This window comes from Kitasatospora sp. UYEF31, from assembly GCF_057291755.1.
In genome coordinates this window covers 1-53,973 of the sequence record NZ_JBXAWK010000045.1, presented here as the reverse complement: position 1 = coordinate 53,973, position 53,973 = coordinate 1, and the positions used below count along the sequence as shown (strand labels likewise).

The following is a 53,973-nucleotide window of genomic DNA, read 5'->3' as shown; positions in this document are numbered from 1 at the left end:
ACACCTCAAGTCAACCCAGCACCCCCTCACCACACTGCACCTCGTGGCGGCGACCGGCCCGGGCGACCTGCTCGCCGACGAACGCCAGGCGTTCCTGGAGGAACAGAGCCAGTTCTGGAGGTTCCCCCGACCCGACTGGATGCTCGTCCTCCTGCACGCCGAACTCACCGCGGGGCGGCCCCTGGCAACCCCCGTGGTGGCCATGGTGCGCCGCTGCGCCTACCGCGACTGGCGGCACAACCCCGCCCTGGTCAAGCTCGCAGGTGAGCTCACTGAACTACCCCTCAACCCCGGCGAGCCCTGGGCCGACCGCGCCCTGGCCGACCTGCACCGACTCGACGAGGCTTGGCTGCGCCTGCTCCGGCACGCGTTCACCGCCACGGCCGCCCGCCCCACAAAGCGGTGGGACCACCTGGCGCACGAGGTCATCAACGAGATCGGGATCGGCTCCGTACGGGCGGGGTTGTTGCCCTGGCTGGCCCTCGCGGGACGGCCGCGCCCGGTCAGGCTCCGGGTGACGCGCGCGACTCCGGACGTCAACGCGCTCTACGACCCGTACAACGCCGTTGCCCTTCGGGGGCTGACCTCGATGCTCGGCTTGCTGCCGCCGCACTCCGGGAGCGTCAGCACGCTGGGCCGACTGGTCGTGGTCTCCTTGGAGAAGGTCAAGGGAGTGGGCCCGCGCAGCCCCAAAGTGGCTTCGGCCGCTGTGGTTTCGCTGTCCCGCATCCGGGGTGACACGGCGACCCTCGAACTCGCCCGGCTCGCGTCCGTCATCTCCCACAAGCGGACGCTCGACCAGACAGCGGGGCTGCTGGCCGCCCGCTGACCTCTTCGCGTGCGCGGTCGGTCATGCTCGAAACGTCGTTGACCGAGGTGGGGGATCCACCGCGATTCGAGCATGGTCGACGCGCGGGCCCCGATATTCCATCGACAACCGGGGCCGCACCGTGGCACAACTGTCCTCACACACCACAGTGGGAGGGGACATCAACAAACACGCCCGGCCGGATGCCGCACACCACGTCGGCGACAAACTCAAACTGCACCGCAGGGACATACACCTGGACGGGCACCGCTATTCGGTGCTGGGGCTTCGACCCGATACGGCCGTACGGTTCAGCACGAACGACTACCACGACACCCAGCACATCCTGTCGGACCAGGCCGGGGCACGGCTGTTCGCGCGGTTGCTCTGGGGATTGGCCTACCAGAAGACCCCCAACACCCTGCTGGTGATCGACCGCCCGTTCCTGAACCCGACACCCTTCGAAGCGGAACCCCCGCTGCCCGTCGTTGTCGTACCGTCGGACATCACCCGGTTCGGGAGCCGGTCCGTGCGCGCGCTGCGCCGCGAACTCCCGCTCACCACACGGCCTTCGGACGGTACGGTCCGGTTCCAGACCCACGGCCTGGACGCCGCCGTGGCGGAGGGGAAGGCGTGGTGGGCGCGGCAGCAATTCGAGAAGCACAACCCGTACGCCTGGGATCACCACAAACGCCTGACCCGTGCGGACGCGCAGCACGGACTGATCGTCCTGACTGCGGATCCCCGGGAGCTGTGCCAGTGGGCGGTGGCGGTCGGCTCGCTCACGGTGGACCAGAAGCACCCGATGGCCTACGCGGAACTGGATGACCGCCGGGAACTGGAAATGCAGATCTTCCACGACTTCCGCCGCAGGGTGTCCGCCGCACAGACGGCACGTCGAGAGGTCCTGGCCGATGAACTTCCAGCGGAGCGAATCCGACCACGTATCTGGGAGGTCGGCACGGAGATCCGCACCCGGCGGATGCGCGGGCGGGCGGCACTGGGAGCGGCAGCACCTGAGGAAGCAACGAGCTGATTCATGAATTCGTCGGGACCGGGCCGCCTATGACTATGGGATCGACCGTGTCGAAGTAGATGCTGTCTGACCTGGGGTCCAGATAGAACCTGCCGCTGTAGCGGGAACCGGTGACGCTCGCGTCGTAGTGCGCACTACTCATCCACTGCGCGCCCGGGGGCAGAAAGCCGACCAGTTCCTTTGGCACGTTCGCCGGACTGGATGGTGTGAAGTTGTGTTCAGTCAGCGCGACAGTCGACGCGACGGTGCCGGCCGGCAGTCGGGCGACACCGACGACCCGGACATCCGACGGACCTGGAACCGACACCCGGCCGCCGGACTCGACCAGGTTGTATCCGAGCCAGTGCGGGTCGGACAGTTGCCCGACGGCGAGGAACCGCCGCTGTAGCGGCGCGGTGTCCGTACGGATCTTTGTGGTGTCGGGACTGCCCGCATCGAAGGCAGCGTTCAAGGAGATCCCGGCGATTATGGCGAGCACGCTCAGGACAGTGACCATGAGCACCGTGTTCCTGCGCGTGAACCGCAACCGACGCATGTTCCTCTGCTCCCGCCCGCGTCGAATCGTCTTGGCCAGTTCCGGCTGAATCCGGTGGCACGGTCAGCTTCGCCCGGCCCGGGCCCGGCGGACTTCATCCTGGTGCCGCGTCTGGTGTCGCACCAGCAACTCATCGACGGGTCCCAGCACTTGGTCCCACGCGTACGCGCATTCCACCGCGGTATGCGCTCGCGTGTAGTTGTCAGCCGCGGTGATCGCCCTGTCGTAGAGGACCTGGTCCACCAGCGGGGCAGTCTCACGCTCTCTGCGCAACCGTTTGATCAGGTACGGCATGTCCCGCGGCCAATTCGGGTTCGCCGGGGAACTCACCGCGTGTCCTACCCGGGCCCGCACCGGCACCGCTCCGGCGACGCCTTGCTTCGGACGGCAACCTCAGCCTGTGATCCGCGACTACCGCTCAGCGTCCGCGTCCTTGTCAGCCGACGCGACGGTGTCCAGTGACGCGACGGTGTCCAGTGACGCGACGGTGTCCAGTGACGCGACAGCGTCCAGTTCCGCGAAGAACCGGTCCGCCACATCCGAGTTCCGCGCAAGGTCCGCGACCGACTCCCCGACGATGCGGCCCGCGAGTTCCGTAGCCAGGGCGGCGAGGTGCCCGCGCAGCACCGCTTCGGCGATCACGCGGTCTGTTTCGATCTGCAGATGGGCGGCGGCGATGATGGCGTTGTGCTCGCGCTGGCCCTCCGCCCGGATCGCGGCGAGCAGGGCGTTGCCCTGGTCGATGCCTTCTTGTCGGGCTCGGCCGGTTGCGCGGCGGGCGTCTGATATTTCCTTTTTGAAGGCGGTGTAGGCCTCGGAGACCTCATTGTCGAGAGCCGCCGCGCGCTGCATGCCGCCGTCGATGGCGTCGGCCCGCTCTTCGAGGATCTTGACCACCCGAGGCAGGATGATCTTCGCGCACACGATGAAGAGGAACGCGAAGAGCACCAGACCCAGGGCGAGTTCGTACGGGCTCGGCTTCAGTGGTCCCATGCGCGCACCCTATAAAACAGGAGCATCGAGGGGGAACAGTAGGGGTGCGCCAGAATCCGTGCAAGCCGGATGAGTTGGTGTTCTCCGGTCCGGGACCTCAGCTCGCAGCGTGCGGGATCAGGTTCGACGGGACTGTGAATACGGCAACGAAGAACTCCGGGCGGAAGCACCGAATATTCTCGTCCCCGGTCAGTACGCCCGACATCCGGCCGTCCGGGCTGATCAGCAGCTCCGCGCCGTCGGGCTGACAGCCAGTCAATACGTACGCGAACCGCTGCTCGTCGCTCCGCATCGGATGGGCCGCCACCTGCTGGCGTACGGAATCGGCACCGGCACGCGGCAGCCGGGAAAGAAACGCGTCGAGCTGGTCCTGCCGGGTGACTTCGGCGCTCTCCGGCTGACCGGCGGGCAGCGAAAGCACATCCTGGTGAGCGAACGCGACCGTGGTGCCGGGGCCGGCGGCGTTCGGCTGCACCTTCTGCGGTCCGAACGTCGGGTGTACGGGGACCTCCTTCTTCGGCACCTCGAACACCACAGCCACCTGGTTCGCGACCAGGCACTCCGGCGGCGGCTTCGGCGCGGTGACCCGCAGCGTCAGGTTGCCCCCCGCGTGGTGCAGCGACGCTCCCGTGGCCGTGGCGCAGCCGGTGTTCTCCACCCAGCCGACCAGGACGTTCTTCGCGAAGTCGGTCTTCAGAGTGAGGCCGCGTGCCGTCGCCGGGTCGAGGGCGGCGAACCAGCCGGGGAAGCGGGCGAGTTCCCGCTCATCGTGGATCACGGTGCGGATCGTGGGCATGGTGTGCGACGTGGGCTTCAGGTGGAGGGTCCGGGTTTCGATGCCACGTCGTACGGTCGACTCCTGGGCATCGGAAGCGGAGGCGGAGGCGGAGGCGGAGGCGGAGACGGAGGCAGCGGCGGTGGCCTGCTGCTGGGCGCAGCAGGCGGCGAACAGTACGGCGGTCAATAGCGTCGCCGACACCGCAGTGCGCAGTCGCGTGGGGTGTTCCGTACGGTAAAAGGTCATTTATGCATGATCGCGACGGTGGACGGCATTTGGACCTGCGACACCCCGGAGGGCGGGGTTTTACCGTGCGTCGCCGGAGCGTCGCCGCGCCAGTACCTTGCGTCGCACCGGTGTCCTGTTTTGCTGGAGCCGCCCCTGGGGTCCCCGTCTGGAGACCGTCGCGGAGGCTCGTCGATCATTCGGTCGCTGAACGTAGTGGGACGTGTCGGGTCGAACTCCCCTGTGGACTCTGCTGATGCCAGTGCGGCGATTTGCGCGCGCGGCTGCAATCCGGCCATTTGCTTACGGGAAGCAATGTCGTATATACGCTTAGTGATCGTCTCGATAGGGTTTTTGACTGCGAGGGAACAGAGGTGCGCGGGGGAGACCTGTGCACCCGTGGTGCTCTCGTTGTCAGAGAATCACAGTGCCCGGTGCGTGACGGCGGTTGGTCGTGAACGTGCCTTGACTGAAAGGGAGATGTCGTGGCGGAAGCCAGAATCGACGTTGAAACTAGTCTCAAGTCGGGCCAGGAGACGGCGTCCGCGGCGCAGCGGGCCGAGCTCGCGAACACGATCTCCCAGGAGGTCATGTTCGCCACCAAACCGGCCGCGGACACCGGCCCGACGCTGAGTGGCAGCTCGCCGCCGACCGGCCGTACGAGGGTGAGTTCGCCACCGGGAAGGCCGCGGTCTTCTACGGCGCCGGCCACAAGGGCCTGGTCAACCCGTTCATCTTCGCCGACGGGTTCAACTACGGTCCGAGCGACATGGCGGCGCTGTAGGCCTTCCTCAACGCGCCCTACGGTCCGGGTGGGGACTGTTTCCTCGACCAGTTGCTCGCCGCCGGGCTCGACGTCGTGCTGCTCGGCTTCGACAAGCGGCACACGTACATTCAGGCCAACGCCGGAGTCGCGAAGAGCTGCATCCGCGAGGCCATCACGCGCAGGGAGGGCAACGCGCCGCTCACCGTCGGCGGGGTGAGCATGGGCGGCATGATCACCCGCTACGCGCTCTGCACGATGGAGCGCGAGCGTGAGGACCACCAGACCGCGACGTACCTGTCCTACGACACCCCGCACAACGGTGCCTGGATTCCGCTGATCCTCCAGCAGATGGCGTACTTCTTCGAGGAGTTGACGCCCGGCAAGCCCGGTCTGCCCAAGCAGGCCGACCTGATCCGGAGCCCCGCGGCCCAGCAACTGCTCTGGGCCTGGGTCGAGGACGCGAAGTACGCGGGACCGGTTGCGACGGCCAGCCCGCTGCGCAAGAAGTTCCTCGACGAACTGCGCGACCTCGGCAACTTCCCGACGCGGCCCCGGAAGCTCGGCGTTGCTAACCCTTCCCGTCAACCCCTCGGCACTGACGCGCCCCGTCGTGGTTCACACGGGCAGGTCAGTCGGGACGTGGCGCGTGGCTACCGCTCGGCCTTCCGCCACGACAACGGCCCCCGCCGTTCGGCGAGGGCCGGTCACTCGGGAGTCTGCTGCGGGCTCAGGCGGGGAACTCCCCGCCCTGTACAGCAGTGACGAACGACGACCACGCGACCGACTCAAAGATGAGCGCCGGACCGTGAGGGGCCTTGGAGTCACGAACGGGGACGGCGTCGGGGAAGTTTTCGGCAACCTCAATGCAGTCACCCCCGTTGTTGCTGCTGTAGCTGGACTTGCGCCATACCGCGTCGGGCAGGCTACTTGCGCTGATCATGACCTCAGTTCCTTCAAAGCATGGGCAATCATGTCGATCGACCGGGCGGGGGACACGGCAACGGCTGTGAGCAGATCATAGGTGCGCATGGCTTCCTGGACGTCTGCCGGTTGCGCGAGGATCTGCCCTTGTAGAAACCCGTCGACGTAGACGACATCCGGCCCCTCGTCAAGCGTGAGTGCGGCGAACGGCCCGCCGACCCCCGCGTGTGCCCCGGCGTCGTAGGGCACGACCTGAATCACGTTGCTGGGGGTCTCAGAGGCGGTGATCAGCCGCTCAAGCTGAGCGCGCATCGTCTCTGAGCTGCCGACCCGGCGGCGCAGTACGTTTTCGTCAAGGACGATCCACAGTTCGGGCGGGGTGTCCCTTGTGAGGATGCGTTGCCGCTCAAGGCGAGCAGTCACCAGTTCGCCAACGCGGTCCACGTTCGGACGGCCGGCCGAAAGCACTGCCCGCGCGTAGTCCTCCGTCTGTAGCAGGCCGGGAGCTACCTGCACCTGGAAGGACCATACGACGGTTGCCGCCTCTTCAAGCTCGACGAACGGCCGGAACCAGGCCGGGTACGCGTACTTGATGACCAGCGGCTAAAGACGTTGAAAGTGATCAATCGTCCCAAAGGTCTCGTCGCAGAGTTCAGACAGTTCCCTGGTTGGTAGCCGTTTCGCCGCTTCGATCTTGTTGAGTAGCGACGGGGCCATGTGTGCCCGCTTGGCAAGTTCCCGTTGGGAGATTCCGGCCCGCTCCCGATGGCGTCTCAGGTCCGTCGCGTAGAACGAAAGAACGGAGTCCGAAGGGTCAATCTCATCTGCATATGCCACGGGCGCACTCCCTTCCGTTGACTTCTGTCGATGTCAACCCCGGCTACCTATCGACCATACGCGCGCAGGGCAACTCTGTACTTACCCAACGTGGTTGACCGCCCGAACGGGGCGAACACAAGAGGCGTACGGAGTGGGCAGCATGATGTATCAGATGCCGGGGGGACAGCTCCCCGAGCCGGGAACGCTTGTTTACGACCCGGCGGCGCGCAAGGTGGGCGAGTACCGGGGCAAGGCTGGGCCGTACGCGCTGCTGCGCCCGATGGGCGGGGGCTGCGAGTGGCAGGCCGATCCGGTACAGATCCGACGTGCGACCCCGGCGGAGCGTCTGAGTGCCGGAGTGAAGGCGGCCAACGATCGCGCGGGGCGGACTTTGTGACCGGGCCGGAGCACGACACGAGCCGTCCGCCCGTTCCCGTCCCGGGTTGTACGACCTGCGCCGAGCTCGCCGGACAACGCGAGTCCGCACGTGCTCATTTCGACGGCAGTAAAGAAACCGACGCCAACGTGTTGATGCGTCAGCACCAGAGACGGGAGCACCGCGGATGACCCGGCGGACATTCCGGTACGTGCCCTTCTCGATCGCGCAGGACGCGACCGCGGAGCCGGAGTACGCGGCGCGTTGCGTCTCGGGTGACGAGTCCGAGTGCGGCGCTGAGTCCGGTGTGCTGCACGACCCGGCGGAAGTCGAGGAGTGGCAGCGCAGGCACACGCAGGAGACCCGGCACACGCGCTACCGCCGGAACTTTGCCGACTACGCAGTCATGGAGCCCTCGGCCGGTACTCCGCTCGGACTCGAACCGGCGTGTGTCCGGCGGGTGCGCGCATGACGCGCTTACGCGGGTGGAGGGTCACGGCCGACGGCTCGTTCTGGGGCGGGGTGTTTGTGCTCAGCAGTGTTGGCGGCATCCTCGCCGTGATCGTCGTGGCCGCGACCCGTCAACCGCCGTGAGGTTGCACCGAGCGGGCAGCGTCGCCCGAAGACTCCCGCCCCGGCGGATCATCCGCCCGCAACCCTTGGACAGGTCGAGCGCCTGCCGGGGCGGGTCCTGCACCACATCCACTGTACGAAGTGATCAAGGAGGAGACTTGCAGACAAGCACCGCAGGTACGCAGACGACGGCGCAGGCCCCGTGGGGGCTGCGCCGTATGGCTCCGCTGCGCAACGGCTCCCCCTCGCCCTGGCGGTACGCGGGCCTTGATTCGGCCACGCAGACCGGCCGATGGGTCGGGGAGGACGGCGCGATGACCCCGGCCGAACTCGGCAAGCACGGTACGAGCGTGAACACCTACCCGCCGACGCAGGTCGGGAAGGACGGCAAGGTAGACGCCGACTCCGGCCACGACGCGACGCAGGACTAGGGGTAGCGCCATGGACGGACGCCCGGTGCTGGTCTGCACGCAGGATGAGGACGCAACCGCTGATCTGGTCATCGCGGAGTTGAACCGGCGCCGGGTGCCCGTCCTGCGCTTCGACCCTGGGCGGGACTTTCCGGCCCCGTCGGTGCTCGCTGCGCGTCTCGGGCCGGGCGGATGGGGCGGACGGCTCACTGTCGGGGAGCGGGCGGCCGACTTATCCGCTGTGCGCGCCCTGTACCACCGTCGCCCGAACGTCCACCCGACGGACAGCGGCGAGCAGGCGGCCCGGTTCGCTGCTCAGGAGAACCGGCGGGGACTGGGCGGGGTGCTGGGCGCGCTTCCGGGGTGTCTGTACCTGAGCCATCCGCAGGCCATTGCGCGGGCGGAGTACAAGCCCGCGCAGTTGGACGTTGCGACCCGGGTAGGGCTCACGGTTCCGGCCACCCTGGTCACGAACGATCCGATGGAGGCCAAGGCGTTCTGCGCCGAGCAGGCGGCCATCTACAAGCCCTTGCACGCCGGGGCGTATGACGTCGGGGGAGAGCCCGCCGGAATCTGGGCCGCTCCGGTCGAGGCTGGAGAGATCGATGGCGCGGTGAGCTACAGCGCGCACCTGTTCCAAGCTCAGGTGCCCAAGGTGGCGGACGTGCGCGCGGTCGTCGTCGGCGAGCAGGTGTTCAGCGCTCTGATTACCGCGCCGCCCGGGGTCGTGGACTGGAGAGCGGAGTATCAGAGCCTCGCCTATGAACCCGTGGCCTGTCCGGAGGAGATTCGCGGGACGCTGGTGCGGTTCCTCGCCGGTTTCGGGCTGAACTTCGGAGCCTTCGACTTCGCCGTGACCGCCGACGGCGCATGGTGGTTCTTGGAGTGCAACCCGAACGGTCAATGGGCGTGGCTCGAAGAGGCGGCCGGACTGCCGGTCACCCGCGCAATCGCAGACCTGTTGGAGAACGGAGCGAGCCATCATGACTGACCCCCTGCCCTCGGAACACCTACGGGCCGACCTCGCGCGGCACCTGACCAAGTCCGGTGCACTGCGCAGCCCGGAATGGGAAGCGGCCGTTCTGGCCGTGCCTCGCGAGGCGTTCCTCTCGCGTGGCTGGTTCGAGTACGAAGACGGCGGCTGGTACCGGCCTGTATCCGGGCACGACGTGGCCGGACTCGGGCGGATCTACGAAGACGACACCCTCGTGACGCAGGTAGCCGGTGGCGTCTTCCCCGACCAGGTCGAGGGGCGCATCGCGGCGGCTCCCTCGTCGTCGTCCACCCTGCCGGGGCTCGTCGTGCGGATGCTCGAAGACCTGCGGGCCACTGAGGGAACGCGCGTCCTTGAGATCGGCACGGGCACGGGCTACTCAACCGCGCTGCTCTGCCATGTCGTCGGTGAGGACAACGTGACCACGGTCGAGGTGGACGCGGAGGTGTCCGCCCGCGCAGGGATGGCGCTCGGGGGCGCCGGGTACTGGCCTTCCCGCGTGGTCTGTGACGGCCTGGCGGGCTACAAGGAAGGCGGCCCGTATGACCGCGTGATCGCGACGTGCGGCGTTCACACGGTGCCGGCCGACTGGCTCGCGCAGACCCGGCCCGGCGGTGAGGTCCTGGTCACGGTCGGCGGATGGATGCACGCATCCGAACTCGTACGGCTCACGGTCGCCGACGACGGCACGGCCAGCGGCCCGGTTCTCGGCGGACAGGTCTCGTTCATGCTGGCCCGCCCCCACCTTCCGCCACCGTTCGGGATGCTGCCGAACCTCAGCGAGGGCGATGCCGTGGCCACGGAATTTGGCGCGGACGTGCTCGACGACTGGACGGCCCGATTCGTCGCGCAGTTCGCCACGCCCCGCGCGCAGCGCCTCACGCTCGAACGGGACGGCCGGACAGAACACGTCGTGATGGACGTGGACGCCGGATCGTGGGCAGTCGTCTTCCGGGACGGCGCGCGGTGGATGGTCCGGCAGGGCGGCGCGGCGCGCTTGTGGGATCAGATCGCCGAACGCGTCACACAATGGCAGGCGGACGGGCGACCGACTGCTGACCGAATGCGGCTGCACGTCTGCCCCGACGGGCAACGCCTCACATGGGCGTAGCCATCAGCTGACAACCCCCATGTCGTCCCGTCCGTCGTTCCCCCGTGGCGGACGGACGGGGCTCTTCTTACGCGCTCGGGGTTGGGGCTTCCGGTCCTTGCTCGGCAACGTACGTGCCGCGCCCCGGCAGCGCGTACACGAGTCCTTCGTCGGCGAGTGCGGCAATCGCGCGGCGGACGGTCGGGCGGGACAGCCCGTATTCGTCCGCGAGGGCGTTCTCGCTGGGAATGGCCCGATTGGGTTTCCAGTCGCCCCGCTTCACGCGTGCCCGCAAGATCCCTGCGAGTTGCTGAAACGGTGCGTCGGGCGCGTCGCGCTCCACCTGGTCATCTGGCCCGTACTCCATGAGCCGACGGTATCCGGCTGATGCCAGAGCGGCACTCTCTGACAGGCTCATACAAGCCTTTACAGGCTTTTACAGGTAGGTCTAATGTCGGCCCATGACAGACCCCCGCGACGCGGCGAACGTCCGGGGGCGTGGCCCATCAGCCTTATAGGAGCTGACGAACGTGACCGACTTTATCGCGCACCTTGTGCGCCTTCTCGCGCTGCTGTTCCCCGCCAAGGGGAAGCACCGCGCCACCTTCGTGCCGGAACCGGCGCCCGCCCTGGTCAGTCCGTGGCTCAAGCCGTGGACCGGTCCGAGTGCGGAGGAAGTCCGGGAGATCTTCCGGGCGGAATCCACGCTGCAACTCACCCGCGTGCAGAAGGAACGGCGGTGGGCGGTCGAGTTCGCGGCGCGCGGTGTCGAATACCCGTACCGGTATCCCGGGGATCACTTCGCGGCCGTGGGTGCGACCGCATGACCGCCGACGATTGGTTCCCGACCGTTCCGCCCATTCGGTTCGCGCTCTGCTGTGGCTGTCACCGGATCACCCATGCCCCTGTCTCGGTCCGGTGGATAGAGAGCACGAGCGGCCCCGGGGTGACCTTGTACGCCTGCCCCGACTGTGCACCTCACCTCACCCCCGGCCCCCTGCCTGCTGAGACCGCCCCGCCGCGCGGCTGACTCTCTGCCGACCCCTGCCCCGTCCGGACACGTTCCGGGCGGGGTTTCGTCGTCCCCGGCTCGGTGGGCCCGGTCGGTGCCTACGTGGCGGGGAGCGGGGCGGCCTGCTGGTCGGCGAGGCGGGCGGCGACGGCGGAGCGTAGGGCGTTGCCCGCGTCGGCGGTGCCGTCGACTTCGCGGCGCAGTCCGGCGAGGGTTTCGCGCAGGCCCGGTTCGAGGGCGTCGAGGTTGAGGCGGGCGCGCAGTGCGGCCCCCTGCTCGGCGGGCAGGCGGTCGGCGAGGGCGCGCTCGACCGTGTGCACGACGCGCGCCGGGTCCGGCTCGGTGAAGTCGGCGGCGGCTATGCCGTGCGGCTTGGTGTGCCGGGCGGCGAGGTAGGTGGGCAGTTCGGCGCGCAGCGCGTGCAGGGTGTCGAGGTCGGCGGCGGCCTGCTCGCGGGCGGCGCGTGCCATGTCGGCACGGCGCCGGTTGCTGGCTTCGCCGGTCAGGTCGGGGTCTCGGAAGGTGTGGGCGGCGGTGAGGGCGTCGGACAGGCGGCGGCGTACCTCGGCAAGCTCGGTCTTGCGTGTCTCGCTGAGCTGGTGCACGGCGGCGTTTGCGTCGATGTGGTTCGGGCCGGTGAGCGTGAACATGGGCAGTCAAGTCCTCTCGAAGCGCGGGGAGTTCAGTAGGTGCGCAGGCGGGGCGCGTCGGTGGCTGGGGCGGTGGCGGGGTGCAGGCTGTGCGTTTCGGCGTAGCGGCGCATGGCTTCGATCTCGGCGAGGTGGGCGGCGGGCGGCCCGTCGGGCGCGTCCTCCTCTGTGGCGGCGGGGGCGGGGCTTCATGCGGCAGTACGGCCGGTGAGGCGGTCGTACAGGGCGTGGTCGGTGGTGTGGACGCGGACGCGGTCGGCGTAGCTCATGGCGTCCAGCTCGGCCGCGGTGGTCGGCAGGGCGAACGTGTCGGCCGGCGGGCGCGCCGCTCGCTCGACCTGCTCGGCCCAACGGTGGTAGGCGGGCGACGCGTAGCCGCCCGGCTCGGCGCTCGGGCGCGCGGTGGCCTCGGCTTGGTTGTCGTCGGTGATGTGCTCGCGGGTGGTCACTGCGTGTCTCCGTTCGGCTTGGCGGCGAGGATGTGCAGTTGCGGACGCGCGTCGCGTCCGCGCGCTGCCTGCTCGGTGATCGGCGTGCGGGCGAACGGCGGTTGAAAGTCGCCGGTCGGGATCTCGCGGAACTCGCGGTCGAGGTCGTCGAGCAGGACGGCGAGGTGCAGCCCCGACCCGGTGGCGGTGAGCGCTGTTCCGTCGGCGAGGCGGAGCGTGCGCGTGCCCCAACGGGCCATGGCGCCGAGGGCCGGGTGTTCGCCCCCGCTGCTGTCGGGCACGTCGGCGGCGGCGAGCAGCCGCGCGGCCTGTTCGATGGCGGCGTTAAAGGTCTCGGATGCGGTGATGAAGGCGCGGACCGCGTCGCGCGCGGTGGCGTACGTGGCGGCGAGGGCGCCTGTGTCGAGTGGTCCGCCGGGGGCGGTCATGGCGGCGGCCTGGTCGAGGTGTGCGGCGCGCTGCTGTGCGGCGGCATCGGAGGCGGCGCGGTCGGCCTTGCGGCGGGCGGCCTCGGCGCGCAGCTTGGCGAACCTCCCCAACTGCCGTGCGTCGGACAGCTGTTGCGCGGTTACGTGTTCGTCTCCGTCGCGTACGCGTTCCTCCAGTGCGGCGAGCAACTGCTCGGCCTCGCTCGCTTCCTGCTCGGCCTGCACGGTCGCGGCCCCGGTCTTGGGCCGGTCGGTCGTCCTGGTCGTCTTGGTCGTGGTCGTCATGGTGCGGTGTCTCCTCGGTGGTGGCGGTAGTGGTCGAGCGCGGCCGGGTCGATGGCCCACACGCGTGCCCCGACGCGTTCGGCGGGAAGGTGGCCGGAGGTGATCAGGGCGCGTACGTGGCGGGGCGTGCAGCCCATGAGGGCGGCGGCGTCGGCCACGGCCACGGTGCCCGACGGGCGGGGCGCGGTTCCGGTAGCGGCAGACTCGAACGGCGCGGTGGCGGAATCGAATGCGTCGGCGTGCTGTGCGGCTGTGTGCAGGGCGTAGAGCAGTCGGCGGACGCCGGGGGTGATCTCGCCTCCGTCGGCGCGCACGCGGGCGGTGAGGTCGCGGACCAGGGCGCGCAGCACGTCACCCGCGACCGTGGCGGGGACGATGACCGACCCGTCGGCGCGTAGCAGCCGCTCGGCGTCGCTGCGGCTCACCCCCCGGCCCCCTCGGGTCCGTCGTCGTAGAGCGTGAGGGGGCGGTGTTCGTCGTACGCGCCATCCCCAGTGGTTCCAGACTTCGCTGCGCAGCACCTCCGGCCACGGTGTTCCGCGGAGCTGTCCGACAAGCGCGCCGAGCAGGGCGAAGCCCGGATTCGAGTAATGGTGCAGCCGTCCGGCCGGATGGATCCACGCGTTCTCAGCGAAGATGTCGTCGAGTTCAGGCCGCAGCTCGCCGGGGGTGCGCTCCCACCACGGGTGGGCTGTTTCCGCTGACAGTCCGGCGGTGTGGGAGAGGAGTTGGGCGATCGTGGCGTCCGCGCCCTCGGCGGTCCTGAGGTGCTTGCCGAGTGGGTCGGCGAGGTCGAGCAGGCCCTCGTCGCGCAGCCGGAGGACCAGGACCGCGACGAAGGTCTTGGTGATCGATCCGATGCGGAACTGTACGTCGGCGTCGGGCGCGTGACCCTCGATCATGCTCCGCGCGCCCGAAGGCGATCGTTGCTCATGACTCAAACCGTACGGCCTTCTGCCTGGCCCGTTTTGTAACTCTGAGTCATGAAACGCCAGCCCATTGCATCAACTAAATGGTAGTGATCGAATAACGACCAGATCACACGTCAGATACGCGAGCACCTGTGTCGCCTTCGGCGTCCGGGCCCTGGGGAGGACGCTCATGCTTAAAGGGATTCTGCGTGGAAGACGGGACGACTCAGCGGGTGCGGGGGCGTACACCTCGCCGGACGGCGCGGGGCTGGTGAGTTGCCGGGTCCTCGATCCCATCGGACAGGCCATGCCCGGGGCGGAAGTGTCGGTGTACGACACACGCGGACGCCGACTGGCCTTCGGGCACACCGACCCGTTCGGCACGTTCGTCGCAGCGGTCGCACCCGGGCGGTACGCGGCGACGGTCTCGATGGACGGTTACCTGGGCACGCGACACGAAACCGAGGTGGACGAAGGGCAGCACAGTTCCTTTGGTGAAGTCATCCTGCAGCTCGCGCCGATTGCGAAACTTCCCACGTACGGTGACTGGCAGATCGATCCGGTGCACTCCACCATCGGATTCTCCGTACGGCATATAGGAGTTTCCAGGATCCGAGGCCGGTTCGGCTCCTTCCGCGGGGTCCTGCGGGTCACCGACGGGATGGAGAGCTCGCTGCTCCGAGTGGTCATCGACGCGAACAGCATCGACACCGGCAACCGGCAGCGGGACGCGCACTTGCGCTCACCGGAGTTCCTTGACGTCGAGGAATTCCCGTACGTCGAATTCTACGGTGACCGGTTTGTGCACCGGGCCGCCGACAAGTGGACGGTGCACGGCACCCTCTGCCTGCGCGGCGTCACCCGCCCTGTGCAGTTGGACACCCTTTACGGCGGCCTCGGCGACGACATGTCGGGCCAGACGGTGGCGGCGTGCGCGGCGACCACGGAGTTGCACCGCGAGGAGTTCACCCTGAACTGGCAGCACATGCTGGCCCGGGGGATAGGTGCGGTCGGGTCGACCGTGCGGATCAGCTTGGACATCGAGGCTGTCCGGCAGGGCTGATGGGTGAGTGTCAATGTTTCGGCGCGTCGGCCGGGCACGGCTGAAGCCGGCCGGCCCGCGGGCTGCGGACACCGCCCCCGTGGGCCGGGAACACCGAAGCCGGTCGGCCCACGGTTTGAAGAACTCGATCCCGCCCGGTCACCGGCCCCGGGGCACGGATCAGAGTCGCCGGTACAGTCGGGCCCGCGCAGTTTCCCGGACAGTCGACCGGGCGGTTAACGCACCCCGGGAATTGCTCGTCACCCCTGGAGATGAAATGGTGATCGTTATGACCGCCAACGTATTCTTCGACATCACCATCGACGACGCCCCCGCCGGGCGCATCGTCTTCAACCTCTTCGACGACGTAGTGCCGAAGACCGCACAGAACTTCCGCGAGCTGGCCACCGGACAGCACGGCTTCGGCTACGAGGGCTCCAGCTTCCACCGGGTCATCACCGACTTCATGCTCCAGGGTGGCGACTTCACCCGGGGCGACGGCACCGGTGGCAAGAGCATCTACGGCGAGAAGTTCGCGGACGAGAACTTCCAGCTCAAGCACACCAAGCCGGGCCTCCTGAGCATGGCGAACGCCGGGCGTAACACCAACGGCTCGCAGTTCTTCATCACGACCGTGGTGACCGGCTGGCTCGACGGCAAGCACGTCGTGTTCGGCGAGGTCGTCGAGGGCCTGGACCTGGTCAAGACGATCGAGGCGCAGGGCAGCTCCTCCGGCAAGACCAAGTCGAAGGTCACCATCGCGAAGTCGGGCGTGGTGGAGGCTTAAGCCTCACATCTTCGTTACGTACGGCGTGGGGTGGCGTAAGCCCCACGCCATCGTCACGTACGGCGTGGGGTGGCGTAAGCCCCACGCCATCGTCACGTACGGCGTGGAGAGGCGTAAGCCCCACATCTCCACAAGCGTCGTCTCCGTAGCTTTCACGCTCGCCCAGACCGGGCTCCCGTCCGCAAGTCGCAGTTCCACCGCCACCTCGGGGGTGATCTCCGCGACGATGTCCGGGACCTGGTCCGCGGCGATGAGGACTACGGGGACGGCTGCCGGTGTCGGCACCCGGCCGAAGTGTTGCGTCCAGGTGCCCAGGCCGCTTACGGCGAGCACCGCATCCGGGCTGCTTACGGCGAGTAAGGCATGCGGATCGTAGCTGCGCAACCGCATCACCGAGTTCCCGGTCCCGGTGTTTCAGAACCGCACTCACATCCGCACAAGCGTCGTCTCCGTAGCCTTCACACTCGCCCAGACCGGGCTCCCGTCCGTCAGCCGCAGTTCCACCGCCGCCTCCGGGGTGATTTCCGCGACGATGTCCGGGACCTGGTCCGAGGCGATGAGGATGCGCAGACGACTGCCGACCGCGGTGATCTCGCGGACCGTACCGGGCCAGACATTGCGGGGGCTCCCGGTGGGTCGGGCTCGGTGCACCGAGACAGCTTCCGGCGGGATGACCGCCAGCGCTTCAACCCCGGCGGGCAGCGGTTCAGCGACGGTGAGCTGACCCGTCGTGGCCCCGTGCGGGGCCAGCCCGTCTGATGTGGCGGTGCCCGGCCAGGCGTTGCGGCCGAGCATCCGGGCCACCCACGGCGAGCGCGGGTGGCGGGTGACGTCGGCGGGGACGGCGTCCTGGACGGTCCGGCCGTCCTGCAGGACAAGGACCCGGTCGGCGAGCGCGACCGCCTCCACCGGGTCGTGGGTGACGATCAGACAGACGCCGCCGAAGCCGTCGAGGTGGGTGCGCAGCGTGTGCCGTACGTGCGCTCTGGTCGTCTGGTCGAGTGCCGCGAGCGGTTCGTCGAGGAGCAGCAGCCGGGGCCGGGCGGCGAGCGCGCGGGCCAGCGCGACGCGCTGCGCCTGCCCGCCGGACAACTGCGCGGGACGGCGGTGGGCGAGGTGGCCGACGCCGAGACGGTCGAGCCAGTGCTGTGCTTCGGCCCGGGCTGCGGTGCGTCCGACGCCTTGGGCGCGCAGGCCGTACGCCGTGTTGGCGAGCGCGTTCAGGTGTGGGAACAGCGCGTTGTCCTGCGGCACCCAGGCGACCCGCCGCAGGTGCGGGGGCAGCCGGGTGACGTCCAGGCCGCCGAGGCGCAGTTCCGCGTGCGCGCGCGGGGTCAGCCCGAGCAGGGCGCGCAGGAGCGTGGTCTTGCCCGCGCCGTTGGGCCCGACGACGGCGATGGTTGTACCTGGTTCCGCGTTGAGGGTGAGCTTGGTGAAGCCGGTGAGATCGGCTTGGAGGGCCCAGCGTTCGGTGGGCTGAGCCGTTTCCGCGGGTTCGGCTGGGCTGACATCGGGTGTACGGGGCTTCTCATCCGCCCAGGTCGCCGGACCCGTGCCGCCCCGCACGGGTCCGCCGGTCCAGCGCCCGCGCAAGGCGACCAGGACGGCGAAGGCGATCGCAAGCAGCAGCAGCGACACCGAAGTTGCCGCTTCAGGGTCGTTCTGGAGCAGCAAGTAGACCTGGAGCGGCAGCGTCTGTGTGGTGCCCGGGAGATTGCCCGCGAAAGTGATGGTCGCGCCGAACTCGCCCAGGGCCCGTGCCCACGTGAGTGCCGCGCCGGCGGCGAGCCCTGGGGCGACCATCGGCAGCGTGACCGTACGGAATACCCGCAGCGGTGACGCGCCGAGCGACCCGGCGGTCTCCTCGTACCGGGGCCGCAGCCCGGCCAGCGCCCCCTCCAGGCTGATGACCAGGAACGGCATCGACACGAACGTCGCGGCGAGCACGGCGCCTGAAGTGTGGAACGGCAGCGTGACGCCGAAGTTGTCCTCCAGCCAAGGGCCGAGCAGCCCGCGGCGACCGAAGCCGAGGAGCAGCGCTACGCCGCCGACGGTCGGGGGCAGCACCATCGGCAGTAGGACGAGGGACCGTACGAAAACCTTGCCGCGGAAGTCGACCCGGGCGAGCAGCCACGCGAGCGGCACGCCGAGCAGCAGGGACAGGCCGAGCGCCCAGAAGGAGACCTCCAGGGACAGTCGCAGCGCCTGCAGGACCTCCGGGGTGGTGAGGTCGTGGGTGAGTTCGCCCCAGGACGTACGGGTGAGGATCCCGATCAGCGGCAGCAGGAGGAAAGCCACCGCGAGCACGGCGGGGAACGCCAGGGCGAGGGGCATCCTGGCGCGGGGGGCGGCGGGGTGGTTCTTCATGCGGGTCCTGGGGGTGGGGATGCTGAGGTTGCGGCCTGCGAGCGGGGCACCGTCGGTCGTCTGTCCGGTCCCGGGTAAGAAAGCGTCGGTCATGCCCGGAATGTCGTCCCCCGAAGGGGCCAACGACATTCCGGGCATGACCGACGAAGGCGGCCCTGCGGCCCTGCTTACATCACGGCTGCTGGAAACCCGCGTCGCGCAGGATCTTCTGGGCTTCGGGGGTGCTGAGCCACTGTACGAACGCGGCGGCGGCTTCGGCGTGCTTTGAGCCCTTCAGCGTGGCGGCGGGGTAGGCCGCGACGGCGTTCTGCTCGTCGGGGATCCCGACGGCGTCCACCTTGGCGGCGGCGGAGGCGGCGTCCGTGGCGTAGACGAGCCCCGCGTCGGCCTCGCCCAGCTCGACCTTGCTGAGCACGGCGCGGACGCTCGGCTCCTGCGACACCGGCTTCACGTCGAGCTTCTGCGCGTCGAGGATCTGCTTGCTGTACCGCCCCGCCGGGACCTGCGGCGCGGCGAGGACGACCTTCAGCTTGGTGTCGGTGAGGTCCTTCAGCCCGGTGATGTTCTTCGGGTTCTTCTCGCCGGTCGCGATGACGAGGCGGTTCTTGGCGATGACTGTGGACGTACCGACTTCGGCCGCGAGGTCGGTCATCGTCCTGGTGTCCGCGGTGACCAGCGCGTCAGCGGGGGCACCCTGCCTGACCTGCGCGGCTAGCTCCTGGGAGCCCGCGAAAGAGAAGGTGACCCTGGTGCCGGGGTGGCTCTTCTCGTACGCCGTGCCCGCGGTCTTGAACACGTCGGTCAGGGATGCGGCGGCCAGCACGGTGAGGTTGGCGGCGGCCGGCACGGCCGGGTTGCTCTTGGTCTCGCCCGGCTTGGTGTCGCCCGGCTTGGTGTCGCTCTTCTTCGAGCTGTCGCCGCACGCGGCGAGCGGCATCAGCAGGGCGGCGGCCAGCGCGACTAGCGCGGAGCGGCGGGTGATGAGGGAGGACATGAGCGGACTCTCCTGAAGATACCGAAGGGGTGGCGTCGGCAGGGGGGCGGACTGCGGCGACAGGAACGGTGGAGCGGACGGGACAAGGCCCCACCTTGGCGGCGCGGACACCAGGGCCGTCCCGGGAACGGTGCGGTCAGCCGCGGTCGATGAACACGCTCGTGGCCTTCACCCGGGCGGTCGCCTGCATGCCGACTTCCAGGCCCAGCTCCTCCACGCTCTCCCGGGTCAGGAGGGAGACGAGGCGGTGTGGTCCCGCCTGGATCTCCACCTGGGCGGCGACGTCGCCGAGGGTCACTGCGGTGACGATGCCGGGGAAGGCGTTGCGGGCGGAAGTGTAGGAGTTCTCCTCCTCGCCGCTGTCAGCCTGGCCGACCTCGATGGCGAACGCCGCGAGGTCGGGGCCGTCGATGAGGCGTCGGCCGGAGTCGTCGCGGCGGGTGGCGACTCGTCCGGCGTCCGCCCAGCGGCGCGCGGTGTCAGGACTGACGCCGAGCAGGCGGGCGGCCTGGCCTATGGTGTAGGACTGCATATGCCGGACGATATACGTCAGGGCATCGCATTAACAAGGATGCGAAAGCTTGTTGCCTCGCAGATGCGTTCCGGAAGGTGAATCGGGCGGACCAGCGCCTCACGGTCAGCCGTGGCTGCGTCAGACGTCGGCGGGCCAGCCGTCCCAGCCCGCAGATTGTGCGCCGACGCACGGATGTCTACTCGTACGCCCGTTTTGACCTCCGCGACACGTTCGTCGCGGACTGGGCCACAGCCGAGGAACGCAGGGCGCGGCAGCGTCTGCGGCAAGGAGTCGGTGTCCTACGGCAGTTGCTGGATGCCGACCTGGACTGCGCGCAGAACTTCGACCTTCCGGCCGCCCGGCACAGGCACAGTGCTGTCTGGCTCGCGTAGGTCACTTCCCTGGTGCGCGCCGCGCCGGGAATCCGCCGCACCCGGACCCCGTTACGCGGGCGTTGCGCTCTTGATGACAGCGAAGAGCGCGCCGAACGGGTCGGTGAGCCAGGCGACCCGGCCGATGTCGGGGGCGTCCGCCGCCGCGGTCGTGTCGGGGCTGCCCAGGTCGAGCCAGCTGGGCGAGCCGGGCACAAAGTCAGTGCTGAGCATGGTGGTGTGCTCCTTCGAGAGATCCGCGCCGGGCGCTGGTGAGTGCTCCTGATGAAGGGCGCTTGTCGATTCGAGTCCGGCACGGTCAAGTCCGAGCGGCGCGGCAGGAGTTGACAGTCCAGGGTGGCCCGGTTGAGCGCACGACGGCCGAGCAACTGGGTCATGGGGTTCCTAAAGATCAAGAACAAGCAAAAAATGCACAGCAGCGTACGGAGGGCCGTCCCGCTTTGGCCCGGTGTCCCCGCTGCCTGCTTTGATTCCACTGGTCGATGTGAGGTTGTTCAGGTGAGACCGCAGGGGAACACGGAGCATGGTGGGCAGCCGGTCGCTGGGGCGGCAGTTCGGGTGGCTATGGGCGGCGTACGCGGTCAGCGCATTCGGCACGCGGATCGCGTTCGACGCGTTCCCGCTGATCGCGATCCTCGTGCTGCACGCCGGGACGACCGAAGTGTCCGCGCTGGCGGCCGCGGGGCTGGCGGTCGGAGCGGCGGTAGTGGTGCCGCTCGGCCCGTGGGTGGAGTTCCGGCGCAAACGGTCGGTGATGGTCGGGATGGACCTGGTCCGGTTCGCAGCGTTGATGAGTGTTCCCGCCGCGTACGCGCTCGGCTGGCTCAGGTTCCCCCAGCTTCTGATCGTGTCAGTCATCGTCGCCGCAGCCGACATCACCTTCACGGCGGCCGGCGGCTCCTGCCTGAAAGCGCTCGTAGGCCCGGCCGACCTGCTCGTCGCGAACGGCCGGTTCGAGTCCACGACCTGGACCGCCGCCGTGCTCGGGCCGCCGCTCGGCGGGGCCGCGATCGGGCTGTTCGGCCCGGTGCTGACCGTGGTGGCCAATGCGGTCAGCTTCCTGCTCTCGGCAGTAGGGATCCGCGCGATCGGCGGGAAGGAGCCGCAGCCTGTGCGAACTGACGCACCGCGGCCCCGGACCGGCGACCTGCTCGAAGGGTGGCGGTACATCCTGGCCCACCCGGCGCTGCGCCCGCTGTTCTTCAACACGGTCCTGGTCAACGGCCTGATCATGGCGACCTCTCCGCTGCTCGCCGTCCTCATGCTCGGCCGTCTCGGGTTCGCGCCGTGGCAGTACGGCCTCGCGTTCGCAGTCCCCTGCGTCGGCGGGATCATCGGCTCACGGCTGGCCCCCGTGCTCGTCGCGAGGTTCGGCCGACCCAAAGTCTTGCTCACCGCCGGGGCCCTGCGCGCGTGTTGGTTGCCCGGGCTGGCCTTCATCCGCCCCGGTGTCGCCGGGCTCGTACTCGTCATGGCCGTCGAGTTCGGGCTGATCACTTGTATGGGCGTGTTCAACCCGGTGTTCGCCACCTACCGGCTCGACCAGACCGCGACGGACCGGGTCGTCCGTACCTTGTCCGCATGGTCGGTGAGCAGCAAACTCACCATCGCGGCCCTAACTGCTCTGTGGGGCCTGCTGGCCGGTGTCACCAGCGCCCGCGCCGCGATCGCGGTCGCCGGTCTCCTGCTTTTGGCGACCCCGTTCCTGCTGCCCCGGCACAACACGTCAGCGGGTGCGCGGGAACCGGAGCAGAGTTTCCTAGCCGGTGGGTGATCACACCCCGTCCCAGGTGGTGCCGGTCGTCGGAGCGGGACGGGCCGTGGACGGTCCCGCGCGGACGACCGCGCGGTCACCTCGTGGCCCGAACATGTGCAGGATCTCCACGGCGCTCGTACCCGCCGGACCGAACCAGTGCGGTTCCCTGGTATCGAACTCGGCCACTTCCCCGGGGCCGAGGGTGGATTCATGCTCTCCGAGAATGAGGCGCAGCTCGCCCGCGAGGACGTAGAGCCACTCGTAACCGTCGTGGGTGACCAGCTTCGGTTCGCGGGCGGCCAGAACCTGCTTGAACACCTGCACCCTGCCTGGGTACTGCGTCAGGGGCACGAGGGTGCTGCCGTGTTTTGTGCGCAGAGGTGTGAGATGCACCCGGGGGTCGCCGCTGGCCGGCGCGGCCACCAGCTGGTCGAGCGCGATGCGGTGCGCACGCGCGAGCGGGATGAGCAGTTCCAGGGTCGGGCGTCGTTTGCCTGATTCGAGACGGGACAGCGTGCTCACCGAGAACCCCGTCGTGGCGGCAAGCGCCTCCAGGGTGAGTCCACGGTCCCGGCGCAGCGCGCGCAGCCGGGGCCCGATGCCGTCGAGTATCCGTTGCAGGTCCTCATCCATGGAGTCCATTTTGCAGTCTTCGCAAATTTGCTGGGCTGCGGGTGTCGTCCGGCCCGAGCATGGCCGCTTAGACGTTCCCGGACTTGAGAGGTGGACCGTGACCGCGACGACTCACAGTGTTCAACCCGTTCAACCCGTTCTGAGCGTGCGTAGACGCTGGACGGTACTGGCCGTCTGTTGTCTGAGCATGTTCCTGGTGGGACTGGACACCACCATCGTCAACGTGGGCCTGCCGGCCATCGGGCGTGGCCTGGACGCCGGGACCCGCCGACTCGAATGGACCGTGAACGCCTACACCCTGGTCCTGGCCAGTCTCCTGATCTCCTCCGGTGCGCTGGCGGACCGCTTCGGGCGCCGGCGGGTGTTCCAGGTCGGTCTGGTCGTATTCGGTGCGGCTTCGCTGCTCTGCGCGGTCGCCCCTTCGGTGGGCGCGCTCACCGCGGCCCGTGCGCTCCAGGGCGTCGGCGCTTCGATGCTCAGTCCCGTGGCACTCGCGATCGTGGTGAACGCGATGCCCGACCCGAAGGAGCGGGCGCGGGCGATCGGGGTCTGGGCTGCGGTCTTCGGTCTCAGCATGGCCGTCGGCCCCGTCACGGGCGGTGCCCTCATCGAGGGTCTCGGCTGGCGGTCGGTGTTCTGGATCAACGCGCCGGTAATCGTCGCAGCCCTGGTGCTCAGCGTGATGTTCGTGCCGGAGTCCCGGGCGCAGCGGCCGCGGCGGCTCGATCTGCCAGGTCAGGTCCTGCTGACAGCGGTCATCGGGATCTCGGTCGGCGTCCTCATCGAGGGGCCGCACATCGGCTGGACGTCGCTCGCGGCGGTTTCCGCGTACCCGATCGCCGCCGCGGCGGCGATCGGATTCGTCTGGGTCGAGTACCGCCGGCGCGAGCCGTTGATCGATCCGCGACTCTTCCGCAGTCCCGTCTTCAGTGGTGCGGTCCTGGGCGCCGTGGCGGTCTTCGTGGCCCTGAACGTGACGCTGCTGCTCAACACCTTCTATCTGCAGCACACCCGGGGATGGACGCCGCTGGCCGCCGGGACGGCGACCTTGCCCATGGCCGCCGGAGCGATCGTCTGTGCACCGTTGTCCGGCCTCCTGGTCGGCCGGGTCGGCGCGCGGCTGCCCCTTGTCCTGGCCGGTGGCTTCATGACCGCGGGTGGACTCTGCCTGGTCAGGCTCGACCAGCACACAAACGTGTCACTGCTTCTGCTGGCCTACCTGTTCATCGGCGTGGGGTTCGGGTTCGCCAACGCTCCGCTCACCGACACCGCGGTGAACAGCCTGCCGCCGGCCCGGGCCGGTGTGGCCGGTGCGATCACCTCAACCGCACGCCAGTTCGGCTCCGCGGTCGGCATCGCCATCGCCGGCGGACTGGTTGCCGGCACCGGCGCGGCGGGGCTGGCCCACGCATCGCGTCCGGGCTGGATCCTGGTCTCCACCTGCGGAGTCTTCCTGCTCTTCGTGGCCCGCACAGCGCGACGGCCAGCACGGTCGTGACGGGCGGCAGGTTCGGCACTGCCGGTGGGAAGCCCAGGCGCCGCGTGCTGCGGGAAAACCGTACGACAAGGTTCGTGGGGTTGGCTTTTGGTTCTTTCGCCGTTGTGTGCGCCTAAGGCCACTGGTTCAACCACTTTGGTCTGGACCATTGACCAATGGTCCAGACCTTTCTAGGATCGCCACACTGCTCGGCGATCGCGTGCGGCTGCCCCGTGCTCGTCGGACGGAGCACGGTCCCACCTTTCTGCAAGCCCGGACCTCACCTGGGAGCAGTTTTGACCAGTGCACCGCGAACGCGCGTCCGCCATCGGCTCAGGGCAAGGATCGCCACGGCTCTGGCGGCGCTCGCCCTCCCCCTCGGCTTGATCGTCGGCCTGCCCACCCCCGCCGCGGCCGCCACTTCGGCGACGGCCACCTACGTGAAGACCCAGGACTGGGGCACCGGATTCGGCGCCCAGTGGACCATCAAGAACACCGGTACCACGACGCTGAGTTCGTGGACCGTCGAGTGGGACTACCCCTCGGGTACGTCGGTCACCGGGTTCTGGGAGGCGGACGTCACCTCGTCCGGCAACCACTGGACCGCCAAGAACAAGTCGCACAACGGCACGCTCTCCCCCGGCGCCAGCGCCACCTTCGGCTTCAACGGCGCCGGGCCCGGCGCACCGTCCGGCTGCAAACTCAACGGCGGTTCCTGTACCGGGGGTTCGACCCCCGGCGACAACCCGCCGTCCGCGCCGGGCACCCCCGTCGCGGGCAGCGTGGGGAACACTTCCCTCACGCTGACCTGGCCGGCCGCCACCGACGACTACGGGGTCCAGAACTACGACGTCTACCGGAACGCGGCGAAGATCGCGACGGTGACCGGGACTTCGTACGCCGACACCGGCCTGACCGCCGGAACCACGTACAGCTACAGCGTGACCGCCCGCGACACCGCGGGACAGACGGGCCCGTCGTCGCCGGGGCTCACCGTCGCCACAACCGGCGGGGGCGGCACCCCGGGCACGGACAAGGTCAGGCTCGGGTACTTCACCGACTGGGGCGTCTACCAGCGCAACTACCATGTGAAGAACATCGTGACCTCGGGGTCGGCGGGCAAACTGACCCACATCAACTACGCGTTCGGCAACGTCACGGGCGGGCAGTGCGCGATCGGCGACGCCTACGCGGACTACCAGAAGACGTACGACGCCTCGAGCAGCGTGAGCGGTGTCGCCGACACTTGGGACCAGCCGGTCGCGGGCAACATCAACCAGCTGCGCGAACTGAAGAAGCTGTACCCGAACATCAAGGTGCTGTGGTCCTTCGGCGGCTGGACCTGGTCCGGCGGCTTCGCCCAGGCCGCGCAGAACCCGGCGGCGTTCGCCGACTCCTGCTACAAAATGGTCGAAGACCCGCGCTGGGCCGACGTGTTCGACGGCATCGACATCGACTGGGAGTACCCCAACGCCTGCGGCCTGACCTGTGACACCAGCGGGCAGGCGGCGCTGAAGAACCTCCTCGCGGCGCTGCGCGCGAAGTTCAGCAACTCGGCACTGGTGACGGCCGCCGTCTCCGCCGACGGATCAGCGGGCGGCAAGCTGGACCAGGCTGACTACGCCGGCGCGGCACAGTACGTCGACTGGTACAACGTGATGACGTACGACTTCTTCGGCGCGTGGGACAAGACAGGCCCGACGGCCCCGCACTCGCCGCTCACTTCGTACAACGGCATCCCGGTCGCGGGCTTCAACAGTGACGCCGCCATCCAGAAGTACCAGTCCAAGGGCATCCCGGCGAACAAGCTGAACCTCGGCATCGGCTTCTACGGCCGCGGCTGGACCGGTGTGACGCAGGACGCCCCGGGCGGTACCGCGACCGGGCCCGCGCCGGGCGCGTACGAGCAGGGCATCGAGGACTACAAGGTGCTCAAGTCCAGCTGCCCGTCGACCGGCACCATCGCGGGCACGGCGTATGCGCACTGCGGCACGAACTGGTGGAGCTACGACACCCCGTCGACGATCGCGGGGAAGATGACGTACGTGAAGAACCAGAGCCTGCGCGGCGCGTTCTTCTGGGAGTTCAGCGGTGACACCGCGAACGGCGAGCTGATGTCCGCGATCGACACCGGACTGAAGTAGGGCGGGAGTCACCGGACTGAGGTAGGGCGGGAGTCACCGGACTGAGGTAGGGCGGGAGTCACCGGACTGAGGTAGGCCGGGAGTCAACCGCCACAAACCCGGGGTGCGGGTCCACCTCCGCACCCCGGGTTCCCCTGACAGACGTGACAGGACCGAAGGGCCGGTGGGGTGTCCCACCGGCCCTTCGGATTCCGACTGCCCCTAAGGGCGTCGCCCAGAACAGGCCCTGGACGATCTCGGCCTTCCCGGTGGCCGGGTCGAAGACCACCGAGCCCTTCTCGAACCGCCAACGGCGCACCGGCGGATTCTGACCCCGGTCGTACGGGTCAGGGCTTGCAGGTGCGTCCCTTGGCCGGCACGGTGCCCGCGTTGAGGTAGTCCTCGACGACACCGCTGATGCAGCTACCCCGCCCGTAGGCCACATGGCCGTCGGCGTCGTTGACGACGAGGGTGGCGTTGGCCAGCTGCTTCTCGACGCGTTGGGCGTCGGTCAGCGGGGTGGAGTTGTCCCGGGCGTCGTTGACCAGCAGGATGGGCGCCGATCCGGCGGCATTGACTGCGGCGGACTCCGCGGTGGGCGCGGTGGGCCAGAAGTCGGAGACCGCGCCCAGCAGGGTCAGGCTAGCGCCGAAGTGCGGGGAGAGCTTGTCCGCTGCGGCGATGTCGTTGTCGAGCTTCTGGGCCACCTTGTCCGCGGGCACCGGGTAGTCGGACGGCTTGCCCTCCAGCGCCTTGACGGCCACCCGCGAGTCCTGGGACGAGTTGTAGTGCCCCTTGTCGTCACGGCCGTTGTAAATGTCGGCGAGGGCCAGCAACGCCGACGGATCGCCCTGCGTGGCGAAGGCGATGCCTGTCAGCAGCTGGGAGCCGTTCGCGTCGGGGTCGTAGGTGGCCTGGAGCGCGGCGATCCGGGCCAGGGTGGGGCCGAAGTTGCGGCCGTCCTGGGCCTTGAGCGGGCTGGTGGCGAGCTTGGCGAGCAGGTCGTCGAAGTGCTTGGCGACGGAGGCGGTATCGGGCCCCAGGGGGCAGCTTTGGCCCTCGGTGGCGCAGTTCTGGAAGATCGTGGTGAGGGAGCTCTCAAGGGCCTTCCCGGCCTCGCCGTCACCCTCCTCTTTGCTCTCGCTCTTGCCCGGGTTGTCGACGGAGTCGAGGACCATCCGGCCGACGTTCTGCGGGAACTGACCCGCGTAGACCTGGCCGATCCGGGTGCCGTAGGAGATGCCGTAGTAGGAGAGTTTCCCGTCGCCCAGGACGGTCCGCATGACTTCCATGTCGCGGGCCACGTTCTCGGTGCCGACGAACGGGAGGATCTTCCCGGAGTTGGTGGCGCAGGCCGCCGCGTAGGCCTTCACCGCGTCCAGAGCCTTCGGACGGGCCGCGACGTTGCTGAAGTCAGTGTCGAAGTAGGCGTCCTTGGCCTTGTCGTCCAGGCACCGGACGGGTTCGCTCGCTCCGACACCGCGCGGGTCGAATCCGACGAGGTCGTAGCGCGCGTTGAGCTTCTTGAGGGTGTCCAGGCCGTTGGCGACGTACTCCATCCCGGATTCGCCGGGGCCTCCGGGGTTGACCAGCAGGGAGCCGAGCCGGTTGCCGGGGTCGGTCGCCTTATGGCGGTTGACCGCGATCTTCATGGTGGCGCCGGACGGGTTGCCGTAGTCGACCGGAACGGTGATGTGCGCGCAGTCGAGACCCTCTGTCTCGGGGCACGGCGCCCACTTGGGTTTCTGGGCCGTGAAGGCGGTGAGCGTCGCCGGGTCGGGTGCCTTGTCGGCCGCCAGGGCGGTGGCGGCGATGGTGCCGGACGCCTTGGGGGTGCCGCTGGAGGTGGCCGTGTCCTTGCTGTCCCCACAGCCGGCCGCGCAGACAGCGGCCAGAGTGGTGGCGGTGATTGCGGCGAGTGTACGACGGGGCAAGACGTGCTCCTAGGTAGTGGCGCCGACCGGGTTGTCCGGCCCGGAACGCCGGGCACTGACCGGCGGTACAGCAAGATCCAGTAGAACCGGGCACGGAGGATGCGGCAACCGGGACCGGGCCGCGGACCCAACTGTTCCCCCAATTGCACGCACGCCGGACCGACGTCGGGAACATCGGTCGCCACCGGCCCGCCCACCGGCCCGCCCACCGGCCCGCCCACCGGCCCGCCCACCGGTCACTGGTCACCGCCCACCGGACCCAATTCTTCCAAGGAAAAGCTCACGTACGGATGACCCGCGCGACAGGCCTACAACCGGTTCCGGCACGCGCGGGCCGTGTGCACGGTCGTGGCGGTGAGGTAGAACGCGTCGGGACGCCACAGGATCCCGTGTCCGGAATCCCGGTCGAGGAGCTGGTCCAGGACCGCCCCGTCCGCAGCGTCCAGCCGGTCGGCGGCCATCGCGCGCAGCCGGCTCAGCTGGCCGTAGAGGTATTCGCGGACTGGCAGGTCCAGGGGAGACGGCAGGTCGGTGAGGAACGTCCGGGAGCCGGTCGGCACGAGTCCCGCGCGGGCCAGCATCGCGGGCCAGTCCTCGACCGTCCCGACGGCTCCGGGCAGGTCGGCGCGCATGGCGGCGAACCAGTCCTCGTTGGCGGCGTCCAGCCGGGCCTGGAGCCCCGGGCGGCCCAGGCCGATGTCGCGGGGGAGGAAGCGCGGGGCCAGCCCGCGTTCGGCGACGGCCAGCAGACCGCCGGGACGCAGCGTCCGCGCCAGTGCGTCCAGCCCGGCCTGCTGGTCCCCCAAGTGGTGCATGACCTGGCTGGTCCACACCAGATCAGCGGAGCCCAGGCTGTCGAACCCGCCGGGCAGGTCGGCCGTCAGGGTCGACACCCGGTCGGCCATCCCCAGCCGGACGGCCCGGGCGCGGGTCCGGTCCAGTAGCGCTTCCGTACCGTCGACGGCGACCACCTCGGCCTGCGGGAACGCCCCCGCGAGCAGACATGAGGCCACACCAGGACCGCTGCCGACGTCCAGGAGCCGGCTGACGTCGGCCACCGCGTACCCGTTCCGGAAATACAAGTGGCGCAGCCAGCCCGCCGCCTCTTCCAGGAAGGGGATGTTCAGCTCGGCCTCACGCTCCAGCTGGGTGCCCAGTGCTTCCCAGTCGATGTCGTCGGCGTGGTGGTGCTGATGGCTTGTCACAGCGTTTCTCCTGCGGGCGGGGGCCGACGACGGGCGTACGGAGGACAGACGGACGGGGAACAGAGCACGTGGGGCCGGACGGCCCGATCCGCTGCGCCGGAGGTCACCCGGGGCGGCCTCGGAGACCTCGTCGCTCTCTTGCTGCGGAGAACACTGCGGCCGTGCCACTGCATTCCATGTACGCCCGACAGTTCCGGTACCCGCGGCTGGACGGACCACCGCGCGTACGTCCGCTGCGACAGGTGCCACACAGGAGAATCCACCGGGCTGGCCCGGCATCAGGTCAGTTCGGCCGGCCGGCGACAGTTCCGACTGACTGACTCGTACTGGCTGCCGCGGGAGCCGCGGCGACCCGTTCAGCACGCCGCACAAGACGCCAGACAGGCGTCAGCGCCCCGTCCCAGCCAGACGGGACAGGGCGCTGCGGGAAGAACTCTGCTTATACGACCGTCACGTTCTCAGCCTGGGGACCCTTGGGGCCCTGCGAGACCTCGAAGGACACAGCCTGGTTCTCCTCCAGCGACCGGTAACCGCTGCTCTGGATGGCGGAGAAGTGGACGAACACGTCCGGGCCGCCACCGTCCTGCTGGATGAAGCCGAAGCCCTTTTCAGCGTTGAACCACTTGACTGTGCCTGTCGCCATGAGAGCTGATCCTGTCCTTCGCATGCCACAACGCGACTTCGCCGCGCCCCCCGTAACCCCATGTGCGGCTCCGGCCCCTGAACCTTGCCCTCCCGCCACCTGTTCTGGCAACGGTCGGTGGCAATGTGGCTGCCGTTATCAGTCAGAATGCGCCAACAGTGCCCACCCAGATCACCCGGCCGAGCCGGACCGGCCGCTGGCAGCCACTGTGTTGACCATCGGCGTCCTGCGGTTGTGCGGCCCGGATCACCCTGCTTTGTTCGACCGGAGCCCAATGATCAATACGGCCGGATGTCGTACCTGCCGTCAGCTCCCGATGGGCTTGGCACGCCCAGGAGCGGGCAGACAGGACCCCATGGAAACCTGGGTATGGGTCGTGACCGTCAGCGCGGTGGTGGTCTTCTTAGTGCTGTTGGTGATCGTCGTGCGCCTTGTCGGCCGGCTGCGCCGGGCGTGGGACCAGGTGCGCGGCCCGGACGCGACGTCGTACGAGAGATTCCTGTTCTTCGGTGCGCTGATCTACGCGGTCAGCCCGGTCGACCTGCTGCCCGACCCGATCCTGATCGACGACATCGGGGTGCTGTTGTTCGCCGTGCGTTCGTTGGAGGGGGCCGCCGACCGCAAGGGACTGACCGCTGCGGCCCGGGCCGCCACCCAGGTGCGCAGGCGGTACCAAGCGCGGTGAAGCGTGGCGGCGGCCTTCCGTGTTTCGCGTTCAGCCGCGCCGAGCGTCACCTCAGCGGCGTTCCGGACCCCGCAGGCCATCGTCGTAGGCCTCTTCCAACGTGCTGACGGGGTAGTAGCACTGGGCCTGGTGCAGTGCTTTCAACTGCCACGGATTCGTGCAGACCAGCCCCAAGTAACCGTCGCGCTCCAGGATCTGACGGCGGGCCCGGCCCAACAGCGACAGGGCGGAGGCGCCGAAGAAGCCGACCGACCGCAGGTCCACGATCACTTGAGGGTGTCCCGTGGTGGTCGCGGCGTCCACCTGCGCGCTGATCTCCGCGACTGATTCCACGTCGATGTCACCATGGAACTCGATGACGGTGAACCCGTGCGCGCTGTGGGTGCGGGCGTACGGGGGCGGTGCTGACACCTCATCCCGGGCGAAGTCGATCCGGCCGAGCGTTGTGTAGCGGATTTCAGACATGAGGTGCCCCCAGGTTTGTCGGCCCTGTGTGGCAGGAGCGTGCTGAATCGACCACCGCCGGAGTCTGGGGTGACAAGCAGGGACGCTAGAGCAACTTGTCGGTGAGTTGTCCGCTCTCCTGAAATTTCCTCACTCGTATGAACTAACTTCGCGTCAGTTCCCTCGGAACGCTGACTGTTCTGGTAGTGGCGAAATCAGTTCGGACAGCGCCGCAGCACCCGCGGCATAGGCTTCCTCCGGCGTGCTGACCGGACGGAAGATTTTGTGCAACTTGACGATCCGCAGCACCTTCAGGTGCCACGGGTCCACGCAGACCAGTCCCAGGTAGCCGTCCCGGTCAAGCGTGCGCTGGCGGGCCCGGCACAGCAGCGACACAGCGGAGGCCCCGAAGAATTCAGCCGACCGCAGGTCCACGACCACCCGGGGACGCTCAGCCGCGGTCGCGGCGTCCACGTGCGCGCTGACCTCCGCGGCGCTGTCCAGGTCTATGTCACCGTGGAACTCGACGACGGTGTAGCCGCTCGCACTCCGGGTGCGGGCGGCCGGGCGGGAAGCCTTTCCCTGTACGACGGTAGTCCAGTCGAGCGCTGTGTAGCGGATTCCGGACATGGTGTCCCCTGGGCCTGAAGGCCTTGCCGGGGCAAGGCTGCGATGAGCAGACGACCACCGGGGGCTGGGGTGACAATCAGGAAGGTATGTGGAGTTGCAACTAAGGACTCACACTTGCCGCGCATGTTCACTCGTACGGGTTAACTCTACTGTCGTGTCTGCGAAATTTCCCCAGTTGCTGAAAAGACGTCACCAGTTGTGGTTCAGGCGCTGGCGAATCCCGGGTTCCCGGAGTCTTCGCGCCCGGAGTCTTTGCGCCCGGAGTCCTTGCGCCCGGAGTCCTCGCGCCCCGAGTCCTCGCCCCCGGAGTCCTTCTGACCCGCTGTGAGCGAGTCCCCCAGCGGAATCGTCGTGACGTCGAACTTGCCGTCGATGATGTCGCGGGCGAAGTCCGCCAGCCGCAGCCGGTGCGTTCGGGCATAGCCGCGGAAGACGTTGAACGCGTCGTCCACCGAGATCTGCCACCGCTCCGCCAGGATGCCCTTGACTTGCTCAAGGATGACCCTGCTGGACAGTGCGGCCTGCAGCTGGCTCCGCTCGATGTGGCTCTGCTCCAGGAACCGCTGCTGGAGGATCGCGATGGTCGCGATGTCGGCGAGGGCCTGCGCAAGGGCGATGTCCGGCGCTTCCAGCCGGCTGGACCTGGTCTGGAAGAGGTTCAGCGCACCCACGACCCGGTTGCGCAGGCGCAGCGGGATCGCATGGGTGACGACGTACCCGGTCTCCCGGGCGCGGGTGGCGAAGTTGGGCCACGTGGCGGTGACCACTGTGTCGGTGAGGTCGATGTTGGTACCGGCTTTGCCCGTGCGGTAGCACGTGACACAGGGCCCCTCGTCGCTCTGGATGGCGAACAGCTCGAGCAGCCGCGCGTGTTCGTCGGAGGCGGCGATGGTCTGAAGTTCGTCGTGCGTGTCAACCAGGAGGATCCCCGCAGCTGAGACGTCCAGGAGTTCCACACAGCGACTGGAGAGCCGCTGCAGGAAGTCGATGACGTCGAAGTCGTCGATGAGGGAATCCGCAACCTCCACGAAGATCTCGGTGATTCGTTGCTCACGAAGCATGATTGTCATCCCCTTGTTCCCTCGGGCATTTGAGGGTCGGTCATATCACTGTGGAAGCGCAGTCGTCTGGACACAACGTTTGCGGCGACTTCCCCCAAATTGTGCGTGCTGCTGAAAGCGAAGGCCCGCAGGCGCAAGAGCGCCTCGGTCAGGGAGATGTCCAGTTGGACACTGACCATGCCGGCGGCCTGGTGCACCACGGCCCGTTGGAGCGCACCGGGGGACTCCGACCGGTGCATCCACGCGTCCAGCCGGCGGTCGTCCCGGCCGAGGAACAGCAGCGTCAGCGCACCGGCGAGTCTCGTCGCGTCAATCGCCTCCTGCTCCGTCATCACCCGCGCTTCGGCGCACGTGGCGGTCAGGACACCGACGTTGATCGCGCCGATGTTCAGCGGGAAGCAGAACACCGCCCGCACCGGCAGGAGCGCCGCGGCAGGCAGCAGCGCAGGCCAGCGGTCGGGTCGCACGGCGGTCAGATCGGATTCGCAGACCGCGTTCCCTAACTTGGCCGCATCCGGACCTGGACCTTCGCCAAGAGTTGCCTGGAGTTCTTCGAACCGGGTGCCGACACGGCCGGAGCACCAGACGGGTTCTGTGAAGGTGTCCGCTGCGCCGCTGTCGACGAGGAGGGAGACCGCGATGTCGTCGACGCCCAGTCGGGCAGCCGCCTCGACAGCCAGGAGGGTGTTCGCGTTCGGCAGTTTCCGCAGGATGTCGGCCATCCGCTCACTGATCACGGGGCCCGCCTCCGGGTATGGACGCCTGGTTGGTGTGCTGGATCCAGGTGGTCGGCAGACTGATTCCGCGCGACGGGTTCGAAGTCCCCGTCCGCGAATTCTCCACCGGAGAGTAGCGCACGGGGAAGGCGGGACGGCACGGTGACCACAAGAAAATATGATCTTCGATTTCGCGGCGGAGTGCCGCGTTGACCAGGGGAGTCCCGTGGAACGGACCACCGCCAACCCGGCTCGGGAATCGCAGCATTCCCACGGTCAACGCAACGCTTCCCGGCCCGGACGTAGTACCTCCCGGCCCGGACGTGACACCTCCCCGGATCTGACACACCCCCGGGCCCGCGGCTGCGCACAGCCGCGGGCCCGGGGGTGTGGATCCCTGTGGGGGAGTCAGTGCTTGAACGCGTCCTTGACGTGCTCGCCGGCTTGCTTCACATCGCTCTTGGTCTGCTCGGCGCGGCCTTCGGCTTCGAGGCTCTCATTGCCGACTGCGCTGCCGGCTTCTTCTTTGACTTTGCCCTTGGCTTTGTCAGCGGCGTTCCGGGCTTTGTCTCCGGTGCTCATGTGAATTCCTCGATTCCGTCGGGTTTGTTGGCACGCTGCGCCTACCCGGGGATCAGCGGGCTATGCCGACGTGTTTTCAGGGCTGCACGCTGAGTCGGGTCCGCTCGCCCCGCCGGACTGAAAAAACCACGAGGTGGACGGACTTTGTCGCGTCTCGGTGCCGGTGCCGGTGCTGGGGCTGGGGACGGTGCTGGGGCCAGGACCGCGGCCGGGCTGCCCGGGTCGTCAGTCGATCGAGGCTTTCGCGGCGGTGCGGACGTTGTCGAGGGTGCTCTTCGGCTCGACCAGGTCCAGGCTGACGCCATGGGCGCGCAAGTGCTTGCCAGAGGCGGTACCGCCACGTCCAGTCGCCGCTGCTGCCGTGCCCGCCGCACCCGGGACACCCGGGACACCCGGAGTGCCCCGAACATTGATCCTGGACAGCGTGCGTATCGTGAGTCCGTTTTGCGGTGATCTATTCCGCAAAAGGCCCATGATCAACGCGCCGGGTCATTTACTTTGCGATGTCCCGGCGCACGGTTTCAGTGATCTGTTCGGCCCGTGTCACATGCGCGTCCACTCCGGCGAGCACTGCTGTCAGCGCGGCGCGGGTGCTCTCGCCTTTGATGCCACCGAGGTTGATCTCGACGTTGACCCGCGCTGTAGTCAATGCCGCGCGGGCGGCTTCGGCAGCGGCGGCGACGTCGGTGATCACGTTGCGGTTGCCGATCGGCAGGAGCTCTTCGGCCAGTGCGATCAGGCGACTGGCCAGTGCGATCGTGTCCGCGGGGGGTTTCGCAGCCCCAGCCAGCGCCGCGGTGATCGCAGTGCTCCGTACGGCCTTGTCTTCCTCTGTGGCCTTCGGCAGCCGGTAGGCATCGATGACAGAGGTGAACGCAGCGGTGTCCTCACTGGCCAGTTCCAGTGCTCGGTCGCGCAACTGGTCGGTCTCGTCGAGCATCTGATCGATGGTCACGGCGTGCGCCGCGTACAGCTCGCCAGTGCTGTAACGCGCCACCATCCCCAGCAGCGCGGCCCCCTGCGCGGCATGCAGCGCGGCACTGGCGCCACCGCCCGGCACGGGCACCTGTGCGGCCAACTGTTCCAGGAATCCGCTGATCGTCTGATCGTGCATGGGTGCCTTCTTACGTACGGTTCGATGAAGCACGGCTGGGGACGGGGCCGCAGGAGCCATCGCCGTACGCAACCAAGGTAGAGGTCCAGGGGTGGTGCTTGGCGGTATGGGTTGTTTCTCGCAGGTGGGAGGCCCCGTGCGGAGGGGCACGGGGCCTCTTCGGACGGAGAGCTGGACGTCCAGTGCAGAGCGGCACAGGCCCCCTCCGAGCGGTGCTCGGACGCCCCGCGGCGTAGGGTCTCTCCCATGCGCATTGTCATCGCAGGTGGACATGGTCAGATCGCGTTGCGGCTCGAGCGGTTGCTCGCCGCGCGCGGTGACGAAGTGATTGGTCTCATCCGCAACCCGGAACAGTCGGACGACCTGACGGCCGCAGGTGCCCAGTCGGTGGTGTGCGACCTCGAGACTGCCGCGGTCGAGGACGTCGCGCGGCATCTGGAGAACGCCGACGCTGTCGTCTTCGCAGCGGGAGCGGGGCCGGGCAGCAGCATCGGACGCAAGGAAAGCGTGGACCGTGGAGCAGCCGCGCTGTTCGCGGACGCTGCGCAGGCGGCTGGAGTCCGACGCTTCATCATCGTCTCCGCGATGGGGGCTGACCGTGAGCCTCCGGCGGGCACCGACCCGGTCTTCGCGGCCTACCTGCGCGCAAAGGGCGCAGCGGACGACGACGTACGCAGTCGCTCCGCACTCGACTGGACCGTCCTGTGCCCCGGACGCCTCACCGACGACCCCGGTACTGGGCTGGTCACACTGGCGGAATCCACCGGTCGCGGCGCCGTGACCCGCGACGACGTCGCTGCGGTGCTGGCGGCGCTCCTGGCTGAGCCGGGAACGGCGGGCTGGACCCTGGACCTGATCGGGGGCGACGTCCCGGTCGCGGCGGCGGTCGGGAGCGTGGCCAAGGGCTGAGGGGGAGTGCGGAGGACTCGGTCGGTCCGGCGGTCAGTCACACGGGCCGCCGTTCGCGGTGCGGTGTCGCGGGTGCCCGGAGCACCTTGCGGGTGACACGTTCGGCGACAGCGGTGACCAGGGCGCGGGGCCACCTTGATCGACGCCCACGTCGATCCCGACTGGGTCCGCCGGGTCTACTACGCACTCCTCGGCGAATCGCTACAGGGTGCGGACGCGGACAGTGACCCGGACTTCCTCTTTCCGCAGATGCCAGGTGTCAGTTGTCAGGCCTCCCAGGCGAACGCCGCGAGCTGCGGGTCCAGTGGTGCCTGGGTCATCCGGTTCGCGAGTGTCGACATCGTGTAAGCACCGATGCCGAGCACGATCTCCAGCGCGTTCTGCGGTGTGTAGCCGTGCGCGAAGAACTCCTGCAGGCGGGCGTCGTCGACGCCTCCGGCGGTGGCGATGACATCAAGCGTGAACAGCCGTACGGCTTCGAGGCGTTCGTCGGTCAGTGGCTTCTGGTCCCGGAGTTCAGCGATGAGGCCGGGCCCCGCGCCGAGTGCTGTCAGCTTGGCCGTGTGCATGGCTACGCACACGTGGCAGCCGTTGCGGGTGGCGATCGTCATGATCAGGACCTCGCGGGAGAGCGGGTCGAGGGTGGTCGTCTCGAAGAGCGCGCTGATCTTGAGGAAGCCGTCGAGCAGTTGCGGCGAGGCGGCCAGGCGGGCGACCGGCGCCGGCAGGTAGCCAAGTCGTTTTGTCGTCACTTCCATAGACCGGCGGGCTTCGGCGGGGGCCGACTCGGTGGTGTGCTCCTGGAAGGTGGTCACGGTAATTCCCCTGAGTACGTGCGGTGGACGAGCGCGGCTGACTGTGGAGGCAGTCGGTGGTTCGTGTCGGTGTACGGCCTTACCGGCAGTCCTTGTCATCGACAGTTGCGCGAGCGCTAAACTCGACAACGTAATTGACTAAACCGTAAACTAGGTTGTCGAGTTTCGCAACAGGCGTGAGGCGACGGCGGGTGCGGTATCCGCGGGTACGGCAAGGACGGGTGAGCCGACAGTGAGCAGGCCAGCGATGCGTGAACCGGCAGACGAGACCCACGGGTTCGAGTTGCCCCTGCTCCTGTTCGCCGGATTCCGGTCACTCATCGACCAGTTGCACGCCGAACTGGCCGAGGAAGGACACCCGGACGTCCGCCCGGCGCACGGCTTCGCCATGCAGGCGATCGGCGTCAACGGCGCGACCGCCAGCGAAGTGGGCCGCCGACTCGGCGTCTCCAAGCAGGCGGCGGGCAAGACCATCGACCGCCTGGCGGAACTCGGCTACGTCGAACGCGTCGACGACCCGGCGGACGGCCGGCGCAAAGTCGTCCGCCTCACCGCGCGCGGCATCGACTCGCTGGTCCGCTCAGCGGCGATCTTCAACGGGCTGCGGGCGCAGTGGGTCAAAGCCCTCGGCGCGGGACGGGTGCGGAATATGGAAGCAGACCTGCGCGCGGTAGTCCCGGCGGACGGGTTCCGGCTGGATGCGGCGGGGTGGTTCGGGAGCTGAACCCGGCATCCGCACGCGCTGAACCCGGCATCCGCACGCGCTGAACCCGGCATCCGCGTCGGCGGCGATCGGGGCCCTGACCGGCTACGATCGGAATCGGTGTACGGATCACCCGATCGCGTGGGTCGGGCAAGGCCGAGGCCCCGGGCGATACCCTTCACTCACCCGGGCACCCCGGAAAACGCTGCTCACCACGCACCAGGAGACCAGGCACGTTGTCCGAGAACCGCAAAACCGCGCAGTCCGTCACGCCCCCGGAAGGCCGCGCCAACCTGCTGGCTGACTGCGGCAGTTGCTTCGGACTGTGCTGCGTCGCGCTGGCCTTCACCGCTTCGGCGGACTTCGCAGTCGACAAGGCGATCGGTAAGCCCTGCGTCAACCTGAAGACCGACTTCACCTGCGGCATCCACCAGGACCTGCGGCAGCAGGGCTACCGGGGCTGCACGGTCTACGACTGCTTCGGCGCGGGGCAGAAGGTCTCCCAGGACACCTTCGGCGGCAAGGACTGGCGGGAGGCTCCGAAGACGTCGAAGAAGATGTTCGCCGTACTCCCGGTCATGCGGCAACTCCACGAACTGCTCTGGTACTTGACCGAAGCGCTGGCCCTGGCTCCGGCCCGCCCCATCCGCGCTGAACTCAGCCGGGCGGTCGAAGAGACCGAACGCCTCACGGGCTCCAGCGCCGACGACCTCCTCGAATTGGACGTCGCCGCGCACCGCCAGGGCGTCAACACCCTGCTGCTGCGTACGAGCGAACTGGTGCGCGCCGAAGTCCGTGGCCGGAAGAAGGACCACCGGGGCGGCGACCTCTTCGGGGCCAAGCTCAAGGGCGCCGACCTGCGGGGCGCAGACTTCCGCGGTGCCTACCTCATCGCGGCCGACCTGCAGGGAGCCGATCTGCGTACGGCCGACCTCATCGGGGCCGATCTCCGGGACGCTGACCTCAGCGGCGCTGACCTCCGGGGGAGCATCTTCCTCACCCAGGCGCAGGTGAACGCGGCCAAGGGCGACGCGGCGACGCGGCTGCCGGCGGAGTTGGTGCGCCCGCTGCACTGGGCGCCGTCCGGTGCCCCGGTCGCGCCTGGAGCCGCGGCGACTAAGACCACACCGACGAAGGCCGTACGGACTTCAACCGCGCCGGTCAGAACTGCCCCAGCCAAGACCCCGACCACCGCGCCGGCGCCCACGGGCGGCGTGTCCGCCCAGGGGGCGCCGACGTCACCCGGACCCCGCCGCAAGAAGCCGCGCCACAAGGGCTGACCTGGGGGACCACTGCGAGCAGGCCGTACCGCGCTGTGCTCCCGTACGCCGATCCTTCGATTCCCGGACCGGCGTCTGCTCACCTATCCTGCCGGGATGATCAATTCCGTTGGGCTTGTCATATTCGACTGCGACGGCGTTCTCGTCGACAGCGAGCGCATCGCCGTACGCGTCCATGTCGCCATCGGCGCCGAACTGGGCTGGCCGCTCACGGAGACGGCCGTGCTGGAACGGTTCGTCGGGCGCTCCAGCCTGTCCATCGGCGAACAGATCACCGAACACGTCGGAGCCGACGTCACCGCCGTTTGGCAGCAGAAGTTCGAACAACTCCACCGCGAAGCCGTCGACGCGGGACTTGAACCGGTCGACGGCATCCATGAAGCGCTCGACGCCCTCACGCTCCCTACGTGCGTGGCCTCCAGCGGCAGCCACGAGAAGATGCGCCACACGCTGGGCCGCACGGGGCTCCACCCGTACTTCGCCGGCCGGATCTTCAGCGCCTCCGAGGTCGCCCACGGCAAACCCGCCCCGGACCTGTTCCTCCACGCGGCCAAGCAACTGGGCGTCGACCCGGCCGCGTGCGTGGTGGTCGAGGACAGTCGGTTCGGCGTCCAGGCCGCCCGCGCCGCCGGGATGCGCTCCTTCGGTTACGCGGGCGGGCTGACCCCCGCCGCGTGGCTCGAAGGCCAGGACACTGTCGTGTTCGACGACATGCGCAAGCTGCCCGTACTGATCAGCAGCTGACGCTGTCGGGGATCGTGATAATCACCAGGCAGCGAGCGTGATCGCCTCGGCTTCCCGCTTGTGCTCCCGGAAAAGGCCTGCCCTGTTGATCAAGCAGCAAAAGTGCCACTGAGTGGCATAAACGCACAAGGGGCATTCGCTCCGCTACACTGGCCGCGATGAACACCGAAGCCCCACTCCCCAGCCCGACCGACCGACTGCCGCTGCGCGAGCGCAAGAAGCTGCGTACCCGGCAGGCGTTGATCGACACAGCCCTGGAGCTGTTCACCGCCCGGGGCTTCGACGGCGTGACACTCGACGAACTCTGCGACACGGTCGAGATCTCCAAACGCACGTTCTTCCGGAACTTCGCCAGCAAGGAAGACGTGGCGATGGCACCGATGGAGGACCTGTGGGAGGCGTTCCTCGTCGACCTCGAAACCCGGGATCCAGCAGGTCAGCCGATCCTGGAGATGCTGCAGGACGCCCTGCTCGCCGCCCTCGGGCAGATGACCGCCGAGGGCTGGACGCGCCGCGCCGTCCTCAGCTACCAACTCGCCGCGACCACCCCCTCGATGGCGGCGCACGGCCTGCACTTCTGCGACCGCACCAGCCGCGCCGGGTCGGAGATCCTGCACCGCAGGCTCGACCTCCCCGATCCGTCCGACCTGCGACTGCGCCTCGCGCTCGACATCCTGGTCGCCGCATCCCACTGCGCCCTTGAGCCGTGGACGGCACAGTCGGGAATGCCCACGCGCGACGATCTCGCCGCCCGGCTGAACACCGCCTTCGCAGCGGTTCCCGGGAGTCTCACACTGACGGTGGACCTGCGGGCGGCTTAAAAAGATGTCGTACGGGTGCGCCCGGCCATCAGCGGTGACCGGGCGCACCCGACTCGGCGGCGGGCGGCACCGTGCCGGCGTACGAGGTAGGAGCAACAAGCGGGCGCGCGATTTTGACAGCTGTGGAGCAGACGAGGAAGCGGGCAGCCAGTGGACCCACGGACCCGGATCAGCGACAGGCCCGAGCGGCCCGAACCGCGAAGCCGTTCGTACGGTGAATCAGCCGCGCAGGTCGGCGACAAGTCTGAAGCGTGCCAAGACCACCGGAGTCGTGTCGTCCACCGTGAACGCGGGATCACCGAGTGCCTCGCGCACCTCCACACCGTGCCAGAACTCCTCGTGCCCGGCCCGCCACGCCGCCACGGTGGAGTACCCCTCTCCTTCGTCCATCGCGTGGGCGAGACCGACCTCCGCCAGCGGGACCACCCGTACGCCGGTCGTTTCGATGACCGCCACCGCCCGGTCGTCGGAGTCGACCACCACTGAACGCCCACCGGGTTCCGGCAGGGCTTCATCCTCCAGTTCGTAGTCGACGACCAGCCCGGTTGTGCTCGTCTTCGTTCCGTCGAGGATCGCGGCGACCAACTGGTCGCGGAGCGGGCCGGGGAAGGCGAACTCGGCTTTGGGCAGCGATTCGGGGGAGAGGCCGTCGGTCATGCGGTCGACTCTAGGTCTCTTGTCCGGTGCGCTGCGAACGATTAGTGGGACTCCCGTCCCGCGCGCCGCGAGCGACTCATGGACCTCCGCCGATGAGTGGACCTCCGTCAGCCCACTAAGAAGGCGGCCGGTTCTGCGCAATGCCCGACCCGCCGAGCAACGCCGACTCGGGCGCCTGCAAATCCCCGTTGGTCCGGTGTTTGGTGATCGCTGTACTGATCGCATCGCGCAGCGCCGTCTCGCCCGGAGGCACAGCCGCCGCGAGGGTGTAGGTGCCGGCGACGGGCCCCGCCAACTGGATGTCCTGCTGGAACCTGGCGGCGAAGCCGTGCAGCCTCCGGGTAGGCACCTTGTCACCCCGGATCCCGGCTATGCCGGGGACGAGGGTTTTCAGCTTGTTGGGATTGTGGTCGGCGATGTGGGCACCAAGCCGCACGGTGTGGCTGAAGTCCAGGCCCGCCGCCGCCAGCGCGGTGCCCAGATCGGTGAACGGCTGCCCGACCTGTTCGGCGGAATCCGGTGACCCAACCGCCCCGGTGGCGTCTGACGCGTCCCGACTCGGAGCACTGGGCCGTCTCCCCAATCCCAGTGGGCGTATTCCGGGCGCGTGAATCACAGAATCTCCATGCTCAACGCGAGATGGTCCGATGCGGCTACAGCGCCGTCAGCCGGCCGCCGTTGACCACCAGCGTCTGCCCTGTGACGTATCGGGACGCCGCTGAACACAGGAACACCGCCGCTGGACCGATGTCCGCTTCCGGATCCCCGACCCGGCGCATCGGGATCGAGCGGGCGATCCGCGGTTCCAACGCTGGATCCGCTGCGAACGCGGCAGCCAGTGCCGGCGTCACCGCCAGTGGCGCGAGCCCGTTGATACGAATGCCGTCGGGGCCCCACTCGCGGGCCAGTGCTTTGACAAAACCACGCTGCCCGCCTTTGACGCCTGCGTAGAACGACAAGTTCGCGCTGCCGTTCACCCCGGCTGGCGACGTCAACAGGAGCATCGCCCCGGACGTCGGACGCAACTGCGGATACGCCGCGCGGGCCAGCAGAAACGCACCCGTGAGCGCCACATCGGCATGCTCCCGCCACAACTCCGGTGCGGCGTGCTCCAGATCCACAGGTTCACTCGACCGGCGTGACGTCGCGTTGTGCACAACAGCGTCGAGTCGGCCGAAGCGGTCGGCAACAGATGAAATCGCCGTACGGACGGACTCGTCCGACGTGACATCACATGCGGTTGCCCACGCGCCGGCGAGCCCGGACGCCACCTCCTCAGCAGCCTCAAGCCGCCGCGCGGTGACTACCACCGTCGACCCGGCCGCCGCCAGTGCCGCCGCGATACCCCGGCCCAGCCCCGCCGCCGCACCGGTCACCAACACGACATGCCGGCTCACGGCGTCATCAGGGCTCCTCCGTCGACGATCAGTGTCGTGCCGGTCAGTCGCGCGGCTTCGGGTGCCAGCAACAGCGTCACCGCGTCGGCGACATCCGCAGTAGTGGGGACGAACAGCGACTCGCCCCGGTCCACGTCAGTGCCGCGGAGATGCTCCGCTCCGTACGCGAACACATCAGGCGCGACGATATTCACGGTGATCCCCTCGGCCGCCCAGCGCCGTGCGGCCGATTTGGCCAGCGCGCGGAGTGCTTCGGCTGCGGTCGCCAGCGGGACCAGACCGGCGGCACCGTCCAGGGCGACTGACGGCAGCACGAAGACGAACCGCCCGGGGCGGCGCAACAGCCCGAACGCCGCCTGGAGCACCGCCAGTCCCTGTTCGACGGGTTCCTCGGCCAGTCGCGTCCACTCGGCGGCCGGCAGCGAAGCCAGCGCACGGGGCGTGAACGCGTCAGCCGGCAGAAGCGTGTAGACGAAGGCGTCGACGGAGTCATGGAGGGCGCGAAGGGATCCGCCGTCGTCCAGCTCCGCGACGCACGCGGTGCCGCCCGCCCCGATGATCCTGTCGGCGAGCAGTCTGGCCCCGGGCCTGCGGGCACGGGGCTGGATGCCGTCGTACGGGTCGACAAGTACGAGGTCGTATCCAGCACGTACCAGTCGGAGGGCGACGGCTTCGCCCATCTGCGCTGCGCCGACGACAACTGCTGTGGGTGCGGTCATGGTCACCTCCGGATCCGGCGGGTGCATGGAACCACAGGGCGGGCGAATTGACTATGGCCGGTCGGCCGCGCCCCGGCCTCGGACGCTGCTGGAGACGTCGCTGACCGTGAGTGACAACATCGAGTTTGATGTCGGCGGCGTCAAGCTGTCCGCCGAAGTGACTTCTCCCGTCTACGCGCGACGTGGATCTCGGGTTGAACGAAGACATCCTGGGGCCGGGCAAGCCGCGGTTGTACGCGGACGCCGGGATCCGGGTCTATGTGGTGGTGGACCGCAAGGAATGCTGCGTCATCGTCTATTCCGAACCTGGCGGTGGCAGGCACCACGACATCCATCGGTCTGATGTCGGTCGTAAGACGCGCTTCCGAAACCACTGAGCGTGCCTGTGGAATCCGAATACATGAAGGATTTTCTCTGAACTTCGGCGGCCTCCGCATTTCGGCGGCCTCCACTGATCCGAGCGTCCGAAGATTGTGCCCGTCGTCAGCAGTCCGGCCGGGATACGATGCCCGCCGCCGCGGGAAGCGGTCCGCCGCGCAGGCGACTGGTTGAGGTCAAGGACGCCAGGAGCCGACCGACAGGAGCAGGCGCAGCGAGCCGCCCCCCTTGTTGCATACTTCTTGCAATAACGAATTGAGTTGCAAGGAGCGACATGGCGACCGCACCGGTAGTCCTGGGTATCGAGTCGTCCTGCGACGAGACCGGAGCCGGACTCGTCCAGAACGGCAGACTCCTCGGACACGCGCTGGCGACCAGCATGGACGAGCACGCCCGCTTCGGCGGCGTCGTACCGGAGATCGCCGCCCGCGCACACCTGCATTCGGTCACCCCGGTGGTCAACGCCGCACTCGCCGACGCGGGGCTGACGATGCGGGACATCGACGCCATCGCGGTCACCACCGGGCCCGGACTGTCCGGCGCACTCCAGGTGGGAGTCGCCGCGGCCAAGGGCTACGCCGCCGCACTCGGTGTACCGCTGTACGGAGTGCACCACCTCGCCGGGCACGTCGCCGCCGACACACTCGAACACGGCCCGCTGCCCGACCCCAGCGTGGTCCTGATCGTCTCCGGCGGACACACCTCACTCCTCCTGGTCCGCGACCTGGCCCGGGACCCGATCGTGCACCTCGGGGACACCATCGACGACGCTGCGGGCGAATGCTTCGACAAGGTCGCCCGGGTGTTCGGGCTGCCCTACCCGGGCGGGCCGGCCATCGACCAGGCCGCCAGGGGCGGCGACCCGCGGGCCGTGGTGTTCCCCCGCGCCCTGCCCGGCACGGGCGACAACCGCTACGCCTTCTCGTTCTCCGGACTCAAGTCGGCCGCCGCCCGCTGGGCCGAGCGGAGCCGTGCCACCGGCGGACCCCTGCCCGTCGCCGACGGGGCCGCCTCCCTCCAGGAGGCGATCGCGGACGTCCTCACCCGCAAGGCCGTCGCGGCGTGCAAGGAGTACGGCGTGCGCAGCCTCGTCATCGTGGGCGGCGTCGCGGCGAACTCCCGAGTCCGGGAGCTGGCCGGACAGCGCTGCGCCAAGGCCGGGATCACGCTGCGGGTGCCGTCGTTGCGGCTGTGCACCGACAACGGGGCGATGATCGCCGCCGTCGGTGACCTGCTGGTCCGCGCCGGTCTGCCGCCCGCGCCCGCGGAACTGTCCATCGACTCGTCGGCGGCGCTGGAGTTCGCGCTGCTGCACCCGGTGCTGGCCAAAGCGGTCGCGGCAGCGTAGGAAGCACACGCGCAGGCAACACGGGTGGCAACACAGACCCGGGCAACACGACAGAAGGTCCGGGCAACGTCGACCAGGCGCTTCGGCCGCTATCGGGAGACGTTGTGACGAGCGGGCCCGGACTTCGGTCCGGGCCCTTCCCGGCAGGCGGAACACCACCCCCAGGCTGCACCGGCGTGACTCCGGAGCGATCCCGCCAATGAACCTGACACGCTTCAGATGAGACATTCATGTCTCATTTGAGACGAAAAACATGCATGCTGCTGGGCAGTGCCGGATTCCGGGCACGCCTACTCGGCGCGTATCACCTCAAAGCAACACAATCATTGACAAGTGACTGCGGACAGCCACGAACGGACCCCTCATGTCAGCCCCCGCCCGGCAGACCGCCGAGCACCCCGCCGCGAAACTCGACCCCCGCCGCTGGATCGTCCTGGCGATCCTCTCCGGCAGCCTCCTGCTGATCGCGATGGACACCACGATCCTGAACGTCGCGTTCCCGTCGCTGGTCTCCGACCTGCAGCCGGGCTCGGTCGAACAGCTGTGGATCATCGACGTGTACGCCCTTGTGCTGTCCGGCCTCCTGGTCACCGCCGGTGCGCTCGGCGACCGACTGGGACGCAAACGCCTGCTCCTCAGCGGCTTTGCCGTCTTCGCCCTGGCGTCGCTCCTCGCGGTCATCTCCACCGAGGCCTGGCACGTCATCGCGGCCCGCGCACTCCTGGGCGTCGGCGGCGCGGCGATCATGCCGTCCACCCTGTCGATCCTGCGCGACGTCTTCACCGACGCGCGCGAACGGGCACTCGCCTACGCGGTCTGGGCCGCGGTCTTCGGCGGCGGCATGGCACTGGGCCCGGTCATCGGCGGGCTCCTCGTCGAGGACTACGGCTGGCAGTCCGCGTTCCTGCTGAACATCCCGGTCGCGGTGATCGTCATCGGCCTCGGCCTGTGGTTCCTGCCCGAGTCGCACTCGCCGCGCAGCGGACGCTGGGACTGGTGGGGCGTCGGCCAGTCGATCGTCGGCATGCTCGCCCTCGCGGGCGGCATCAAGCAACTGGGCAAGAGCGGCGTCACCGATCCGCTCCCGTGGGCACTCCTCGTCCTGGCCGCCGTACTGCTGACGATTTTCGTCCGGCGTCAGCTGCGACTGGAAAGCCCACTGCTCCAGGTCCGGCTGTTCGCCAACCGGTCCTTCAGCATCGCGGCCCTGGCCATCTTCCTCGGCATGGTCGGCATGGGCGCGGTCATGTTCCTGGTGACCCAGTGGTTCCAGTACGGGCAGGGATACTCCCCGCTGCAAGCCGGCATCCGGCTGCTCCCGGCGCCGATCGCCCTGGTCGTCACTTCGATGCTCACTCCGAGCCTGATGCACCGGTTCCCCATCCGGCACGTCCTCGGCACCGGACTCGTGGTGATGTCCATCGGGCTCGCGTTGCCGTGGATCATCCAGCGGTTCACGGAGATCGGCTACCCCGCCGTCGCGGTCTCACTGGGCGTCCTCGGATTCGGTATCGGCATCGCGACCACAGTTGCGTCCGTGACGCTTATGGCCGCGAGCCCGAACGCTGACGTCGGCGGTGCGGCGGCGATCGAGGAGACCTGCTACGAGCTCGGCGCAGCACTCGGCGTCGCCACACTGGGCAGCCTGGCGACGGCGCTGTACCGGTCCAACCTGCCGACTCTCGACCTGGACAAGGCGACTTCGGACTCAGTACGGGACTCTGTCGGCGAAGCTGCGCATATCGCCGACAAGATCGGCGGCAGTGCCGGTGACTCGCTTCTGGGTGTGGTCTCGCACGCTTACACGATGGCGATCACCCCGGCGTTCCTCGCCGGTGCGGTCCTGACGATCGCCGCCGCCGCAGTGACGTGGGTGTGGATCCCGCGGGACCTGCGGCCGACGGAGAATGCGCACTGACGTTCTTCCGAACCCTTGTTGATCATGTGGATCCCGTGCCTTCCGTATCCGGTTCGGCCGGTTCGTGGCGCGGCGAGTGCACCTGACCACACGTCACCAGCAGTCGCCGGCGCATGCCGACGGACGGTTCGCCCAGCCGATGTCAGTAGGGCCGGGTTGACTGGACGGATGACATCGACACCGAAGATCAACCTGGTTACGTGGGCGGAAGACGACCTCTGCCTCCTGCGCCGGACAAACGCTCCGGAGATGACAGACCACCTGGGCGGCCCGGAGACCGAGGAGAAGCTCCTCGAACGTCACGAGCGCTACCTCCGGGTCGGCCGCCTGGGCACCGGCACGATGTACAAGATCCTCGTCGACGGCGAGGCGGTCGGCAACGTCGGCTGCTGGGACAGCGTCTGGCCGGGTGACGAACCGTCGTACGAAATGGGTTGGGGTGTCCTGCCGGAGTTCCAGGGCCGGGGTCTCGCGGCGGCGGCGGCGCGAGCGGCTGTCGAACTCACCCGCGGCCAGGCCAAGTTCCGCTACATCCACGCGTTCCCCGCAGTGGATCACCCCGCGTCGAACGGCGTCTGCCGGAAGGCCGGGTTCACGCTGGTGGGGGAATTCGACGTCGAGTACCCGAAGGAGACCTGGATGCGGGCGAACGACTGGCGGATAGACCTGAGTTGATCATGGGGATCTTGTAGATTCCCGGTCGGCTGTGCCGGATTGGTCCCGCGCAATCCTCATGATCAACAAGGGTGGCCCTGCGGCGCGGAGGCAGTCGGCTTCCAGCTGTGGGGCTACGAAGCATCCGCCTGCTTCAGCGACAAACGAATACGCCGCCGCACCCGGTCGACTCCGAGGAGCTTGACGAACACCTGGTCGCCGACCAGCACGACCTCTTCGGGGGCCTGGACCTTGTACGCGGCCAGTTCGGAAATGTGGACGAAGCCGGCAAGCTCACCCTCGACACTTACGAATGCCCCAAATGGGAGGAGCTTGGTGACTGTTCCCCGGACGGTCCCGCCGACCGGGTGATCGTCGGCGTACTTCTGCATCGGGTCCTTCTGCAACGCCTTCAATGAGAGCTGGGCCTGCCAGATGTCTGTGCGGAGGTCCAGGACCTCTGCGGTGATCCGCTGTCCGACGGTGGCGATCTCCGAAGGGGAATCGATGTGCGTCCAGGACAGTTCGGCGCAGTTGATGAACCCGGCATCGCCGGCGCCCCGCTAGCGTCGCCGCGCCGCGAGCGCAGCACCTCAAGCACCAGCGGGATCAGCGAGACGATCACAACCAACGCGACGATCGGCAGCAGGTACTGGTCGACGTTGGGCACCGAAGAACCCAGCGCGTACCCGGCCAGCACCAGCCCCGCGGCCCAGACGAGTCCGCCGACGACCTGCCAGAGGGTGAACACCCGGGCGGGGATGTTGAGCGCACCCGCGAGCGGGTTGAGCACCGTACGGATGACTGGAATGAACCGGGCGAGGATGATCGCCTTGGCGTGGCCGTAGCGACCGAGCAACTCCTCGGCGCGCGCCGCGCCTTCGCGGAGTTTGTGCGCGCGGCTCCGGACGAGCAGGGCGCGACCGCCCCGGCGGCCGATCCAGTAGCCGCACTGTGCTCCGGTCAGGGCGCCGGCCACCGCGGCGGCGAGCACCTGCGGCAGGGAGAGGTGCGCCGTGCCGTGTACGCCGGGTGCGCACAGGAGCCCCGCCGTGAACAGCAGCGAGTCGCCGGGCAGGAAGAAGCCGACGAGGAGCCCGGTCTCGGCGAACAGGACGACGGCGATCCCGAGTGCGCCGTAGGCGGACAGCAGCGACCCCGCGTCGAGGACGTTGACGGCCTGCTGGGTCGCCGCGAATGCGAGTACGGCCATGGTGGGGTGGCTCCCGCCCTCAGTGTCTACAGTACGGTAGACAGTCTACAGATCTGTAGACGCGTGAGTCGCGGCGGATGGTTGCGGGGCTGTGGACCCGCGGGCGGCTGTGGCGAGCGGCCGGAGCGCCCCAGCGGCAGCCGCGTGCCCGACCTCGATGTCCTCGTGCAGGTCAGTGGCTGTTTCGGCGGCAGTCGCAGCCGAGGCGGTGAGGCACAGCGCCAGCGCCCAGGCCGCGATCCTGGGCGGGCGGACCGGCGCGTACGGGGCCAGGAGCGCGGCGACCCGACGCGGCACGGGGCCGGTGGTGGCCGCCAGCAACAGCCCCGGACGCGGTGCGGCGGCCTTGGCGGCCAAGGCGGCCCTGCCGATCGCGCGGCCCGTCAACCGGCGGTCTCCGACCCGTACAGCTGCGTCTTCGTCGGCCCACCGCTCCAAGTGGTAGGACAGCGCGGCACGCAGCGGGCGAAGGGCGGGGTGCAGGCAGGCCAGCAGGTCGGTCAGGACGATCCACCGGTGGTGGTGCCCTGCGAGGTGGGCCCGCTCGTGGGCGAGCAGGACTTCGCGTTCGGGCGCGCTGAGGGCGCGGAGCATGGCGGTGGTGACGACGATGCGCCCGGGGGCGCCGGGGAGCGCGTACGCGTACGGATTCTCCGCATCAGGGACCACAGTGAGGTCTCCCACCGTCTGACAGTCCGCCAGAAGGCTTCGTGTGTGCGCGAGTTCGGCCCGGTGCTGGAGGCCTGTACGGATTGCGGCAAGCAGCCCCGCGCACAGGAGCACGGCGGCGACCGCCGCTATCGGCGCGGCGTAGGGGGCGTACCAGCGGCCCGGGCCCGGTGCCGGGTCCACGAGCGCCGAGACGAGTGGGAGCTGCAGGAGGCCGGTGGCGGTCACCAGGCACAGCGCCCCCACACTGCACGCGGCCAGGACCACCGCAGTGCCGGTGAGCAGCCAGACGGCGCGGCGCGGGGCGAGACCGTCGGCCAGCCGGCGCACCAGCGGCACCGCGGCCACGGGCAGCAGAAGCGGCACGACGGCGCTCAGCACGATGCGTACGGGTTTGTGACTTCGCCGGCTTCCGGTCCGGCGAGGAGCGTACGGAGGAGTTGTTCGTCGTCGGCGTCCAGAGTCGACACGAAGCGCGCGAGCACCCTGCTGCGGTCGCTTTCGCGGTCCAGCGCGTTGTGCAGGCGGCGGGCGCCGAGCGCGGCGTCGTCCTGGACGGCGGGGGTGTACGCGTAGCCGCGGCCCGCGCGGGTGCGGGTGACGAGTTCCTTCTCGTACAGGCGGGCCAGGATCGTGGCGATGGTGGTGCGCGCGAGGTCCCCGCTGAGTTCGGCCTGCACCTGGCCGGGGGTCAGGGGGCCGTCCGCCGCCCACAGGGCGGTCATGACGCCGGCCTCCAGCTCCCCGGAGGGCCGGCGGGGCGCGGAGGGGTCCGTCATCGAGTCACCTGTTCCCACTATGTCTACAGATTTGTCGACAGTCTACTGCGGGCCCGCGCCGACGCACCCGCCCGGCCCGGTGGGAAACCCGGAACAGGCCCTAGAACGGGATGCTGACCCGGACCCGCTTCCCGCCCGCCTGCCGCTTGATCTCGAACTCCCGGCACAACTTCAGCACTATCTCCAGCCCGTGCTGCCCCACCCGGTCACTGTCAGGTGCGTGCAGGACGGGCATCGAGGCCTCGGTGTCCCACACGGTGACCCGGATGTCATTACCGATGACCTCCAAGGCAAGAAGACAGGGACCCGCCGCGTACGTGACTGCATTTGTGATCAGTTCACTGACGACCAGCCGCACGACGTCGGCTGACCGGGGCGGAACGGAAACGCCGTGGTCCCGGGTTCGGGCGAGGAAGTCGGCGGCGAAGGCGCGGGCCTTGGCCGCTGTGCCGGGGCTGCCGTCGAAGACGACGCTGGCCTGGAGCGGAGCGGGTGCCAGGCGGTGTTCCGAACCGGCTGCCGCAGCGCGTTCCCAGCCGGCTGCCGGAGCGGGTGCCGCAGCGCCTTCCGAGTCGCGTGCCGAACCGGAAGCAGGTGGGGCCGGATGCGCCGGACCAAGCGCCGGACCAAGCGCCGGACCAAGCGCCGGACCAAGCGCCGGACCAAGCGCCGGACCAAGCGCCGGACCAAGCGCCGGACCAAGCGCCGAAGTGTCCGCCAGCGGGTGCGTTGACCTCTTCACCTGTGACTCCACCATGCCTTGGAACACCGAACACCCGCACTTCTGCGCCGGTCGCGCGCTTTCTGCTCCAGGCCCCCTTGCTGGGACCGGAAGATTTTTCTCACGGCTACCCCGGTCGCACCGGTTCATTCCGGACTTTTTCCATCCCGGGTCATTCCCCGCACGGCCCGCACGGCCCCGCACCGGCTCGGGGCCACCTGGACCCGGCCGCCGCCTGATCCGTACTGCAACCCGCGGGCCACCCTGAACCCCGGCCGCATATGACACGGTAAAGGTGACCCACGACGATCCCAGCAGCTCGCGGCAACTAAGGACCCTTGCACATGGCAGTACAGCGCGAACCGGTGCCCGCACCCGACCAGACGGCCCAAAGCCGGTGGCGCGGGGACGACATCGAAGCGCTGTTCGTCCGCTCCTCGGCGCTCTTCGCGTCGCTCAGCGGTCCTTCACATGTGCTCGACACAGCCAACCCGGTGTTCTTCCAGGCGATCGGCGGCGGTCGTGACCGGAGCGGACTCCCGCTGGCCGAACTGATGCCCGAGCTCGCCCAGCAGGGAATCCTGGACCTCCTGGACTCGGTCTACACCACGGGTGTCCCGTACGTCGCCGTAGACGCCCGCATCATGCTGGGCGCCCCCGGTGAACTACGTGAAGGCTTCTTCGACTTCACCTACGAAGCCCGTCGCGACAAGCAGGGGCGGATCGTCGGCGTCACGGTCCTCGGCGTGGAAAGCACGTGGGTCAAGCACGCTCAGCTGCTGGCCAACGAGCACTCCGCCCTCCTCGAACAGATCGCCCGCGACGCCCCCGTGGACCAGGTCCTGAACGGGATGGCCCGGATCATCGAGGAACTCTCCCCGGAAGTGACCGTCTCGATCCTGCTCGCCGACCCGGACGGCCGCCGCCTGCGGCACGGGGCCGCGCCGAGCCTGCCCGACTTCTACATCAAGGCCATCGACGGCCTTCCCGCCGTCGAAGGCTCCGGGTCGTGCGGCACGGCCGCCCACCGCCGTACGCCGGTCATCGCGGCCAACATCGCCACCGACCCCCACTGGGACGACTTCCGGCACCTGGCCGAGCAGGCCGGGCTCGCCGCGTGCTGGTCGACTCCGATCCTCACCCCCGACGGGGCGCTGCTCGGCACCTTCGCCCTGTACCACCGCACGCCCCGGGTCCCGCAGGAATCAGAAATGGCGATGTGCGCGGTCTTCGCGCGTACGGCCGCGCTCGCGATAGAGCGCGACCACATCCAGACCGCCAGGACGGCGGCGGAGGCCAAGGAGAAAGCGGCCCGTCAGGACCTCGCGTTCATCCTGGAGGCCAGCACCGCGATCGCCGGCGACCTCCACTACCCGGACAGCCTGGAGCGCGTCGCCCGCCTGGCGGTCCCGACCCTCGCCCCGCTGTGCGCCGTCGACCTGCTTGAATCCGGTCGGGTCCGCCGCATCGCCACCGCCGCCGCGACCCGCGCCGAGGAGGAACTGCTGGCCGCACACATACCCGTGTACGCGGCGGACGACGACGTGGTCGCCCGCGTCCTGGCGTCGGGGGCGACGGAAGTGGCCCGGCGCACGCCCACCGGCCCGGGGCCGTGGCGGAAACTCGGCGTCACCGGCTACCTGTGCATCCCGCTGATCGACCGCGGGCGCACCTTCGGTGCCGTCACCCTGCTGTCCACCGCCGAACGTGCCTTCGACGGCCACTCGGTCGTCCTCGCCGAGGAGCTCGCCCGCCGGGCTGTGGCCAGCGCGCACAACGCCCGCCAGTACTCCCAGCGCGCCCAGCTCTCCCACGAACTACAGGCCGGACTACTGCCCGCCGAACTCCCCACCGTGCCCGGCGCTTCCCTGGCCACCTTCTACCAGGCCTTCGGCGAAGGCCTGGAGGTCGGCGGCGACTTCTACGACGTCTTCCCGCTGTCCGACGACCGGTGGGCGTTCATGATCGGCGACGTGTGCGGACGCGGCGCACTCGCCGCGCACACCACCGGCCTGGTCCGGCACACCGTGCGCGCCGTCGCCCGCCTCCTCGACGATCCGGCCGCCGTCGTCGAAGCAGTCAACGCCGCCCTCCTGGAGCGGTCCCACCACCAGGGCGGCGGCTTCGTCACTCTGGTGTACGGGCAACTCCGGCACACCGGAAGCCACTTGACGATCGACCTCGTCCGGGCCGGCCACGTTCCGCCGCTGCACCTGCGCGCCGACCACACCGTCGACGAGATCGCCACCCCCGGGATGTTCCTGGGCGTCGTCCCGGATCCCGTGCTGCAGATCGAGCAGTTGGTCCTGACCTCCGGCGAGAGCCTTGTCATGGTCACCGACGGCATTACCGAAGCCCGCGCCGGCACCGACGGGTTCTTCGGCGAAGTCCGCCTCGCCCGGGCGCTGACCGACGCGTCCCCGCACCCGGTCACCGCCGAGGCCGTGCTGGCCGCGGTCACCGCCGCGGTTGACGCCTTCGCCCCGGGCGACTCGTCCGACGACCGCGCGGCGTTGGTCATCACCGCGACGGGCGCGGCGATCCGCGGTGGGCGGACAGTGCCGCACCCTTGACCGACTGCTCGGCGGGCGCACACTGCGGACGCGGATGTGACGCGCCGGTCACCGGCAGGAGTCGAAGTCGTACGATCCGCTCATGGAATTACGTCAGTTGCGTTACTTCTGCGCGGTCGCCGAGGAATGCCATCTGACCCGGGCGGCCGGGCGGCTCGGCATCCGGGCCACTTCGCTGAGCCAGCAGATCACCGGCTTGGAGCGGGAGTTGGGCACCGTGCTGTTCACCCGTACGGCCGCCGGCATGATCCCCACCGAGGCGGGGCGTGCGCTGTTGCCGCAGGCCAGACTGGTCCTTGACGGGGAAACCCGGGCACGTGACGCAGTGCGCGGCGTCGCCGACCGGCCGCTGCGGATCGGCGTGACGCCGGGCTGCCCACCGTGGCTGGTGGCGAAGTTGTGGGCGGCTGAGGACCTGCACAGGTGTTGTCACGTTGTCGGGGGTTCGGGCTGGGGGTGGTGTGTCGGGGGTGTGGTGGGGCCGGGTGGTGGTGGGTCAGGCTGCGGCGGGTAGGGC

Annotated in this window: 62 protein-coding genes and 2 pseudogenes (1 of these 64 only partly in view); 27 read left to right on the top strand and 37 right to left on the bottom strand. The window is 68.9% G+C overall.

Annotation, left to right across the window (positions count from 1 at the left end):
- Positions 1-829, top strand: the 3' portion of a protein-coding gene (locus tag AC0Z36_RS21395) for a hypothetical protein (RefSeq protein ID WP_485464598.1). 203 nt of this gene lie to the left of the window's left edge; only the last 829 of its 1,032 coding nucleotides appear in the window; its start codon lies off the left edge, out of view; the stop codon is at positions 827-829.
- Between the two features lie 121 nt (positions 830-950).
- On the top strand, positions 951-1,844 hold the full coding sequence (locus tag AC0Z36_RS21390; RefSeq protein ID WP_485464597.1) for a hypothetical protein: 894 nt from the start codon (positions 951-953) through the stop codon (positions 1,842-1,844).
- A 1-nt stretch (position 1,845) separates the two neighbouring features.
- Here the strand turns inward: AC0Z36_RS21390 and AC0Z36_RS21385 are convergent, their stop codons facing one another.
- From AC0Z36_RS21385 to AC0Z36_RS21370, 4 genes are all read right to left on the bottom strand, one after another.
- Positions 1,846-2,340: a hypothetical protein gene (locus AC0Z36_RS21385; protein ID WP_485464596.1), complete on the bottom strand. Its 495-nt coding sequence runs from the start codon at positions 2,338-2,340 to the stop codon at positions 1,846-1,848.
- A gap of 102 nt (positions 2,341-2,442) precedes the next feature.
- A complete protein-coding gene (locus tag AC0Z36_RS21380) occupies positions 2,443-2,709 on the bottom strand; it encodes a hypothetical protein (RefSeq protein ID WP_485464595.1) in 267 nt (88 codons plus the stop codon).
- Positions 2,710-2,790: 81 nt separating this feature from the next.
- A complete protein-coding gene (locus tag AC0Z36_RS21375) occupies positions 2,791-3,372 on the bottom strand; it encodes a F0F1 ATP synthase subunit B family protein (RefSeq protein WP_485464594.1) in 582 nt (193 codons plus the stop codon).
- A 97-nt stretch (positions 3,373-3,469) separates the two neighbouring features.
- Positions 3,470-4,396: a hypothetical protein gene (locus AC0Z36_RS21370; RefSeq protein WP_485464593.1), complete on the bottom strand. Its 927-nt coding sequence runs from the start codon at positions 4,394-4,396 to the stop codon at positions 3,470-3,472.
- Positions 4,397-5,210: 814 nt separating this feature from the next.
- Here AC0Z36_RS21370 and AC0Z36_RS21365 point away from each other — a divergent pair.
- Complete coding sequence (locus AC0Z36_RS21365; protein WP_485464592.1) at positions 5,211-5,903, top strand: hypothetical protein; 693 nt, start codon at positions 5,211-5,213, stop codon at positions 5,901-5,903.
- Here the strand turns inward: AC0Z36_RS21365 and AC0Z36_RS21360 are convergent.
- The 3 genes from AC0Z36_RS21360 to AC0Z36_RS21350 form a co-directional block, all read right to left on the bottom strand.
- A complete protein-coding gene (locus AC0Z36_RS21360) occupies positions 5,869-6,081 on the bottom strand; it encodes a DUF397 domain-containing protein (RefSeq protein ID WP_485464591.1) in 213 nt (70 codons plus the stop codon). The two genes, AC0Z36_RS21365 and AC0Z36_RS21360, sit on opposite strands and share 35 nt — an antisense overlap.
- Positions 6,078-6,578: a DUF5753 domain-containing protein gene (locus tag AC0Z36_RS21355; protein ID WP_485464590.1), complete on the bottom strand. Its 501-nt coding sequence runs from the start codon at positions 6,576-6,578 to the stop codon at positions 6,078-6,080. The genes AC0Z36_RS21360 and AC0Z36_RS21355 overlap by 4 nt, the downstream gene beginning before the upstream one ends.
- An 87-nt stretch (positions 6,579-6,665) precedes the next feature.
- A complete protein-coding gene (locus AC0Z36_RS21350) occupies positions 6,666-6,899 on the bottom strand; it encodes a helix-turn-helix domain-containing protein (RefSeq protein ID WP_485464589.1) in 234 nt (77 codons plus the stop codon).
- Between the two features lie 154 nt (positions 6,900-7,053).
- On the opposite strand from AC0Z36_RS21350, the gene AC0Z36_RS21345 reads away from it, so the two are divergent.
- The 5 genes from AC0Z36_RS21345 (at position 7,054) to tgmC (ending at position 10,345) form a co-directional block, all read left to right on the top strand.
- Positions 7,054-7,278 (top strand): hypothetical protein, encoded by a 225-nt coding sequence (locus tag AC0Z36_RS21345; protein WP_485464588.1) that lies wholly within the window; start codon positions 7,054-7,056, stop codon positions 7,276-7,278.
- 166 nt (positions 7,279-7,444) lie between these two features.
- On the top strand, positions 7,445-7,729 hold the full coding sequence (locus AC0Z36_RS21340) for a DUF7848 domain-containing protein (protein WP_485464587.1): 285 nt from the start codon (positions 7,445-7,447) through the stop codon (positions 7,727-7,729).
- Between the two features lie 259 nt (positions 7,730-7,988).
- On the top strand, positions 7,989-8,261 hold the full coding sequence (gene tgmA, locus AC0Z36_RS21335) for a putative ATP-grasp-modified RiPP (protein ID WP_485464586.1): 273 nt from the start codon (positions 7,989-7,991) through the stop codon (positions 8,259-8,261).
- A gap of 10 nt (positions 8,262-8,271) precedes the next feature.
- Entirely contained in the window at positions 8,272-9,231 is a 960-nt protein-coding gene (gene tgmB / locus AC0Z36_RS21330; protein ID WP_485464585.1) for an ATP-grasp ribosomal peptide maturase, read from the top strand.
- Entirely contained in the window at positions 9,224-10,345 is a 1,122-nt protein-coding gene (gene tgmC, locus AC0Z36_RS21325; protein ID WP_485464584.1) for an ATP-grasp peptide maturase system methyltransferase, read from the top strand. The genes tgmB and tgmC overlap by 8 nt, the downstream gene beginning before the upstream one ends.
- A 67-nt stretch (positions 10,346-10,412) precedes the next feature.
- Here tgmC and AC0Z36_RS21320 read toward each other — a convergent pair whose 3' ends face one another.
- Positions 10,413-10,691, bottom strand: a complete 279-nt coding sequence (locus tag AC0Z36_RS21320; protein ID WP_485464583.1) for a GntR family transcriptional regulator — start codon at positions 10,689-10,691, stop codon at positions 10,413-10,415.
- Between the two features lie 163 nt (positions 10,692-10,854).
- On the opposite strand from AC0Z36_RS21320, the gene AC0Z36_RS21315 reads away from it, so the two are divergent.
- Complete coding sequence (locus tag AC0Z36_RS21315; RefSeq protein WP_485464582.1) at positions 10,855-11,151, top strand: hypothetical protein; 297 nt, start codon at positions 10,855-10,857, stop codon at positions 11,149-11,151.
- Positions 11,152-11,434: 283 nt separating this feature from the next.
- On the opposite strand, the gene AC0Z36_RS21310 is transcribed toward AC0Z36_RS21315, so the two are convergent.
- The 4 genes from AC0Z36_RS21310 to AC0Z36_RS21295 all read right to left on the bottom strand — a co-directional run bounded on the left by AC0Z36_RS21310 (position 11,435) and on the right by AC0Z36_RS21295 (position 14,050).
- Complete coding sequence (locus tag AC0Z36_RS21310) at positions 11,435-11,986, bottom strand: hypothetical protein (RefSeq protein WP_485464581.1); 552 nt, start codon at positions 11,984-11,986, stop codon at positions 11,435-11,437.
- Between the two features lie 188 nt (positions 11,987-12,174).
- On the bottom strand, positions 12,175-12,435 hold the full coding sequence (locus tag AC0Z36_RS21305) for a hypothetical protein (protein WP_485464580.1): 261 nt from the start codon (positions 12,433-12,435) through the stop codon (positions 12,175-12,177).
- Positions 12,432-13,148, bottom strand: a complete 717-nt coding sequence (locus tag AC0Z36_RS21300; protein ID WP_485464579.1) for a hypothetical protein — start codon at positions 13,146-13,148, stop codon at positions 12,432-12,434. Before AC0Z36_RS21300 ends, AC0Z36_RS21305 begins: the two co-directional genes overlap by 4 nt.
- Complete coding sequence (locus AC0Z36_RS21295) at positions 13,145-14,050, bottom strand: serine hydrolase (RefSeq protein WP_485464578.1); 906 nt, start codon at positions 14,048-14,050, stop codon at positions 13,145-13,147. The genes AC0Z36_RS21300 and AC0Z36_RS21295 overlap by 4 nt, the downstream gene beginning before the upstream one ends.
- A 199-nt stretch (positions 14,051-14,249) precedes the next feature.
- Between AC0Z36_RS21295 and AC0Z36_RS21290 the strand changes: the two genes are divergently transcribed.
- Together AC0Z36_RS21290 and AC0Z36_RS21285 are read left to right on the top strand one after the other, a co-directional pair.
- Complete coding sequence (locus AC0Z36_RS21290; protein WP_485464577.1) at positions 14,250-15,122, top strand: YceI family protein; 873 nt, start codon at positions 14,250-14,252, stop codon at positions 15,120-15,122.
- 268 nt (positions 15,123-15,390) lie between these two features.
- Positions 15,391-15,888 (top strand): peptidylprolyl isomerase, encoded by a 498-nt coding sequence (locus tag AC0Z36_RS21285; RefSeq protein ID WP_485464576.1) that lies wholly within the window; start codon positions 15,391-15,393, stop codon positions 15,886-15,888.
- A 3-nt stretch (positions 15,889-15,891) separates the two neighbouring features.
- Here the strand turns inward: AC0Z36_RS21285 and AC0Z36_RS21280 are convergent, their stop codons facing one another.
- The 4 genes from AC0Z36_RS21280 to AC0Z36_RS21265 all read right to left on the bottom strand — a co-directional run bounded on the left by AC0Z36_RS21280 (position 15,892) and on the right by AC0Z36_RS21265 (position 19,781).
- On the bottom strand, positions 15,892-16,221 hold the full coding sequence (locus AC0Z36_RS21280; RefSeq protein WP_485464575.1) for a TOBE domain-containing protein: 330 nt from the start codon (positions 16,219-16,221) through the stop codon (positions 15,892-15,894).
- Between the two features lie 93 nt (positions 16,222-16,314).
- Entirely contained in the window at positions 16,315-18,255 is a 1,941-nt protein-coding gene (locus tag AC0Z36_RS21275; protein ID WP_485464601.1) for an ABC transporter permease, read from the bottom strand.
- Between the two features lie 172 nt (positions 18,256-18,427).
- Positions 18,428-19,249, bottom strand: coding sequence for a molybdate ABC transporter substrate-binding protein (gene modA / locus AC0Z36_RS21270; RefSeq protein ID WP_485464574.1), 822 nt, complete (start codon positions 19,247-19,249; stop codon positions 18,428-18,430).
- 136 nt (positions 19,250-19,385) lie between these two features.
- Complete coding sequence (locus AC0Z36_RS21265; protein WP_485464573.1) at positions 19,386-19,781, bottom strand: TOBE domain-containing protein; 396 nt, start codon at positions 19,779-19,781, stop codon at positions 19,386-19,388.
- 158 nt (positions 19,782-19,939) lie between these two features.
- On the opposite strand from AC0Z36_RS21265, the gene AC0Z36_RS21260 reads away from it, so the two are divergent.
- Complete coding sequence (locus tag AC0Z36_RS21260) at positions 19,940-20,155, top strand: hypothetical protein (RefSeq protein ID WP_485464572.1); 216 nt, start codon at positions 19,940-19,942, stop codon at positions 20,153-20,155.
- Between the two features lie 51 nt (positions 20,156-20,206).
- Here the strand turns inward: AC0Z36_RS21260 and AC0Z36_RS21255 are convergent, their stop codons facing one another.
- A complete protein-coding gene (locus tag AC0Z36_RS21255) occupies positions 20,207-20,368 on the bottom strand; it encodes a VOC family protein (protein ID WP_485464571.1) in 162 nt (53 codons plus the stop codon).
- 310 nt (positions 20,369-20,678) lie between these two features.
- Between AC0Z36_RS21255 and AC0Z36_RS21250 the strand changes: the two genes are divergently transcribed.
- Positions 20,679-21,929: an MFS transporter gene (locus AC0Z36_RS21250; protein WP_485464570.1), complete on the top strand. Its 1,251-nt coding sequence runs from the start codon at positions 20,679-20,681 to the stop codon at positions 21,927-21,929.
- On the opposite strand, the gene AC0Z36_RS21245 is transcribed toward AC0Z36_RS21250, so the two are convergent.
- Positions 21,930-22,544, bottom strand: a complete 615-nt coding sequence (locus tag AC0Z36_RS21245; protein ID WP_485464569.1) for a helix-turn-helix domain-containing protein — start codon at positions 22,542-22,544, stop codon at positions 21,930-21,932.
- Positions 22,545-22,641: 97 nt separating this feature from the next.
- Between AC0Z36_RS21245 and AC0Z36_RS21240 the strand changes: the two genes are divergently transcribed.
- Complete coding sequence (locus AC0Z36_RS21240) at positions 22,642-24,042, top strand: MFS transporter (RefSeq protein ID WP_485464568.1); 1,401 nt, start codon at positions 22,642-22,644, stop codon at positions 24,040-24,042.
- 275 nt (positions 24,043-24,317) lie between these two features.
- Complete coding sequence (locus AC0Z36_RS21235) at positions 24,318-26,165, top strand: glycosyl hydrolase family 18 protein (protein WP_485464567.1); 1,848 nt, start codon at positions 24,318-24,320, stop codon at positions 26,163-26,165.
- Positions 26,166-26,491: 326 nt separating this feature from the next.
- Here AC0Z36_RS21235 and AC0Z36_RS21230 read toward each other — a convergent pair whose 3' ends face one another.
- The 3 genes from AC0Z36_RS21230 to AC0Z36_RS21220 form a co-directional block, all read right to left on the bottom strand.
- The gene (locus AC0Z36_RS21230) at positions 26,492-28,078 is read right to left on the bottom strand and encodes an alpha/beta hydrolase (protein WP_485464566.1); all 1,587 of its coding nucleotides are present in this window, start codon (positions 28,076-28,078) and stop codon (positions 26,492-26,494) included.
- A gap of 308 nt (positions 28,079-28,386) precedes the next feature.
- On the bottom strand, positions 28,387-29,283 hold the full coding sequence (locus AC0Z36_RS21225; protein ID WP_485464565.1) for a class I SAM-dependent methyltransferase: 897 nt from the start codon (positions 29,281-29,283) through the stop codon (positions 28,387-28,389).
- A gap of 439 nt (positions 29,284-29,722) precedes the next feature.
- Positions 29,723-29,926, bottom strand: coding sequence for a cold-shock protein (locus AC0Z36_RS21220; RefSeq protein ID WP_485464564.1), 204 nt, complete (start codon positions 29,924-29,926; stop codon positions 29,723-29,725).
- Between the two features lie 355 nt (positions 29,927-30,281).
- Here AC0Z36_RS21220 and AC0Z36_RS21215 point away from each other — a divergent pair, with 355 nt between their 5' ends.
- Positions 30,282-30,611 (top strand): YkvA family protein, encoded by a 330-nt coding sequence (locus AC0Z36_RS21215; RefSeq protein ID WP_485464563.1) that lies wholly within the window; start codon positions 30,282-30,284, stop codon positions 30,609-30,611.
- A gap of 51 nt (positions 30,612-30,662) precedes the next feature.
- On the opposite strand, the gene AC0Z36_RS21210 is transcribed toward AC0Z36_RS21215, so the two are convergent.
- From AC0Z36_RS21210 to AC0Z36_RS21185, 6 genes are all read right to left on the bottom strand, one after another.
- Positions 30,663-31,076 (bottom strand): STAS domain-containing protein, encoded by a 414-nt coding sequence (locus tag AC0Z36_RS21210; RefSeq protein ID WP_485464562.1) that lies wholly within the window; start codon positions 31,074-31,076, stop codon positions 30,663-30,665.
- Positions 31,077-31,229: 153 nt separating this feature from the next.
- Positions 31,230-31,685: an STAS domain-containing protein gene (locus tag AC0Z36_RS21205; RefSeq protein WP_485464561.1), complete on the bottom strand. Its 456-nt coding sequence runs from the start codon at positions 31,683-31,685 to the stop codon at positions 31,230-31,232.
- A 203-nt stretch (positions 31,686-31,888) separates the two neighbouring features.
- Positions 31,889-32,755: an ANTAR domain-containing protein gene (locus tag AC0Z36_RS21200; RefSeq protein WP_485464560.1), complete on the bottom strand. Its 867-nt coding sequence runs from the start codon at positions 32,753-32,755 to the stop codon at positions 31,889-31,891.
- Complete coding sequence (locus tag AC0Z36_RS21195; protein WP_485464559.1) at positions 32,752-33,483, bottom strand: ANTAR domain-containing protein; 732 nt, start codon at positions 33,481-33,483, stop codon at positions 32,752-32,754. Before AC0Z36_RS21195 ends, AC0Z36_RS21200 begins: the two co-directional genes overlap by 4 nt.
- 387 nt (positions 33,484-33,870) lie before the next feature.
- Complete coding sequence (locus AC0Z36_RS21190) at positions 33,871-34,044, bottom strand: CsbD family protein (RefSeq protein ID WP_485464558.1); 174 nt, start codon at positions 34,042-34,044, stop codon at positions 33,871-33,873.
- A 493-nt stretch (positions 34,045-34,537) separates the two neighbouring features.
- The gene (locus AC0Z36_RS21185; protein WP_485464557.1) at positions 34,538-35,158 is read right to left on the bottom strand and encodes a cyclodeaminase/cyclohydrolase family protein; all 621 of its coding nucleotides are present in this window, start codon (positions 35,156-35,158) and stop codon (positions 34,538-34,540) included.
- 246 nt (positions 35,159-35,404) lie between these two features.
- Between AC0Z36_RS21185 and AC0Z36_RS21180 the strand changes: the two genes are divergently transcribed.
- Positions 35,405-36,067: an NAD(P)H-binding protein gene (locus tag AC0Z36_RS21180; RefSeq protein ID WP_485464556.1), complete on the top strand. Its 663-nt coding sequence runs from the start codon at positions 35,405-35,407 to the stop codon at positions 36,065-36,067.
- A 266-nt stretch (positions 36,068-36,333) separates the two neighbouring features.
- On the opposite strand, the gene AC0Z36_RS21175 is transcribed toward AC0Z36_RS21180, so the two are convergent.
- Complete coding sequence (locus AC0Z36_RS21175) at positions 36,334-36,825, bottom strand: carboxymuconolactone decarboxylase family protein (protein WP_485464600.1); 492 nt, start codon at positions 36,823-36,825, stop codon at positions 36,334-36,336.
- A 304-nt stretch (positions 36,826-37,129) separates the two neighbouring features.
- Between AC0Z36_RS21175 and AC0Z36_RS21170 the strand changes: the two genes are divergently transcribed.
- The 4 genes and pseudogenes from AC0Z36_RS21170 to AC0Z36_RS21155 all read left to right on the top strand — a co-directional run bounded on the left by AC0Z36_RS21170 (position 37,130) and on the right by AC0Z36_RS21155 (position 40,430).
- Positions 37,130-37,606 carry a MarR family winged helix-turn-helix transcriptional regulator gene (locus AC0Z36_RS21170; protein ID WP_485464555.1) on the top strand — a complete coding sequence of 159 codons (477 nt, stop codon included), beginning with the start codon at positions 37,130-37,132 and terminating at the stop codon, positions 37,604-37,606.
- A gap of 215 nt (positions 37,607-37,821) precedes the next feature.
- Positions 37,822-38,661: pseudogene (locus AC0Z36_RS21165) on the top strand (pentapeptide repeat-containing protein); the annotation flags it as partial.
- Positions 38,662-38,961: 300 nt separating this feature from the next.
- Positions 38,962-39,609, top strand: coding sequence for an HAD family hydrolase (locus AC0Z36_RS21160; RefSeq protein WP_485464554.1), 648 nt, complete (start codon positions 38,962-38,964; stop codon positions 39,607-39,609).
- Between the two features lie 158 nt (positions 39,610-39,767).
- Positions 39,768-40,430: a TetR/AcrR family transcriptional regulator gene (locus tag AC0Z36_RS21155; protein WP_485464553.1), complete on the top strand. Its 663-nt coding sequence runs from the start codon at positions 39,768-39,770 to the stop codon at positions 40,428-40,430.
- A gap of 219 nt (positions 40,431-40,649) precedes the next feature.
- Here the strand turns inward: AC0Z36_RS21155 and AC0Z36_RS21150 are convergent, their stop codons facing one another.
- The 4 genes from AC0Z36_RS21150 to AC0Z36_RS21135 all read right to left on the bottom strand — a co-directional run bounded on the left by AC0Z36_RS21150 (position 40,650) and on the right by AC0Z36_RS21135 (position 43,203).
- The gene (locus AC0Z36_RS21150; protein WP_485464552.1) at positions 40,650-41,087 is read right to left on the bottom strand and encodes an ASCH domain-containing protein; all 438 of its coding nucleotides are present in this window, start codon (positions 41,085-41,087) and stop codon (positions 40,650-40,652) included.
- A gap of 115 nt (positions 41,088-41,202) precedes the next feature.
- Positions 41,203-41,670, bottom strand: coding sequence for a RidA family protein (locus tag AC0Z36_RS21145; RefSeq protein ID WP_485464551.1), 468 nt, complete (start codon positions 41,668-41,670; stop codon positions 41,203-41,205).
- Between the two features lie 70 nt (positions 41,671-41,740).
- Positions 41,741-42,484: an SDR family NAD(P)-dependent oxidoreductase gene (locus AC0Z36_RS21140; RefSeq protein WP_485464550.1), complete on the bottom strand. Its 744-nt coding sequence runs from the start codon at positions 42,482-42,484 to the stop codon at positions 41,741-41,743.
- Positions 42,481-43,203 (bottom strand): SDR family NAD(P)-dependent oxidoreductase, encoded by a 723-nt coding sequence (locus AC0Z36_RS21135; RefSeq protein WP_485464549.1) that lies wholly within the window; start codon positions 43,201-43,203, stop codon positions 42,481-42,483. The genes AC0Z36_RS21140 and AC0Z36_RS21135 overlap by 4 nt, the downstream gene beginning before the upstream one ends.
- A 194-nt stretch (positions 43,204-43,397) precedes the next feature.
- Between AC0Z36_RS21135 and AC0Z36_RS21130 the strand changes: the two genes are divergently transcribed.
- The 4 genes from AC0Z36_RS21130 (at position 43,398) to AC0Z36_RS21115 (ending at position 47,522) form a co-directional block, all read left to right on the top strand.
- Positions 43,398-43,580 carry a hypothetical protein gene (locus tag AC0Z36_RS21130; RefSeq protein ID WP_485464548.1) on the top strand — a complete coding sequence of 61 codons (183 nt, stop codon included), beginning with the start codon at positions 43,398-43,400 and terminating at the stop codon, positions 43,578-43,580.
- A 275-nt stretch (positions 43,581-43,855) separates the two neighbouring features.
- Positions 43,856-44,929: a tRNA (adenosine(37)-N6)-threonylcarbamoyltransferase complex transferase subunit TsaD gene (gene tsaD / locus AC0Z36_RS21125; RefSeq protein WP_485464547.1), complete on the top strand. Its 1,074-nt coding sequence runs from the start codon at positions 43,856-43,858 to the stop codon at positions 44,927-44,929.
- Between the two features lie 364 nt (positions 44,930-45,293).
- Positions 45,294-46,847, top strand: coding sequence for an MFS transporter (locus AC0Z36_RS21120; protein ID WP_485464546.1), 1,554 nt, complete (start codon positions 45,294-45,296; stop codon positions 46,845-46,847).
- A gap of 168 nt (positions 46,848-47,015) precedes the next feature.
- The gene (locus AC0Z36_RS21115) at positions 47,016-47,522 is read left to right on the top strand and encodes a GNAT family N-acetyltransferase (protein WP_485464545.1); all 507 of its coding nucleotides are present in this window, start codon (positions 47,016-47,018) and stop codon (positions 47,520-47,522) included.
- A 113-nt stretch (positions 47,523-47,635) separates the two neighbouring features.
- Here AC0Z36_RS21115 and AC0Z36_RS21110 read toward each other — a convergent pair whose 3' ends face one another.
- The 5 genes and pseudogenes from AC0Z36_RS21110 to AC0Z36_RS21090 form a co-directional block, all read right to left on the bottom strand.
- Positions 47,636-47,893 carry a S1 RNA-binding domain-containing protein gene (locus AC0Z36_RS21110; protein ID WP_485464544.1) on the bottom strand — a complete coding sequence of 86 codons (258 nt, stop codon included), beginning with the start codon at positions 47,891-47,893 and terminating at the stop codon, positions 47,636-47,638.
- Positions 47,894-48,060: 167 nt separating this feature from the next.
- A pseudogene (locus tag AC0Z36_RS21105) lies at positions 48,061-48,714 on the bottom strand (DedA family protein); the annotation flags it as partial.
- Positions 48,715-48,759: 45 nt separating this feature from the next.
- Positions 48,760-49,764 (bottom strand): M56 family metallopeptidase, encoded by a 1,005-nt coding sequence (locus AC0Z36_RS21100; protein WP_485464543.1) that lies wholly within the window; start codon positions 49,762-49,764, stop codon positions 48,760-48,762.
- Positions 49,758-50,162 (bottom strand): BlaI/MecI/CopY family transcriptional regulator, encoded by a 405-nt coding sequence (locus AC0Z36_RS21095; RefSeq protein WP_485464542.1) that lies wholly within the window; start codon positions 50,160-50,162, stop codon positions 49,758-49,760. Before AC0Z36_RS21095 ends, AC0Z36_RS21100 begins: the two co-directional genes overlap by 7 nt.
- A gap of 100 nt (positions 50,163-50,262) precedes the next feature.
- Entirely contained in the window at positions 50,263-50,904 is a 642-nt protein-coding gene (locus AC0Z36_RS21090; protein ID WP_485464541.1) for an ATP-binding protein, read from the bottom strand.
- 323 nt (positions 50,905-51,227) lie between these two features.
- On the opposite strand from AC0Z36_RS21090, the gene AC0Z36_RS21085 reads away from it, so the two are divergent.
- Together AC0Z36_RS21085 and AC0Z36_RS21080 are read left to right on the top strand one after the other, a co-directional pair.
- On the top strand, positions 51,228-53,456 hold the full coding sequence (locus AC0Z36_RS21085) for a SpoIIE family protein phosphatase (protein ID WP_485464540.1): 2,229 nt from the start codon (positions 51,228-51,230) through the stop codon (positions 53,454-53,456).
- An 82-nt stretch (positions 53,457-53,538) separates the two neighbouring features.
- Positions 53,539-53,970 carry a LysR family transcriptional regulator gene (locus tag AC0Z36_RS21080; RefSeq protein WP_485464539.1) on the top strand — a complete coding sequence of 144 codons (432 nt, stop codon included), beginning with the start codon at positions 53,539-53,541 and terminating at the stop codon, positions 53,968-53,970.
- Positions 53,971-53,973 lie beyond the last annotated feature (3 nt).

Excerpts from the sequence above, each read along its gene's own strand:
- AC0Z36_RS21185 (WP_485464557.1), bottom strand. The coding sequence starts at position 35,158 with ATGCACGATCAGACGATCAGCGGATTCCTGGAACAGTTGGCCGCACAG.
- AC0Z36_RS21200 (WP_485464560.1), bottom strand. The coding sequence starts at position 32,755 with ATGACAATCATGCTTCGTGAGCAACGAATCACCGAGATCTTCGTGGAG.
- AC0Z36_RS21340 (WP_485464587.1), top strand. The coding sequence starts at position 7,445 with ATGACCCGGCGGACATTCCGGTACGTGCCCTTCTCGATCGCGCAGGAC.
- AC0Z36_RS21255 (WP_485464571.1), bottom strand. The coding sequence starts at position 20,368 with ATGCTCAGCACTGACTTTGTGCCCGGCTCGCCCAGCTGGCTCGACCTG.
- AC0Z36_RS21155 (WP_485464553.1), top strand. The coding sequence starts at position 39,768 with ATGAACACCGAAGCCCCACTCCCCAGCCCGACCGACCGACTGCCGCTG.
- AC0Z36_RS21120 (WP_485464546.1), top strand. The coding sequence starts at position 45,294 with ATGTCAGCCCCCGCCCGGCAGACCGCCGAGCACCCCGCCGCGAAACTC.
- AC0Z36_RS21150 (WP_485464552.1), bottom strand. The coding sequence starts at position 41,087 with ATGACCGACGGCCTCTCCCCCGAATCGCTGCCCAAAGCCGAGTTCGCC.
- AC0Z36_RS21175 (WP_485464600.1), bottom strand. The coding sequence starts at position 36,825 with ATGGAAGTGACGACAAAACGACTTGGCTACCTGCCGGCGCCGGTCGCC.
- AC0Z36_RS21115 (WP_485464545.1), top strand. The coding sequence starts at position 47,016 with ATGACATCGACACCGAAGATCAACCTGGTTACGTGGGCGGAAGACGAC.
- AC0Z36_RS21245 (WP_485464569.1), bottom strand. The coding sequence starts at position 22,544 with ATGGATGAGGACCTGCAACGGATACTCGACGGCATCGGGCCCCGGCTG.
- AC0Z36_RS21375 (WP_485464594.1), bottom strand. The coding sequence starts at position 3,372 with ATGGGACCACTGAAGCCGAGCCCGTACGAACTCGCCCTGGGTCTGGTG.
- AC0Z36_RS21360 (WP_485464591.1), bottom strand. The coding sequence starts at position 6,081 with ATGATCAGCGCAAGTAGCCTGCCCGACGCGGTATGGCGCAAGTCCAGC.
- AC0Z36_RS21190 (WP_485464558.1), bottom strand. The coding sequence starts at position 34,044 with ATGAGCACCGGAGACAAAGCCCGGAACGCCGCTGACAAAGCCAAGGGC.
- AC0Z36_RS21160 (WP_485464554.1), top strand. The coding sequence starts at position 38,962 with ATGATCAATTCCGTTGGGCTTGTCATATTCGACTGCGACGGCGTTCTC.
- modA (WP_485464574.1), bottom strand. The coding sequence starts at position 19,249 with ATGTCCTCCCTCATCACCCGCCGCTCCGCGCTAGTCGCGCTGGCCGCC.
- AC0Z36_RS21265 (WP_485464573.1), bottom strand. The coding sequence starts at position 19,781 with ATGCAGTCCTACACCATAGGCCAGGCCGCCCGCCTGCTCGGCGTCAGT.
- AC0Z36_RS21085 (WP_485464540.1), top strand. The coding sequence starts at position 51,228 with ATGGCAGTACAGCGCGAACCGGTGCCCGCACCCGACCAGACGGCCCAA.
- AC0Z36_RS21080 (WP_485464539.1), top strand. The coding sequence starts at position 53,539 with ATGGAATTACGTCAGTTGCGTTACTTCTGCGCGGTCGCCGAGGAATGC.
- AC0Z36_RS21285 (WP_485464576.1), top strand. The coding sequence starts at position 15,391 with ATGACCGCCAACGTATTCTTCGACATCACCATCGACGACGCCCCCGCC.
- AC0Z36_RS21290 (WP_485464577.1), top strand. The coding sequence starts at position 14,250 with ATGCTTAAAGGGATTCTGCGTGGAAGACGGGACGACTCAGCGGGTGCG.
- AC0Z36_RS21320 (WP_485464583.1), bottom strand. The coding sequence starts at position 10,691 with ATGGAGTACGGGCCAGATGACCAGGTGGAGCGCGACGCGCCCGACGCA.
- tgmC (WP_485464584.1), top strand. The coding sequence starts at position 9,224 with ATGACTGACCCCCTGCCCTCGGAACACCTACGGGCCGACCTCGCGCGG.
- AC0Z36_RS21300 (WP_485464579.1), bottom strand. The coding sequence starts at position 13,148 with ATGACGACCACGACCAAGACGACCAGGACGACCGACCGGCCCAAGACC.
- AC0Z36_RS21205 (WP_485464561.1), bottom strand. The coding sequence starts at position 31,685 with ATGTCCGGAATCCGCTACACAGCGCTCGACTGGACTACCGTCGTACAG.
- AC0Z36_RS21370 (WP_485464593.1), bottom strand. The coding sequence starts at position 4,396 with ATGACCTTTTACCGTACGGAACACCCCACGCGACTGCGCACTGCGGTG.
- AC0Z36_RS21275 (WP_485464601.1), bottom strand. The coding sequence starts at position 18,255 with ATGAAGAACCACCCCGCCGCCCCCCGCGCCAGGATGCCCCTCGCCCTG.
- tsaD (WP_485464547.1), top strand. The coding sequence starts at position 43,856 with ATGGCGACCGCACCGGTAGTCCTGGGTATCGAGTCGTCCTGCGACGAG.
- AC0Z36_RS21110 (WP_485464544.1), bottom strand. The coding sequence starts at position 47,893 with ATGCAGAAGTACGCCGACGATCACCCGGTCGGCGGGACCGTCCGGGGA.
- AC0Z36_RS21180 (WP_485464556.1), top strand. The coding sequence starts at position 35,405 with ATGCGCATTGTCATCGCAGGTGGACATGGTCAGATCGCGTTGCGGCTC.
- AC0Z36_RS21385 (WP_485464596.1), bottom strand. The coding sequence starts at position 2,340 with ATGGTCACTGTCCTGAGCGTGCTCGCCATAATCGCCGGGATCTCCTTG.
- AC0Z36_RS21215 (WP_485464563.1), top strand. The coding sequence starts at position 30,282 with ATGGAAACCTGGGTATGGGTCGTGACCGTCAGCGCGGTGGTGGTCTTC.
- AC0Z36_RS21095 (WP_485464542.1), bottom strand. The coding sequence starts at position 50,162 with ATGACGGACCCCTCCGCGCCCCGCCGGCCCTCCGGGGAGCTGGAGGCC.
- AC0Z36_RS21135 (WP_485464549.1), bottom strand. The coding sequence starts at position 43,203 with ATGACCGCACCCACAGCAGTTGTCGTCGGCGCAGCGCAGATGGGCGAA.
- AC0Z36_RS21220 (WP_485464564.1), bottom strand. The coding sequence starts at position 29,926 with ATGGCGACAGGCACAGTCAAGTGGTTCAACGCTGAAAAGGGCTTCGGC.
- AC0Z36_RS21170 (WP_485464555.1), top strand. The coding sequence starts at position 37,130 with ATGCGTGAACCGGCAGACGAGACCCACGGGTTCGAGTTGCCCCTGCTC.
- AC0Z36_RS21210 (WP_485464562.1), bottom strand. The coding sequence starts at position 31,076 with ATGTCTGAAATCCGCTACACAACGCTCGGCCGGATCGACTTCGCCCGG.
- tgmB (WP_485464585.1), top strand. The coding sequence starts at position 8,272 with ATGGACGGACGCCCGGTGCTGGTCTGCACGCAGGATGAGGACGCAACC.
- AC0Z36_RS21310 (WP_485464581.1), bottom strand. The coding sequence starts at position 11,986 with ATGTTCACGCTCACCGGCCCGAACCACATCGACGCAAACGCCGCCGTG.
- AC0Z36_RS21345 (WP_485464588.1), top strand. The coding sequence starts at position 7,054 with ATGCCGGGGGGACAGCTCCCCGAGCCGGGAACGCTTGTTTACGACCCG.
- AC0Z36_RS21250 (WP_485464570.1), top strand. The coding sequence starts at position 20,679 with ATGGTGGGCAGCCGGTCGCTGGGGCGGCAGTTCGGGTGGCTATGGGCG.
- AC0Z36_RS21295 (WP_485464578.1), bottom strand. The coding sequence starts at position 14,050 with ATGATCGAGGGTCACGCGCCCGACGCCGACGTACAGTTCCGCATCGGA.